The organism is Glycomyces sp. TRM65418 (assembly GCF_019710475.1).
Lineage (GTDB): Bacteria > Actinomycetota > Actinomycetes > Mycobacteriales > Micromonosporaceae > Glycomyces.
Genome location: NZ_JAJFAX010000003.1, coordinates 396195 through 451529 on the forward strand (window position 1 = coordinate 396195; position 55335 = coordinate 451529).

52 protein-coding genes and 1 pseudogene (2 of these 53 running past the window's edge) are annotated in these 55335 nt (G+C 72.2%); 19 read left to right on the forward strand and 34 right to left on the reverse strand.

The window, feature by feature from the left end; translation table 11 throughout:
- On the reverse strand, window positions 1-803 hold the 5' portion of the coding sequence (locus K3N28_RS09845) for a lyase family protein (protein WP_228092324.1). The gene continues 658 nt to the left of window position 1, outside the view; 803 of the gene's 1461 nt are visible here — the first part of the coding sequence; the start codon lies at window positions 801-803; the stop codon falls past the left edge of the window.
- A gap of 136 nt (window positions 804-939) precedes the next feature.
- Between K3N28_RS09845 and K3N28_RS09850 the strand changes: the two genes are divergently transcribed.
- Window positions 940-1242: a GNAT family N-acetyltransferase gene (locus tag K3N28_RS09850; protein ID WP_228092325.1), complete on the forward strand. Its 303-nt coding sequence runs from the start codon at window positions 940-942 to the stop codon at window positions 1240-1242.
- An 88-nt stretch (window positions 1243-1330) separates the two neighbouring features.
- On the opposite strand, the gene K3N28_RS09855 is transcribed toward K3N28_RS09850, so the two are convergent.
- On the reverse strand, window positions 1331-2302 hold the full coding sequence (locus K3N28_RS09855; RefSeq protein WP_228092326.1) for a pirin family protein: 972 nt from the start codon (window positions 2300-2302) through the stop codon (window positions 1331-1333).
- A 137-nt stretch (window positions 2303-2439) separates the two neighbouring features.
- Between K3N28_RS09855 and K3N28_RS09860 the strand changes: the two genes are divergently transcribed.
- The gene (locus tag K3N28_RS09860; protein ID WP_228092327.1) at window positions 2440-2928 is read left to right on the forward strand and encodes a MarR family winged helix-turn-helix transcriptional regulator; all 489 of its coding nucleotides are present in this window, start codon (window positions 2440-2442) and stop codon (window positions 2926-2928) included.
- Here K3N28_RS09860 and K3N28_RS09865 read toward each other — a convergent pair.
- On the reverse strand, window positions 2904-3836 hold the full coding sequence (locus tag K3N28_RS09865; RefSeq protein ID WP_228092328.1) for an oxidoreductase: 933 nt from the start codon (window positions 3834-3836) through the stop codon (window positions 2904-2906). The genes K3N28_RS09860 and K3N28_RS09865 overlap by 25 nt on opposite strands.
- 419 nt (window positions 3837-4255) lie before the next feature.
- Here K3N28_RS09865 and K3N28_RS09870 point away from each other — a divergent pair, with 419 nt between their 5' ends.
- Entirely contained in the window at window positions 4256-4657 is a 402-nt protein-coding gene (locus K3N28_RS09870; RefSeq protein ID WP_228092329.1) for a hypothetical protein, read from the forward strand.
- A 296-nt stretch (window positions 4658-4953) separates the two neighbouring features.
- On the opposite strand, the gene K3N28_RS09875 is transcribed toward K3N28_RS09870, so the two are convergent.
- On the reverse strand, window positions 4954-5901 hold the full coding sequence (locus K3N28_RS09875) for an NmrA/HSCARG family protein (protein WP_228092330.1): 948 nt from the start codon (window positions 5899-5901) through the stop codon (window positions 4954-4956).
- A gap of 184 nt (window positions 5902-6085) precedes the next feature.
- Here K3N28_RS09875 and K3N28_RS09880 point away from each other — a divergent pair, with 184 nt between their 5' ends.
- A complete protein-coding gene (locus tag K3N28_RS09880) occupies window positions 6086-6544 on the forward strand; it encodes a MarR family winged helix-turn-helix transcriptional regulator (protein ID WP_228092331.1) in 459 nt (152 codons plus the stop codon).
- A gap of 2 nt (window positions 6545-6546) precedes the next feature.
- Here the strand turns inward: K3N28_RS09880 and K3N28_RS09885 are convergent, their stop codons facing one another.
- The 5 genes from K3N28_RS09885 to K3N28_RS09905 form a co-directional block, all read right to left on the reverse strand.
- Window positions 6547-7161: a LysE/ArgO family amino acid transporter gene (locus K3N28_RS09885; RefSeq protein ID WP_228092332.1), complete on the reverse strand. Its 615-nt coding sequence runs from the start codon at window positions 7159-7161 to the stop codon at window positions 6547-6549.
- Window positions 7158-7892, reverse strand: coding sequence for a B3/4 domain-containing protein (locus tag K3N28_RS09890; protein WP_228092333.1), 735 nt, complete (start codon window positions 7890-7892; stop codon window positions 7158-7160). The genes K3N28_RS09885 and K3N28_RS09890 overlap by 4 nt, the downstream gene beginning before the upstream one ends.
- A 54-nt stretch (window positions 7893-7946) precedes the next feature.
- Complete coding sequence (locus tag K3N28_RS09895) at window positions 7947-8912, reverse strand: fatty acid desaturase family protein (RefSeq protein WP_228092334.1); 966 nt, start codon at window positions 8910-8912, stop codon at window positions 7947-7949.
- 269 nt (window positions 8913-9181) lie between these two features.
- Window positions 9182-9904: a cation transporter gene (locus K3N28_RS09900; RefSeq protein ID WP_228092335.1), complete on the reverse strand. Its 723-nt coding sequence runs from the start codon at window positions 9902-9904 to the stop codon at window positions 9182-9184.
- On the reverse strand, window positions 9904-10230 hold the full coding sequence (locus K3N28_RS09905; protein WP_304608705.1) for a helix-turn-helix transcriptional regulator: 327 nt from the start codon (window positions 10228-10230) through the stop codon (window positions 9904-9906). The genes K3N28_RS09900 and K3N28_RS09905 overlap by 1 nt, the downstream gene beginning before the upstream one ends.
- A 158-nt stretch (window positions 10231-10388) precedes the next feature.
- Here K3N28_RS09905 and K3N28_RS09910 point away from each other — a divergent pair, with 158 nt between their 5' ends.
- Entirely contained in the window at window positions 10389-10661 is a 273-nt protein-coding gene (locus K3N28_RS09910; RefSeq protein WP_228092336.1) for a DUF2277 domain-containing protein, read from the forward strand.
- A gap of 62 nt (window positions 10662-10723) precedes the next feature.
- Here K3N28_RS09910 and K3N28_RS09915 read toward each other — a convergent pair whose 3' ends face one another.
- On the reverse strand, window positions 10724-11194 hold the full coding sequence (locus K3N28_RS09915) for a DUF1801 domain-containing protein (protein WP_228092337.1): 471 nt from the start codon (window positions 11192-11194) through the stop codon (window positions 10724-10726).
- 246 nt (window positions 11195-11440) lie between these two features.
- On the opposite strand from K3N28_RS09915, the gene K3N28_RS09920 reads away from it, so the two are divergent.
- A complete protein-coding gene (locus K3N28_RS09920; protein ID WP_228092338.1) occupies window positions 11441-12328 on the forward strand; it encodes an alpha/beta fold hydrolase in 888 nt (295 codons plus the stop codon).
- 60 nt (window positions 12329-12388) lie between these two features.
- Here the strand turns inward: K3N28_RS09920 and K3N28_RS09925 are convergent, their stop codons facing one another.
- The 3 genes and pseudogenes from K3N28_RS09925 to K3N28_RS09935 all read right to left on the reverse strand — a co-directional run bounded on the left by K3N28_RS09925 (window position 12389) and on the right by K3N28_RS09935 (window position 15806).
- Window positions 12389-13399, reverse strand: a complete 1011-nt coding sequence (locus K3N28_RS09925; RefSeq protein ID WP_228092339.1) for a LacI family DNA-binding transcriptional regulator — start codon at window positions 13397-13399, stop codon at window positions 12389-12391.
- Window positions 13400-13413: 14 nt separating this feature from the next.
- Window positions 13414-13590, reverse strand: a pseudogene (locus K3N28_RS09930) (carbohydrate ABC transporter permease); the annotation flags it as partial.
- 128 nt (window positions 13591-13718) lie between these two features.
- A complete protein-coding gene (locus K3N28_RS09935; protein WP_228092341.1) occupies window positions 13719-15806 on the reverse strand; it encodes a glycoside hydrolase family 36 protein in 2088 nt (695 codons plus the stop codon).
- 205 nt (window positions 15807-16011) lie between these two features.
- Here K3N28_RS09935 and K3N28_RS09940 point away from each other — a divergent pair, with 205 nt between their 5' ends.
- A complete protein-coding gene (locus tag K3N28_RS09940) occupies window positions 16012-18687 on the forward strand; it encodes a hypothetical protein (protein WP_228092342.1) in 2676 nt (891 codons plus the stop codon).
- 48 nt (window positions 18688-18735) lie between these two features.
- Here the strand turns inward: K3N28_RS09940 and K3N28_RS09945 are convergent, their stop codons facing one another.
- From K3N28_RS09945 to K3N28_RS09990, 10 genes are all read right to left on the reverse strand, one after another.
- Window positions 18736-19515 carry a CoA ester lyase gene (locus K3N28_RS09945; protein ID WP_228092343.1) on the reverse strand — a complete coding sequence of 260 codons (780 nt, stop codon included), beginning with the start codon at window positions 19513-19515 and terminating at the stop codon, window positions 18736-18738.
- Window positions 19512-20714, reverse strand: coding sequence for a CaiB/BaiF CoA-transferase family protein (locus K3N28_RS09950; RefSeq protein ID WP_228092344.1), 1203 nt, complete (start codon window positions 20712-20714; stop codon window positions 19512-19514). The genes K3N28_RS09945 and K3N28_RS09950 overlap by 4 nt, the downstream gene beginning before the upstream one ends.
- Entirely contained in the window at window positions 20711-22687 is a 1977-nt protein-coding gene (locus tag K3N28_RS09955; protein ID WP_228092345.1) for an SUMF1/EgtB/PvdO family nonheme iron enzyme, read from the reverse strand. The genes K3N28_RS09950 and K3N28_RS09955 overlap by 4 nt, the downstream gene beginning before the upstream one ends.
- Window positions 22674-23576, reverse strand: a complete 903-nt coding sequence (locus K3N28_RS09960; protein WP_228092346.1) for a ribokinase — start codon at window positions 23574-23576, stop codon at window positions 22674-22676. Before K3N28_RS09960 ends, K3N28_RS09955 begins: the two co-directional genes overlap by 14 nt.
- Complete coding sequence (locus K3N28_RS09965) at window positions 23573-24922, reverse strand: ADP-ribosylglycohydrolase family protein (protein ID WP_228092347.1); 1350 nt, start codon at window positions 24920-24922, stop codon at window positions 23573-23575. Before K3N28_RS09965 ends, K3N28_RS09960 begins: the two co-directional genes overlap by 4 nt.
- Window positions 24919-26079, reverse strand: a complete 1161-nt coding sequence (locus K3N28_RS09970) for an ADP-ribosylglycohydrolase family protein (protein WP_228092348.1) — start codon at window positions 26077-26079, stop codon at window positions 24919-24921. Before K3N28_RS09970 ends, K3N28_RS09965 begins: the two co-directional genes overlap by 4 nt.
- A gap of 86 nt (window positions 26080-26165) precedes the next feature.
- Complete coding sequence (locus tag K3N28_RS09975; RefSeq protein ID WP_228092349.1) at window positions 26166-27446, reverse strand: ABC transporter substrate-binding protein; 1281 nt, start codon at window positions 27444-27446, stop codon at window positions 26166-26168.
- Between the two features lie 39 nt (window positions 27447-27485).
- The gene (locus K3N28_RS09980) at window positions 27486-28340 is read right to left on the reverse strand and encodes a carbohydrate ABC transporter permease (RefSeq protein ID WP_228092350.1); all 855 of its coding nucleotides are present in this window, start codon (window positions 28338-28340) and stop codon (window positions 27486-27488) included.
- Complete coding sequence (locus tag K3N28_RS09985; protein WP_228092351.1) at window positions 28337-29260, reverse strand: carbohydrate ABC transporter permease; 924 nt, start codon at window positions 29258-29260, stop codon at window positions 28337-28339. Before K3N28_RS09985 ends, K3N28_RS09980 begins: the two co-directional genes overlap by 4 nt.
- Complete coding sequence (locus K3N28_RS09990; RefSeq protein WP_228092352.1) at window positions 29257-30273, reverse strand: LacI family DNA-binding transcriptional regulator; 1017 nt, start codon at window positions 30271-30273, stop codon at window positions 29257-29259. Before K3N28_RS09990 ends, K3N28_RS09985 begins: the two co-directional genes overlap by 4 nt.
- Before the next feature lie 489 nt (window positions 30274-30762).
- Between K3N28_RS09990 and K3N28_RS09995 the strand changes: the two genes are divergently transcribed.
- The gene (locus K3N28_RS09995; protein WP_228092353.1) at window positions 30763-32760 is read left to right on the forward strand and encodes a glycosyl hydrolase; all 1998 of its coding nucleotides are present in this window, start codon (window positions 30763-30765) and stop codon (window positions 32758-32760) included.
- Window positions 32761-32877: 117 nt separating this feature from the next.
- On the opposite strand, the gene K3N28_RS10000 is transcribed toward K3N28_RS09995, so the two are convergent.
- The gene (locus K3N28_RS10000) at window positions 32878-34107 is read right to left on the reverse strand and encodes an ROK family protein (protein ID WP_228092354.1); all 1230 of its coding nucleotides are present in this window, start codon (window positions 34105-34107) and stop codon (window positions 32878-32880) included.
- Window positions 34108-34203: 96 nt separating this feature from the next.
- Here K3N28_RS10000 and K3N28_RS10005 point away from each other — a divergent pair, with 96 nt between their 5' ends.
- Window positions 34204-35865 (forward strand): glycoside hydrolase family 13 protein, encoded by a 1662-nt coding sequence (locus tag K3N28_RS10005; protein WP_228092355.1) that lies wholly within the window; start codon window positions 34204-34206, stop codon window positions 35863-35865.
- Window positions 35866-35979: 114 nt separating this feature from the next.
- On the opposite strand, the gene K3N28_RS10010 is transcribed toward K3N28_RS10005, so the two are convergent.
- Window positions 35980-36663 (reverse strand): hypothetical protein, encoded by a 684-nt coding sequence (locus tag K3N28_RS10010; RefSeq protein ID WP_228092356.1) that lies wholly within the window; start codon window positions 36661-36663, stop codon window positions 35980-35982.
- Between the two features lie 70 nt (window positions 36664-36733).
- Window positions 36734-37093: a DUF1622 domain-containing protein gene (locus K3N28_RS10015; protein WP_228092357.1), complete on the reverse strand. Its 360-nt coding sequence runs from the start codon at window positions 37091-37093 to the stop codon at window positions 36734-36736.
- Between the two features lie 309 nt (window positions 37094-37402).
- Here K3N28_RS10015 and K3N28_RS10020 point away from each other — a divergent pair, with 309 nt between their 5' ends.
- Genes K3N28_RS10020 through K3N28_RS10030 form a run of 3 tightly spaced genes read left to right on the forward strand, consistent with a single transcriptional unit; the run spans window position 37403 to window position 39056 of the window.
- Window positions 37403-38116, forward strand: a complete 714-nt coding sequence (locus K3N28_RS10020) for a hypothetical protein (protein WP_228092358.1) — start codon at window positions 37403-37405, stop codon at window positions 38114-38116.
- Window positions 38113-38559, forward strand: coding sequence for a phage holin family protein (locus K3N28_RS10025; RefSeq protein ID WP_228092359.1), 447 nt, complete (start codon window positions 38113-38115; stop codon window positions 38557-38559). Before K3N28_RS10020 ends, K3N28_RS10025 begins: the two co-directional genes overlap by 4 nt.
- Window positions 38535-39056 carry a DUF3618 domain-containing protein gene (locus K3N28_RS10030; protein ID WP_228092360.1) on the forward strand — a complete coding sequence of 174 codons (522 nt, stop codon included), beginning with the start codon at window positions 38535-38537 and terminating at the stop codon, window positions 39054-39056. The genes K3N28_RS10025 and K3N28_RS10030 overlap by 25 nt, the downstream gene beginning before the upstream one ends.
- Window positions 39057-39172: 116 nt before the next feature.
- Here K3N28_RS10030 and K3N28_RS10035 read toward each other — a convergent pair whose 3' ends face one another.
- The gene (locus tag K3N28_RS10035; RefSeq protein WP_228092361.1) at window positions 39173-39943 is read right to left on the reverse strand and encodes a sulfite exporter TauE/SafE family protein; all 771 of its coding nucleotides are present in this window, start codon (window positions 39941-39943) and stop codon (window positions 39173-39175) included.
- Window positions 39944-40084: 141 nt separating this feature from the next.
- On the opposite strand from K3N28_RS10035, the gene K3N28_RS10040 reads away from it, so the two are divergent.
- From K3N28_RS10040 to K3N28_RS10050, 3 genes are all read left to right on the forward strand, one after another.
- Window positions 40085-41317 (forward strand): alpha-hydroxy acid oxidase, encoded by a 1233-nt coding sequence (locus K3N28_RS10040; RefSeq protein WP_228092362.1) that lies wholly within the window; start codon window positions 40085-40087, stop codon window positions 41315-41317.
- Between the two features lie 163 nt (window positions 41318-41480).
- A complete protein-coding gene (locus tag K3N28_RS10045; RefSeq protein WP_228092363.1) occupies window positions 41481-42503 on the forward strand; it encodes a LacI family DNA-binding transcriptional regulator in 1023 nt (340 codons plus the stop codon).
- Between the two features lie 56 nt (window positions 42504-42559).
- Complete coding sequence (locus K3N28_RS10050; protein WP_228092364.1) at window positions 42560-43861, forward strand: MFS transporter; 1302 nt, start codon at window positions 42560-42562, stop codon at window positions 43859-43861.
- 25 nt (window positions 43862-43886) lie between these two features.
- Here the strand turns inward: K3N28_RS10050 and rhaS are convergent, their stop codons facing one another.
- Genes rhaS through K3N28_RS10070 form a run of 4 tightly spaced genes read right to left on the reverse strand, consistent with a single transcriptional unit; the run spans window position 43887 to window position 48513 of the window.
- A complete protein-coding gene (gene rhaS / locus K3N28_RS10055; protein ID WP_228092365.1) occupies window positions 43887-44960 on the reverse strand; it encodes a rhamnose ABC transporter substrate-binding protein in 1074 nt (357 codons plus the stop codon).
- Window positions 44961-44972: 12 nt separating this feature from the next.
- Window positions 44973-45995: an ABC transporter permease gene (locus K3N28_RS10060; protein ID WP_228092366.1), complete on the reverse strand. Its 1023-nt coding sequence runs from the start codon at window positions 45993-45995 to the stop codon at window positions 44973-44975.
- Entirely contained in the window at window positions 45985-47004 is a 1020-nt protein-coding gene (locus tag K3N28_RS10065; protein WP_228092367.1) for an ABC transporter permease, read from the reverse strand. Before K3N28_RS10065 ends, K3N28_RS10060 begins: the two co-directional genes overlap by 11 nt.
- Complete coding sequence (locus tag K3N28_RS10070) at window positions 47005-48513, reverse strand: sugar ABC transporter ATP-binding protein (RefSeq protein ID WP_228092368.1); 1509 nt, start codon at window positions 48511-48513, stop codon at window positions 47005-47007.
- Window positions 48514-48661: 148 nt separating this feature from the next.
- Here K3N28_RS10070 and K3N28_RS10075 point away from each other — a divergent pair, with 148 nt between their 5' ends.
- Window positions 48662-49642, forward strand: coding sequence for an aldo/keto reductase (locus K3N28_RS10075; RefSeq protein WP_228092369.1), 981 nt, complete (start codon window positions 48662-48664; stop codon window positions 49640-49642).
- 20 nt (window positions 49643-49662) lie between these two features.
- Here the strand turns inward: K3N28_RS10075 and K3N28_RS10080 are convergent, their stop codons facing one another.
- The 3 genes from K3N28_RS10080 to K3N28_RS10090 all read right to left on the reverse strand — a co-directional run bounded on the left by K3N28_RS10080 (window position 49663) and on the right by K3N28_RS10090 (window position 52843).
- Complete coding sequence (locus K3N28_RS10080; RefSeq protein WP_228092370.1) at window positions 49663-50709, reverse strand: type III polyketide synthase; 1047 nt, start codon at window positions 50707-50709, stop codon at window positions 49663-49665.
- Window positions 50703-51908, reverse strand: a complete 1206-nt coding sequence (locus K3N28_RS10085; RefSeq protein WP_228092371.1) for an acyl-CoA dehydrogenase family protein — start codon at window positions 51906-51908, stop codon at window positions 50703-50705. Before K3N28_RS10085 ends, K3N28_RS10080 begins: the two co-directional genes overlap by 7 nt.
- Window positions 51909-52009: 101 nt before the next feature.
- Complete coding sequence (locus K3N28_RS10090; RefSeq protein ID WP_228092372.1) at window positions 52010-52843, reverse strand: UbiA family prenyltransferase; 834 nt, start codon at window positions 52841-52843, stop codon at window positions 52010-52012.
- Window positions 52844-52905: 62 nt separating this feature from the next.
- Here K3N28_RS10090 and K3N28_RS10095 point away from each other — a divergent pair, with 62 nt between their 5' ends.
- The 3 genes from K3N28_RS10095 to K3N28_RS10105 form a co-directional block, all read left to right on the forward strand.
- Window positions 52906-53580 (forward strand): methyltransferase domain-containing protein, encoded by a 675-nt coding sequence (locus K3N28_RS10095; protein WP_228092373.1) that lies wholly within the window; start codon window positions 52906-52908, stop codon window positions 53578-53580.
- A gap of 42 nt (window positions 53581-53622) precedes the next feature.
- On the forward strand, window positions 53623-54462 hold the full coding sequence (locus K3N28_RS10100) for a maleylpyruvate isomerase family mycothiol-dependent enzyme (protein ID WP_228092374.1): 840 nt from the start codon (window positions 53623-53625) through the stop codon (window positions 54460-54462).
- Window positions 54463-54746: 284 nt separating this feature from the next.
- Window positions 54747-55335 carry the beginning of an extracellular solute-binding protein gene (locus K3N28_RS10105; protein WP_304608707.1) on the forward strand. Its footprint extends 1079 nt past the window's final position, so 589 of the gene's 1668 nt are visible here — the first part of the coding sequence; it begins with the start codon at window positions 54747-54749; its stop codon lies beyond the right edge, outside the window.

The following is a 55335-nucleotide window of genomic DNA, read 5'->3' on the forward strand; positions in this document are numbered from 1 at the left end:
TCGGCGAGCTTCGCGGCGATCGCCTCGCCGAAGCCCTCGGGGGCGTTGATGCCGGTGCCGACCGCGGTGCCGCCGGCGGCGAGGCCGCAGACGGCCTGGAGCGAGTCCTCGAGCCGCACCCGGGCGTCGCGCAGCTGCGCGGCCCAACCGGACCACTCCTGCCCCACCGTCAAGGGCGTGGCGTCCTGCAGGTGGGTGCGGCCGATCTTGACGACGTCGACCCACTGCTCGGCCTTGGACCGGATCGCCGCGGCCAACGCGTCCAGCTGCGGCAGCGTCCGATCGCGGAGCGCCAGCAGCGTCGCGACGTGCATCGCCGTCGGGAAGCTGTCGTTCGAGGACTGGCTCAGGTTCACGTGGTCGTTGGGGTGGACCGGGGTCTTCGTGCCGAGCTCGCCGCCCAGGAGCTGATTGGCGCGGTTGGCGATCACCTCGTTGACGTTCATGTTCGTCTGCGTGCCCGAACCGGTCTGCCACACCGACAGCGGGAACTCGTCGTCGAGGTCCCCGGCGACGACCTCGGCCGCCGCGGCCGTGATGGCCTCCGCCAGCAGCGGGTCGAGCAGCCCGGCCTCGGCGTTCACCCGCGCCGCGGCCTCTTTGACGTGGCCGAAGGCCCGATAGACCTCGATCGGCATGCGGTCCTCGCCGATGGCGAAGTGGTGCAGCGAACGCTGCGTCTGCGCGCCCCAGTAGTGCTCGGCGGGCACCTCGATCGGGCCCATCGAGTCGCGCTCGACCCGCGTCCCGGTCGCCCCGGTGCCCACGGGCAGCGGGCGCAGCCGGTAGTCCTCAGTCGCCATACGGTTCGTCTCTCCCGTGCTCGATGCCGTTTCGCCCCAGGATGGCACGGTTCCCGGGATTCCGCTAAGACTCGCGCTTCGGTGGACGCCGAGCGGTTCGCGGACCATGCTTGGCACCGGACCGAAAGGGGAGCGCATGAGCGTGGACGTGGCCGACGCGCCGGGACGGGCGCGCTACGAGGCGCGCCTCCGCGGCGAGCTGGTCGCCTACGCCGAATACGTGCGCCGCGAGGGCGTCGTCACCTTCACCCGCACCGCGGTCCTCCCCCCGGCCGAGGGCACCGGGGCCGCCGCGGCGCTGGCGCGGGCGTCCCTCGACGAGACCCGCCGGCGGGGCGAGCGGGTGCGTCCGCTCTGCCCGTACTACGCGAGTTGGATCGAGCAGCACCCCGAGTACCGGGACCTGGTCGTCGAGGGCCGCGCCACCAAGCACCCGTGAGTCCGCCGGGGCGGCACGCGTCGCGCCGACGTGATCGACGCGTCGGCCTCGGCCCGGCGATGTCGCCGGGCCGAGGCCTGAATGATCCTCAGCCGGTGTGCGGCAGCTGCTTCGCGGGGATCACGCCGAGGCGGCCGGCCTGGTAGTCCTCGAAGGCCTGCACCAGTTCCGCGCGGGTGTTCATGACGAACGGCCCGTAGTGCGCCACGGGTTCGCGGATCGGCCGTCCCCCCATGACGTACAGATCCAGCTTCGGCGTGCGCGAGTCCTGCACCGGTGCGGCGGTCAGGCGGAGCGCCTCGCCGGGGCCGAACACGGCCGCCTGGCCCATCTCGATCGGACGGTCGTCGGGGCCGACCGCGCCCGCGCCCGCCAGGGCGTAGACGATCGCGTTGTACTCCGGGTGCCACGGCAGGTCCACCTGCGCGCCGGGCTCGACGGTGAGGTGCGCCAAGGTGATCGGCGTGTAGGTGACGCCCGGCCCGGCGTGCCCGGCGATGTCGCCGGCGATGATGCGGATCAGGGCCCCGCCGTCCGCAGTGGTCACCAGCGCGGCCTGCCGGCCGCGGATGTCCTGGTAGCGCGGTTGGACGAGCTTCCGGGCGCGCGGCAGGTTGACCCACAGCTGGGTGGCGTGGACGACGCCGCCGCTCATGACGAAGCTCTCGGGCGGCATCTCGTTGTGGAGGATGCCTGCTCCGGCGGTCATCCACTGCGTGTCGCCGTCGGTGATGCGACCGCCGCCGCCGTTGGAGTCCTGGTGTTCGATGACGCCGTCCATGACGTAGCTGACGGTCTCGAAGCCGCGGTGCGGGTGCCAGGGCGCGCCGGTGGGCTCGCCCGGGGCGAGGTCGACCTCGCCGATGTGATCGAAGTGGACGAACGGGTCGATCTCGTTCATCGGGAGGCCCGCGAAGCCGCGGCGGACCTGGAAGCCCTCGCCTTCCAAGGCGAGCGGCGCCGTGATCAGCCGTCGGACCTCGCGGAAGCGGGTCATGGCCGGGTCGGGCAGCGGGAGTCGGGGCAGGACGAGGACGTCTTCGACGGTGACGGCCGGCATGGCGATGCCTCTCAGAAGAGCACTGCATGATGTGGCAACGTACCGCCGAACGGCAGTAGATGACGCATCATCTGTTTGTTCGTGAAGACTAGCGCGAAATAGATGACGCGTCAACCATCGGGTAGGATGGTGCCATCATGACCGACGACGCCCACTGGCTGAGCCCGCAGGAGCAGCGCTCCTGGCGGGCGTTCGTGCGCTTGAACCAGAAGCTCACCGCCCGCCTGGCCGGGGAGCTTCAGGCGCAGTCCAAACTCTCCGGCGCCGACTTCGCGATCCTCGTGGCCCTCACCGACGAATCCGACGGCCGCCTCCGGTTCCAGGAGCTGGCCAAGGCGATCGACTGGGAGCAGAGCCGCCTGTCGCACCAGATCTCGCGCATGACCAAGCGGGGCCTCGTGGCCCGCGAGGAATGCGCCGAGGACGGCCGCGGCGCGTTCGTCGCCATCACCGCCCAGGGCCGCGCGACCATCGAGGCCGCCGCCCCCAAGCACGTCGCCACCGTCCGCCGCCTCGTCGTCGACGCCCTCTCCCCCGAGGAGTTCCAGGCCCTCGGCGACCTCGCCGACCGCGTCCTCGCCCACATGGAGCAGGGCGGCGATCAGGCCTCGGCGCCCACCGGATAGCGCACGCCGGTCAGCTCCTCCGAGACCGACCACAGCCGCGCGGCCGTCTCGGGATCCCTCGCGGGCGCGATCACGTCGACGAGGACCGGACCGCCCCGGTACTCGCGCCTGCCGTGGGGGCCGTAGTACTGGCCGCCCTGCGCGTTCGGGTCGGTGGCGGCCCGCAGCTGCGGCAGCGCCCCCTGTTCCACCGGCTGCGTGGCGAACCGCATGATGACCGACCCGACGAGGCGCAGCGGCCCGGTGAAGCCGTTGGCGACGAGCCGCGTCCTGGTGAGCCCGGGATGGGCGATCAGGCTGCGCACCGGGCTCCCGGCCGCGCGCAGCCGCCGGTCGAGTTCGAGGCCGAACACGGCGTTGGCGAACTTCGACTGCGCGTAGAAGGCGTACGGGCGGTACCGCTCGGCCCCCGTGAGGTCGTCGAAGTGGATCCGTCCGCGACCGTGCGCCAGGGAGCTGACGGTCACCACGCGCGGGTTCCGGCCCGCTTCGAGCAGGTCCATGAGGCGTCCGGTGAGCGCGAAATGACCCAGGTGGTTGGTGGCGAACTGGCGTTCGTGGCCCTGCGGGCTCAGCGAGCGCGGCGGTGCCATGAGCCCGCCGTTGTTGACGAGCAGATCGAGGCGGTCGCGGTCGGCTCGCAGCCGCTCGGCGAACGCGGCCACCGAGTCCAGATCGGCCAGGTCGAGGAGGCGCACTTCCAGACTCGCGCGAGGGAACCGGCCGCGGATCGCCTCGGCGGCCCGGCGGCCCTTGTCCTCCGAGCGCGAGGTCATGATCACGTGCGCGCCGCGCTCGGCGAGCCTTCGCGCCGTCTCGAACCCGAGGCCGCTGTTCGCGCCGGTGACGACGACCGTGCGCCCGGCCTGGTCGGGGATGTCCGCTGCGGTCCAGTGCTTGCCGCCCATGGTGTGCCTCCTGCTCCGCACCGGGCGGCGAGCCCGCGCACGAAATGGGTTGATCGTAGCGGCCGGCGGCCGGCCGCGACGCAGTCACCGAAGCGGCGCCAGCGCGGAAGCCGTCCTCCAGGAGGTGTCCGCTCAGGAATAAAGCCGGAGCGGCGCGGGCCGGGCCGCTCGCTGGGGCCGGTCCGCCATCGGTCGTCGGTGACCGGTCTCAATTGGGACGAGGCAGTCAGACCGCTGTTGAGCTGCGGTTTCTCATTGTTCCTGGGGCAAGGTCCGGGTCGGTCTGTCTCGTTTTAGTTGGGGTAGATCGCTCTCCGTCGGCAATGTGGCGGAGGGCGTCTTCAGCGAATTCCGCCCCAGGAGTCATACGCCCGGCCTACCACCGACCTCTTCTGATACACACCGGCTAGGATCACCCGATGGTCATCGCCATGACGGTGCTGTGCCCGGTCTCGCTGCTCACCCTCGTGGCGTTGGCGGTCGCCGCCGTGACCGTCCCCATGAGGAAGCGCCGCCCCACGCGAAGCACGGTGTTCAGCGCCGCATCGCTTGCTTCCCTGTGTATCGCAATCCCGCTCTACCTGGCCACGCTCTTCATATCTTCACCGTGGGACACCAGATTGGAATGCGGTCGGCACGGCGCAGGCGAGTTCGTGAACCTCACAGAGTCGCTGTTTCCGCCCAGCTTCGTGCTCGAATGCACGGAGCGGACAGTACAGCTCGTTCCGGCTGGGGCCAATCCCGCACTACTACTGCTCATCGCCGCGACAGTCGGGTTCGCCGTCGCGGCGATCGTCGCCCACAAGAAGAGCACCAGATAGCGGAGGAGCCGGATGCCGCTTGCTGCGGTGGTCCGGCTCTCTCGTACCCCCTGGGGTGCTTTGGAACGCAGCAACACAAGACCGGCTCAGGATAAGTGCCTCAGCTCGACTGAGACAAACCCCGGATACCTTCGCTAAAACGAGACTGCCCCGGAACTAACGAGACCGGACATCGGGGACCGGTCGTCGCCGCGAGTGCTTCATCGAGGCGAATGCCTCGGTGTCGACATAACTCTCTACGTATCCGGGGCGGCGTCGGCGTGTGCCTGCGGCGCGCCCTCGGTCCGTGGCCCGGCTCAGGTGCCGACGAAGGCGTCCTCGTGCTCCGCGAGCCATTGCCTGAAGGTCTTGAGCTGCGGGTTGAGTTCGCGCACGGCGCCGAGGTCGCGGCGGCCGGTGAACTCGTCGTCGAACTCGGCGTAGTACTGGAACATGTTGCCCATCTCCTCGGCTCCGGGGAACCCGGCCGCGCGGAAGTCGTCGAAGGGCACCGGGTAGTAGTCCACCGGCTTGCCGAGCAGCTCGGCGAAGGCCGCGGCGTACTCCTCCCCGGTCAAGTGCTCGCCCGCGATGCTCACGGTCTCGCCGACGAGCGGCTCGCCCCGCTTGAAGATCCCGTACGCGGTGCGGCCGATGTCCTCGACGGCGATCCCGGCGAGCCTGCTGTCGGCCATGGGCAGCGCCAGCACCATGCTGCCGTCGTCCTGGTGCTTGGGCTGGAACGACTCGAGGAAGTTCTCCCAGTAGAAGGTGGTCTGGAGGTAGGTGGTGGGCACGCCGGCCTCGGCGAACAGGGCGTTCGCCGCGCCTTTGACGTCGAAGTGGGGGACGTTGTACCGGCCCATCAGCGTGGGCATCCGGTCGTCCTCGACGGGGATCGATTCCCGGGTGTCCTCCAAGGTGGACCAGACCACGTGCTTGATCCCGGCGGCCTTGGCGGCCTCGGCGAGGTGGCGGGCCTGGGCGTACTCGCGCTCGGGATCGCCGTGCTCCCAGAAGTCGGTCACGAGGAACGCGCCGTACGCGCCCTCGAAGGCCTTGACGAGGCTGGATTGGTCGTCCATGTCGGCCTCGGCGACCTCGGCGCCGAGCCGGGCGAGCTCCTGGGCCCGCTCGGAGTCCGGGTCGCGGGTGAGCGCGCGGACGCGGAACTCGGCGTCGGGGTCGCCGAGGATCGCGCGGGCGAGTCCGCCGCCCTGCGACCCGGTCGCCCCGACCACTGCGATGATCTTCTGCTCTGCCATGATCCTGCCTTTCGGACGTCGCCGTCGTGTTCGCTCGATTGCCTGCCTCCGCAAGCAGAGGGTAGGCGTTGCGAAGACTGGCACAGGGGCATTGCCGGAAAAACCGGGTCGAAACCCTCCGGGGCCGTCGCGATCCGAGCTTTCGGGCCCGCTCAACAGCGACGACGTCAGTAAGGTGGTCGACATGACGAAGCAGGAGACGCCGCTGACGCCGCAGGAGGAGGCGGTCTGGCGCGCCCTCGCCCCGCTGATCCTGAAGCTCCCGAAGGTGCTCGACAGCGACCTGCGCGCGGGCGCGAAGATGAGCGTGGCCGAATACGCGGTGCTGATGCACCTCTCCGAGGCCCCCGGCCGGCGGCTGCGGATGAACGAGCTCGCCGGGCGGGTCGCCATGTCGGCCAGCCGCATCAGCCGGATCGTCGACGCCTTCGCGGACGAGGGCCTGGTGACGAAGTCGCGGGTGGACGACGACGCCCGCGGCAACCTCGCGACCTTGACCGACAAGGGCTTCGAACGCCTGCGCGAGGCCTATCCGACCCACCTCGCGAGCGTCCGGCGGCGGGTCGTCGACCATTTCGCCGGACTCGACCTCAAGGCGCTCGCCGCCTGCTTCAGGGCGATCGCCGAGGAGATCAAGCGCTGAGGTCAGGCGAGGGTGTGCGTGAACTCGACCGCCAGCCACACGGCGAAGACCAGCAGGATGAGACCGGAGACCCGGTCGAACCAGACGCGGCGCTCCTTGGTGAGGAAGCGGCGCATGGCGTGCGCGGCCGTCGCGAGGACCAGGAACCACGTCCAGGAGGCGATCACCGCGCCGACCGCGAAGGGCACGCGCGTGGCGACCGCCTGGGCGGTGATGGCCGCGCCGAGCACCCCCACGGTGTCGAGAATGGCGTGCGGGTTGAGCAGTGAGACCGCCGCGGTCCGGCGCAGCACCTGGCCGCGCGACCACACACCGGACTGGTCGTCCAATTCGGCGGGCCGGGTGCGCAGGGACTTGACGCCGAGATAGGTGAGGAAGAGCGCGCCCGCGAGGAGCATCGCGGGACGCAGCCCCGGCACGGAGTTCAGCAGCGCCGAGGTCCCGGCCGCGCCGAGCACGATCAGGAGGGTGTCGCAGGCGGCCGCGCCGACCACCGCCCACAGTGCACGCGGCATGCCGAGCGTGACGGCCTGCCCGAACACGAACACGTTCTGCGCCCCGATGGGCACGATGAGCGCCAGGCCCAGGGCGAGCCCCGTGAAGAACGCGGCGGTCACCGCGCCCGGGGCCCTTCGGCGCCGACGCGCGCCGAACGCGTCGCCGCGTCGAGCACCCGGTGATCGGTGACCCGCGCGCCCTCGGACACGAGCTCGCCGAGCCGCTCGGCCGCCGCGTCCCCGGCCGCGTGCGCTGCCGCGCTCACGCAGTCGAGCACGAACACCGCACTGGCCGAGGCGGCGGTCACCTTGGTGGCGTCGGCGTCGCGGTGGTTCCAGTGCCGGGTCAGGACCTCGTGCCCCTGCGCGTAGACCACCTCGCCCGGCTTCGGCTCCTCGCGGACCTCGGGCTCCCCCAGCGGCGTGAAGGCGTCGCCTTCGACCGCATGCCGGATCATGACCGGCTCCTCCCCCAAGGCGGCGAGGTCGAACGCGCCCGCGGGCACGCCGAACCGCACCGACACCAGGTTGTAGGCGTCCACCGCCGGGGTGATGCGCGGCAGGCGGCCGCCCTTGGCGAGCCGCCGCTGCAGCGCCTCGACGCTCGGGCGCATCCGCTTGGGATTCGTGCCGAACGAGCGGTAGGCCGCGTGCCAGGTCGCGATCAAGGGGTCCTCGGCGTCGAGCGCGGTCCAGTTCCCTGCCGCGGCATCGGCTTCCAGCTCGTCCACGGCCGCGGCGGCCTTCGGCCAGTCCTCGCCGTTGCGCAGCCCGTCGACGGCGATCAGGTGGATGCGCACCTGCGGGAACGCCTCGACGATCGCCTGGTCGACGGTGAATTCGCGGCTCATTCGCTGGTCCTCTCGGTCTCGGTCAAAGGCACGGTGCTGCGGGGGCGTGCTCGCTCAGGCGCCGCGGACGGGCGTCGCGAGGACCCCTGAACGACGGCGCAGCCGCGAGGCGTACGCGGGGTCACCGGTCATGAGCCGCCGGTGGAGCCATGCGAGTCGGTGATGCGGTACGCCCGGCCACATGTGATGAACCGTATGGTAGCCGTCATTGTGCGGATGGATCAGCGCGCGTTGGAGGGTGCCGAGGTTGCTGACCGTGGCGTCGAAGACGGTGTCCGCGTCGCTGTAGACGTGCTCGCCGGCCTCGCCGATGAACCGCAGGATCGGCAGGGCGACGGCGAATCCGGCGAGCCAGACGGCCGCGGCCCCGATCGCGGCCGCGTCTCCGGCGAGGGCCCATGCCGGGGCGACCGCGAAGACGGCGCCCCACACGAGCGGCAGGAGCGCGACCGCCGGTGCGGCCTGGAGGCTGTCACGCCACCAGGTGCGCTGGTAGGCGGGCAGGCGCTTGAGGAGGCCGACGACGAAGGGCGCCAATCGGGTGCGGTCGATCGCTTCGAGGTCGAGTTCGCGGTACCGCTGGCGGTCGGGATCGTCCGCGGTGCCGAACGAGCCGTGGTGGCGCAGGTGGCTCTCGCGGTAGCCGGAGAGCTGCGCGCCGGTCGGGAACGCCGCGAGGGCGGTCGAGAGGACGTCGTTGAGCATGCGGCGCTTGCGGCTCCAGTTGAAATGGGAGCCTTCGTGGACGAGGCATTCGAGCGCGCGCAGCTGCCGTCCGACGAGGACGGTGGCGAGGAGCGCGACCGGGACGCCGGCGAGCGGCTGCGCGGCGAGGAGCCGGCCGGCGGCGACGCAGGCCGCGACGATGAGGGCCTGGTCGGCCAGTGCGGCGGCGGCGGTGCGCCAGGGATTCGTGCGGTGAGCGGCCTTGATGTCCTCGCGGAGATGGGCGGGGGTGGAATAGCCGCGTCGGAAACGGATTGCTTCTACTGTGGGGACAGGGGAATTCGCTTCTCGCATCGTGTGCTCCGAAGAATTGGGATTCACCGTGAGCAAGGAAAGCAGAAGCGCAAGATCAACTCCACTCCATGTGACCGACATAACTTGTCATTGCATGGCATCGCAAGATCATTCTCGATAAGGCGGGTTCGCAGAAGGGAAATTGATCTTGACTGGAGCGCTCAAGGCTTCATGCGCCATTCCATATCCGTTCATTGCCATGCCGGTACTGATTCCCGCGTGCTTTTCGCGCGCCGAGCGCGAAAGCGGGAGTCGGTACCGGGAGAGCGCTATTCGGCATGACCGCGGCAGTCGTCTTCGCAGTCGTCGGTCGCTGCGCCGCCGTTGGTGAGGACGGCCGCCGGAGCGCAGCAGTTGTCGCCCTTCCAGGCGTTGACGCCTTCCCTGACGGCGATGGCCGCGATGGCGAGGGCCGCGAGCGGGTCGGCCCAGGACCAGCCGAACAGGCTGTTGAGCGCGAGGCCGACCAGGAGCACCGCCGAGAGGTACGTGCACAGCAGGGTCTGCTTGGAGTCGGCGACGGCGCTCGCCGAGCCGAGTTCGCGGCCCGCCTTGCGTTGGGCGGCGGAGAGGATCGGCATGACCGCCACGGAGACCGCGGCCAGGACCAGGCCCACAGTGGAGTGCTCGGCGTCGGCGCCCCCGATGAGGCCGCGGACGGCCTCGAACGTGACGTAGGCGGCCAGCGTGAAGAACGAGACGGCGATGATGCGCAGGGCGAGGTGTTCGCGGGATTCGCGGACTTCGGGGTCGCGGGCGGCGAACTGCCAGGCGACGGCGGCGGCCGAGGCGACTTCGACGATCGAGTCGAGGCCGAAGCCGATCAGGGCGGTCGAGGAGGCGACGGTGCCGGCGCTGATCGCGACGACGGCTTCGATCACGTTGTAGGCGATGGTCGCCATGACGAGGAAGCGGATGGTGCGGGCGAGGCGGGCGCGGCGCTCGGGCGTGGGCCCGGCGGGCTTGCGCGTCATCGGGAGCGGGGTCGCCATCAGCAGCAGTTTTCGTCTTGGGCGTCGCAGGCCTTGGGGTCGACGGCCAGGACGACGCCGAGCAGGTCGCCCAGGGCGTGGGCGAGGCGGGCGTCGGCCAGTTCGTAGCGGGTCCGGCGTCCTTCGGGGACGGCGACGACCAGGCCGCAACCGCGAAGGCAGGCGAGGTGGTTGGACAGGGACTGGCGCGAGACGCCGAGGGTCGCGGCCAGGTCGGCCGGATAGCCCGGGGCCTCGCGCAGCGCCAGCAGCAGGCGCGAGCGGGTGGGGTCGGAGAGGGCGTGCCCGAAGCGGGCCAGCACTTGTCCGTAGGTCAGGGTCTCCACGACGCGAATAGTACACGCAATCGTGTATTCATCGAACCGTGTACCGTTCGGAGGCCGCTCACGGGACGCCGACCGGGTGGCCGGCCGTTCCTCCCCGTGGCCGGTGCCGAGCGCCGCCGCTCCTCGCCGGTGTCGGTCGGCCGTGCGACGCTAGAGGCATGTGTCGCAGTATTCGAACCCTGTTCAATTTCGAGCCGCCCGCCACCGTCGAGGAAGTCAACGCGGCCGCGCTCCAGTACGTCCGCAAGATCAGCGGCTCCGCCCGACCCTCGCAGGCCAACCAGGAGGCCTTCGATCAGGCGGTGGCCGCCGTCCACGCCGCCACGCAGGAGCTGCTGGACTCCCTGGTGACCACGGCGCCGCCCCGAAACCGGGAGGTCGAGGAGGCCAAGGCGAAGGCCCGCGCGGCCGAACGCTTCGCCAACGGATGACCCCGGCGCGGACAGGGGCCGAGCGCTGCGGTCGGCCCCTGTCCGCCTGCCGCCGCGGGCGCTCAGCTCACGGCCTTCTTGACGAGCTTCCTCAGGGCCGCTTCGCCGGCGTCGGTCAGGTCGGTCAGCGCGTAGGACGTCGGCCAGATGCCGCTGTCGTCGTCGAGGTTCGCCTCGGCGGTGAACCCGAACGAGGAGTACCGCTCCTTGTCGCCCTTCCCGCTGCGGAAGAAGCAGACGACCTTCCCGCCCCGCTCGTAGGCGGGCTGGCCGTACCAGAGCTTCGGGGCCAGCTCCGGAGCCGCGGCGCCGACGATCTCATGCACACGCTCGGCCAGCGCGCGGTCGGGCTCGGCCATCTTGGCGATGGTCGACCGCACCGCCTCCTCGTTGGCGGCGGCCTTCTCGCCGCCGCGCGAGGTGTTCTTCAGTTCCTTCGCGCGCGCTTTCATGGAGGCGCGTTCTTCGGCGGAGAATCCCTCCCCCGAGGTATCGCCTCGCTGCTGCTCCCCCGCCTTCGAAGTGCTGCTCATGGTGCGGAGCCCTTTCTGTTCGCTGAGGTTCGGTGCTTTTCACGGTATTCGCCGGCGCCTGTTCGGACTTCTCGATTCCTGATCGCTTCGGCGGGTTCGATCGCCCGTGCGACCGCCGCTGCGGGGTTTAGCCGCCGCCTCGCACGGAAAGGCACCAGGGAACCGGATGCACCCCTGCGATATTCGAAGGAGACCGACATCGACACAGGACGCTCGCCGCGGCCCACGCCCGATCCGGACCGGACCGTGCGCCATCACGTGCTCGAACTGGACGGCACGGAGATCTTCTATCGGGAGTCCGGACCTCCGGAGGCGCCGGTGCTCCTGCTGCCGCACGGCTATCCGTGCTCGTCGTACCAGTTCCGGAATCTGATGCCGGATCTGGCGGACCACTGGCGCACGGTCGCCCCGGACTTCCCGGGATTCGGGTACAGCGGCACGCCCGATCCCGAGCGGTTCGCCTACACCTTCGACGGCTATGCGGCGTTCCTGCGCCGCTTCGCCGAGCGGCTCGGGCTCGAACGGTACGCGCTCTACCTCCACGACTACGGGTCGCAGATCGGACTGCGGCTGGCCATCGCCGAGCCGCGGCGGGTGGCCGCGCTGATCATTCAGAACGGGGACGTCTACGAGGAGGAGCTCGGCCCGAAGTACCAAGGGCTGCGCGACTACTGGGAGCGTCCGACGCCCGAGGGCCGCGCCGAGCTGGAGCGGGCGGTGAGCGAGGCGGGCTTCCGGGAGGAGTTCCTGGGCGAGGTGCGGGAGGACTTGGCGGCGTTGATCCCGCCGGACCTGTGGACGCTGGCGTGGGCGCAGCTGGGCACTCCTGAACGGCGGGCGATCATGGTCGGCCTGATGGAGGGGCTGCGCGAGAACCTGGAGTGGTTCCCGCGGTACCAGGCCTATCTGCGGGAGCACCGGCCGCCGACGCTCATCGTGTGGGGCCCGCAGGACGGGTACATGCCCGAGGGCGCCGCCCGGGCGTACCTCAAGGACCTGCCGGACGCGGAGCTGCATCTCCTCGACGGCGGGCACTGGGCGCTGGAGACCAATCGCCGCGAGATCGCGGCCCTGATCCGGGACTTCCTCGCCCGGGTCCACCGCAGCGGGCCGGTGCTCGAGCGGCGGTCGTGACCGAGCGGGCCCTTGGGGCGACGCCCCTCTACGCGGACGGGCTCAGCGCGCCTTGCGGTCTCAGCGGCGCTTCGGGGCCGCGGTGCTCTCGCGGAAGACGAGCTTCGGGCGCTCCGAGGAGTACCGGCGGTCGCTCGTCCCGTCGATGGCCTGGAGCAGCAGCCCGAAGCCCCGGCCGCCGAGTCCGGCGAAGTCCTGCTGGGCCGTGGTCAGCGGCGGGGACCAGAGTTCGGCCAGCGGATGGTCGTCGAAGCCCGCCACCGAGAGGTCCTCGGGGACGCGCTTCCCCGCCTCGGCGACGCCGCGCATGACGCCCATCGCGATCTCGTCGTTGCCGCAGAACACGGCCGTGACGTCCGGGTCGGCGGCGAGCGCGCGGCCGATCGCGACGCCGCTCCTGGGGTCCCAGGTCGCGTCGAACACCGGCGGCACCGGCGCGTGGGCCTTGCGGAGCGCGCGCTTCCAACCGGTCGTGCGCCCGTCCACCCGGCGCGAGGGCGGCACCCGCACGTGGTGCACCGTGGCGTGGCCGAGCCCCAGGAGGTGGTCCGTGAGTTCCTCGGCCGCGGCGGCCTCGTCGAGGACCGCTTGCGGCACACCGGCCTCGCGGGTCCCGGACAGGGCCACGACCGGCAGCTCGTCCCCGAGCCGCTGCAGCGCCGCCACCCCCGGCGGGTCGAACTTGAGGACCACCACGCCCGCCAGGGCGTGCGTCAGCGTTGCCGAGACCGCCCGGTCCACTTCGTCCTCGTCCGGGCTCTCCACGACGGTGATCATCACCGTGTAGCCCTCGGCCCGGGCGGCGATCTCGATGCCGCGGATCGTCTCGGCGTAGCCGTACCGGGAGGTGTTGCCCGTGATGACCCCGATGGTCCGGGACTTGCGCGAGACGAGGACGCGGGCGGCCGCGCTGGGCCGGAAGCGCAGCTCCGCGATGGCCGCCTCGACCTGTTCGCGCTTGGCCGGACTCACCCGGGCGGCCCCGGTGAGCACGCGGGAGACCGTGGGGACCGAGACGCCGGCCCGTTCGGCCACGTCCGAGATCGTCGGGTGCTTGCCCGCTCTGCCCACGGTCCTCCTGTCGGTCACTTGACGGCACCGCTGGTGATGCCCGAGACGACCCTGCGCTGCGCGACCACGAACGTGATCAGGAGCGGCAGGCTCATGAGGATGATATCGGCGAAGATCAGGTGCCGATGCTGGAGATACAGCCCCGCGCAGGCGACCTGGTAAAGGTTCAGCGGGAGCGTGTCGAGCCGGCCGGTCCGCTCAAGTCGGTGCCGGCGCCGGGGTCGGAGCACCCGGTGAGTGCGATCGCGCCGATGGCGGCGACCGCCGGCGCGTTGCGGAACCTGTTCGTCATTGAATCGCTCCTTGTCGGTCGAGGGGTTCAGGCATCGGCGGTGAGGCGCAGCGTGCGGGCCGCGAGTGCGGCGTCGGCCGCCACGGTGAGGACGCCGGCGGCGGCGTCCCAAGTGGTCTTCCATTCCGGGAGGTCGGCGGGGAAGACGGTGGACACGGTGACCTCGCGTCCGGCGAGGTGCGGGAAGCGCAGTTCGGTGGCGTCGGGGCCGCCGCGGCGCCAGACGGAGACGAGGTCGCCGTCGGGTGCTTTGAGCCCCAGGGAGATCCACGGGTCGGTCCAGCCGGGCAGGCCGGTGGGCCAGTGCGGGTGGCCGTTCGCGATCGGGCCGCGGAGGGTCTTGGCGACGGCGATGGCCTCGGCGACCGTGCGGCGCTGGGCTCCGGTCATCGCGTTGAGGTGGCCGGAGACGTAGAAGCGGCCGAGGAGCCCGGTGACGAGGCAGAACGCGGCCTCTTCCTCGTTCATGCCGGGCTGGGGGTAGGCCCAGTTCGCGGCCTGCTCGGGCAGGAGCGAGATCGGGGCGGCGGCGGCGATCGGCGGGTATTTCGTGAACTCCTGCTGGTCTGATGTGGACTGCATGGCGAGGCGGGAGAGGACCGCGAAGTCCATGCGCATCGCGCCGGAGGAGCAGTTCTCGACCACGAGGCCGGGGTGGCGGTCGAGCACGCCGTCGAGCCAGGCGAGGTGGGCGCGATTGTGCTCGAGGAGCCCGTCGCCGATGCTGTCGGCGTCGAGATCGGTGCCGGGGCCGGGGTCGATGTTGTAGTCGAATTTGAAGAAGCCCACGCCGAAGTCGTGCACGAGCCGGTCCACGACGGCGTCCAGATGCGCGACGGCGGCGGGGTGGCGCAGGTCGAGGTGGTAGCGGTGATGCTCGACGAGGCGCTGGCCGTGGCGCTGCAGGAAGGCCTCGTGCGGCAGCGTGTCGGCCATGGGACTGCGGACGCCGATGACCTCGGGTTCGAGCCACAGGCCGGGGACCATGCCGGCGTCGCGGATGGCGTCGACGACCTCGCCGAGGCCGCCGGGGAAGCGGGTGGTGGAGGGCTGCCACTCCCCCACCGTGGGCCACCAGTCGCCGCTGTCGTCGTACCAGCCGGCGTCGATGCAGAAGATCTCGGCGCCGACTTCGGCGGCGGCCCCGATGAGCGGGAGGAGCTTCTCGGTGGTCGGGTCGCCGAGGAGGGTGTTCATGTAGTCGTTGAAGACCACGGGCATGGCGGCGTTGTCGACGTGCGGGCGGCGGGCGGCGCGGCGGAAGTCGGTCAGTGACGCGACGGCGTCGGTGAAGTCGGCTCCGGCGGTGACCGTGACAGGGACGGTGGTGAAGGATTCGCCGGGGCGCAGGATCTTGGTCCAGGCCGCGTCCGCGTCGGTGGGGCCCGAGAGGCTGAAGTACGCGCCGCCGAGGTCGTCGCCCAGTTCCCAGCGCCAGGCGCCGTTGTGCTCGATCTGCCATGCGAAGGCCAAGCCCGCGGACTCGAGACCGGCGACCGGGAGGTGGCGGCCGGTGGACCACGTGCCGTCGGAGGTGATCGACCAGTGGCCGCGGGGGTCGTGGTCCTTGCCGGCGAGTTCGGTGGAGAGTCGCGGGAAGTCGTCGCCGCGCAGCGGGCTGCGGGTCCAGCGGCCTTCGCCGAACCAGTCGCTCACGCCGTGGACCCGTTCCCAGCCTGCGAGGTGGTCGCCCGGGCCGGGCTGGGTGAAGCCCATCGACCAGGAGGCGACCGAGCGGAGGACGACGGCCCGGTCGCCGGTGGCGCGGACTTCGACGCGGGAGCGGACGGCCGCTTCGGCGTCGTCGAGGAGTTCGAGCACGACGGTGGCCTCGACGCCGTCGGCGGCCTGGCGGAGGGTCAGCACCCGGCCGCGTTCGGTGCGGGACTCGGCGTGGGAGACGTGGCGCAGCAGCGTTCCCAGTTCGGTGTGGACGAGACGGTCCGCGGCCGGCCGGCTGCCGTGGTCGGCGGTGGTGATCTCGACCAGCGGCAGCGGGTGAACCGGGAAGCCCTCCGCGCCGCGCCTGACCCGGACGATCCGCACCGGCGAGCCGGCGTCCCATTCGAACCGGAACCCGATCCGGTCACTGCCCCAAGAGAACTGCTCGTTCACGGTGCCCCTTGCCTCGTCGTGCGCCCGCGGCCGGGAAGCGGACGCCTGGCGGTGGTTGCAGGTGGAACCCTAGCCTAAATATGAAATCGATTTCAAGTCACGTCTTGAAATCGTTATCAAACATCGGTACGGTCAAGCTGCGATCCCCAGGGTCCCCGTCCCCCGTCTCGACGAAGAGAGGACCGACCAGATCATGAGGAGACTGATGAGCACAGCCGCTGCGGCGGCGGTCGCCGCGACCGCCGTCACCGGCCTGGCCTCCCCCGCCACGGCCGCCGAGCCCGACGTGCTCGCCGTGGACTTCGCCGAGCGCACCGGCGGCTTCCGCGGCGGCGCCACGGGCACTCTCTACGGCTTCGGCGACGAAGGCGCCCCCACGCAGTCGCTGATCAACGGCGCCCGCATCACCAACACCTCGCAGAAGGCCCCCTACGGCACCCAGCACCCCTCCGGGGACGCCCTCAAGATCGAGGACGGCTTCTTCGCCAAGAACGGCGAGGACATGTACGTCTACATGCAGGACTACTACCCCGACTGGCCCTACCACGGCAGCACGCGCCCCGCCGACACCCGCGCCTACGACCTGGAGGACGGCTCCTTCACCGAAGGCGGCAACGGCGTCTGGGACTACCTCGAGGTCGTCGAGTTCGTCGCCGAGGCCGTCGCCACCGACTCCGACCGCCCCCAGGACTACATCCTCATCCCCTTCAACGAACCGGACGGCAACTGGTACCGCGACTGGCCGAACCAGAAGGAGCGGTTCCTCGCCGACTGGCAGGCCGCCTACGAGAAGATCCAGGAGGTCTGGGAGCGCCACGGCCTCGGCCGCGCCCGCGTCGGCAGCGCCGCCGACACCCGCTGGCAGCCCGAGCGCAGCGCCGACATCCTCGCGTTCGCGAAGGCCAACGGCTCGCTGCCGGACGTCACGATCTGGCACGAGCTGGGCATCGAGAACCTCGGCACCTACCGGAGCCACTTCGCGGAGTACCGCGCGCTCGAAGCCTCCCTCGGCATCGACCCGAGACCGGTGAACATCAACGAGTACGGGATGCTGCGCGACATGGGCGTCCCCGGGCAGCTGATCCAGTGGTTCAGCATGTTCGAGGACACCAAGGTCGACGCGCAGACCGCGTACTGGAACTACGCCGGGAACTTCTCCGACAACAGCGCCCGCCCGAACGGCGCGAACGCCGGCTGGTGGATGTTCAAGTGGTACGGCGACCTCCACGGCGGCGAGACGGTGCGGGTCACGCCGCCGACGCCGAACGGCGTCGACACCCTCCAGGCCATCGGCGCGATCGACGAGGCGAACCGCCGCGCCACGGTCCTCTGGGGAGGCGCCGACCGCGATGTCGCCCTCGACTTGAGCGGGCTCGACGCGTCGGTCTTCGGAGACAAGGTCGACGTGGAGATCCGCGAGAACGCCCTCACCGGCGCCGAGGGCCTCGCGGACACGCCGCGCGTGATCGCCGCCTACGACGGCCTGAAGGTCGACGACGGCTCCCTGCGGCTGGACGTGCCGACGTACGACCGGTACGCGGGCTACCAGCTCCTCGTCACGCCGAGCCAGTCGCGCGACGTCCAGGCCGAGGCCGCCGCGCAGCCGTGGCGGGACGCGATCGAGGCCGAGGACATGGCGCTCACCGCCGCCACGGTCTACACGCAGGATCCGAAGGCGAACGGCGGTTGGCAGTTCCTGGCCTCCGGCGGCCGGGACGTGGGGTCCTTCAACCGGGTCGGATCGCGCGCCGAATGGACGGTGGAGGCGCCGCACGAGGGGACCTACCGCCTCCAGGTGATCGGCGGCGCGCCGGGCGTGCCGGGCAGGCACGCCCTGTTCGTGGACGGCGAGTCGGCGGGCACGATCCAGTACGCGGCCGACCTGGCGCTCAACGACACCAGCAGGTGGAAGTACCGCGGCAGCGCCGAGCTGCTCGTGGACCTGACCGCCGGCCGCCACACGCTGTCGATCCGCTCCAGCGCCGACGGGGTCCACCGGCTGCCGAACTCGGACATCACCCTCGACAAGGTGTCGCTGACCTCGGTCGCGGAAGGCGAGCCGACTCGGTACCCGGCCTCGGGCTTCCGCCTGGAGGACGGCGCTTCGCTGACGTGGAGCGGCAACACCAAGGGCGGCGCGGCCCTCCGCGGGGACGCGCGCGCGGACCTGTACGCGACGGCGATGGAGACCGGCTACTACGACGTGCGAGTGGACTGGGCGTCCACCGGCGCGTCATCGGTCGAAGTGACGGTGAACGGCACGGCCGTGGCCACGATGGACGCCGACGCGGCCGGGAGGTGGCGCTCCAGCGCCACGGTCAACCTGCACGAGGGCATCAACGAGATCGAGCTCCGCTCCCCCGACGGGGCCGTGGTCCAGTCGCTCACCACCGTGCGGCACCGCGCGGCGGACGAAGCGGCCGTCGCGATCGAGGCCGAGGACGCCGTGCTGCACGGTCGGGCCTCGGTCACCACGCTCGACGAGGGCACCGGCACCAACGCCTCCGGCGGCGCCTTCGTGGGCTGGATCGGCGGCGGGGAGGCGAACGCGATCGAGCTGCCGCGCGACGGCTTCGACGCGGCCGGGGACTACGACGTCACGGTGTTCTACGCGAACGCCGAGACCTCGGGCGAGCACGACTACAACCCGCAGGTGGTCGACCGCCGGCTGGAGGTGCGGGAGGGCGCCGAGCCGGTGGGCCACGCGTACTTCCGCTACACCTACTCGTGGGACAGCTTCTCGCAGCGGACCGTCCCGGTCACCCTGTCCACCGCGGATGAGCCGCTGCGGCTGGGGAACGCGAGCGCGTGGGCGCCGAACATCGACCGGGTCGTCATCGCCCCGCACCTGGTCGGCGAACCGACGACGACCGCCCGCTAGGGGTTCGACCGGTGAAGGCCCTGAGCGCGGTCGCGCTCGGGGCCTTCGTCAGTCGTCGAGGAGGCGCCGGGCGCGGCCGAGCATGGCCGGGTCGACCATCTGGCCGTCCGGAAGGGTCGCGACGCCGCCGTCATCGAGGGCGTCGAGGACGGCGCGGGCCCAGGCCCGTTCCTCCTCGGAGGGGGCGAAGACCTGCTTGATGATCGGGATCTGCTTGGGGTGCACGGCGACGCGGCCGTGCAGGCCGAGGTCGCGGCCGCGTTGGGTGTCGGCGCGAAGGCCTTCGAGGTCCTGGATGGCCGGGTAGGCCGAGAGCATCGGCGCGTCCAGGCCTGCGGCGCGGGCCGCGAGGAGCAGGCTGATGCGGAGGTGGTCGCGCACGAGCGGGTCGGCGCTGCCGAGGTCGCTGGCGAGGTCGGCCTCCCCCAGGGCGATCTCGTGGACCGCGGGGTGGGCGGCGATCTCGGCGGCGGCCTCGAGGCCGCGGGCGGACTCGATGAGGGCGGTCAGCGGGAGCGGCCCGGCGAGGTAGGCCACGGCGTCGAGCATGCGCGGGCCGTCCACTTTGGGTATGCGCAGGCCCACGTCCGCGCCGGTGGACCGGATCGCGCGGATCTCGTGGGCGGCGCCGGGGTTCACGCGGATCTGGACCGCGGTCTCCGGGGGCGTGTCGATCCATTCGAGCACGTTCGCGAGCGCCTGGGCCTTCGCGCGGTCGGGCACGGCGTCCTCGAGGTCGAGGATCACGATGTCGGCCCCGGAGGCGGCGGCCTTGTCGAACCGGTCGGGCCGGTCGCCGGGCACGTACAGGGCGCTGAGGGGTCTCATATGACGCCTTTCGCTCGCAGCAGGTCCAGCTGTTCGCGGGTGACGCCGGCCTCGGCGAGGACGGCGTCGGTGTCCTGGCCGTGGCGGCGGCCGGTCCAGCGCACCGCGCCCGGGGTCGCGGAGAGGCGGAAGAGCACGTTCTGCATCTTCATCGGGCCGAGTTCCTCGTCGTCGACCTGGAGGACGGTGCCGATGGCCCGGTACTGGGGGTCGCCGAGGACGCCGCGGACGTCGTAGACGGGGGCGATCGCGGCCTGGGCCTCCTCGAAGGCCGCGAGGACCTCGCCGGTGGGGCGGGCCGCGATCCAGGCGGACACGGCCGCGTCGAGTTCGTCGGCGTGCTCGGCGCGGGTGTGCCCGGAGGCGAACCAGGGTTCGTCGACGAGGTCGGCGCGGCCGACGAGGCGCATCACGCGTTCGGCGATCGACTGGGAGCTGGTGGAGACGGCCACCCAGTCGCCGTCGCCGGTGCGGTAGACGTTGCGCGGGGCGTTGTTGACCGAGCGGTTGCCGCTGCGGGGCTGGAGGACGCCGAGCTGGTCGTAGGCGGTGATCTGGCCGCCGAGGAGCATGAGGATCGGCTCGATGATCGCGAGGTCGATGACCTGGCCGCGTTCGTCGCGGTCGACGCCGCGGAGGGCGACGAGCACGGCGTAGGCGGTCGCGAGGGCCGCGATGCCGTCGGCGAGGCCGAACGGCGGCAGCGTCGGTGGGCCGTCGGGTTGGCCGGTGAGGGCCGCGAAGCCGCTCATGGCCTCGGCGAGGCTGCCGAAGCCGGGCCGGGAGGCGTACGGCCCGGTCTGGCCGAACGCGGTCACGCGGGCGACGACGAGGCGCGGGTTGGCGGCGTGGAGGGCGTCGGGGCCGAGGCCCCAGCGTTCGAGGGTGCCGGGGCGGAAGTTCTCGATGAGCACGTCCGCGTCGGCCGCGAGCCGCAGGAGCAGGTCGGCGCCTTCGGCGGTGCCGAGGTCGATGGTGACGGTGCGCTTGTTGCGGCCCAGGGTCTTCCACCACAGGTTGACGCCGTCCTTGGCGGGGCCGTGGCCGCGCGCGGCGTCCGGGCGGGAGGGGTGCTCCACTTTGATCACGTCCGCGCCGAAGTCGCCGAGGAAGGTGGCGGCGATGGGGCCCGCGAAGAGCGTGGAGACGTCGAGGACGCGGAGGCCGTCCAGGGGCGGGGTGCGGTGCGGCGCGGTCATGCGTTGCCCTCCAGGTCCCAGGCGAGGCGGAAGCCGATGGCGCTCGACCGCTCGACGCCGAGTCCGGCGAGCAGGAGCTTCAGGCTGAACGACGGCTCGCGCCGGCCGCCGTCGGCGTACCAGTCGGAGCCTTCGGCGCGGTAGTCGCCGCCGCCCTTGAGCATCGCGAAGCGGGTGATGCCGTCGCTGTGCTCGCTCTCGGTCCAGTTCCACACGGCCGGGGTGCGGCGCTGGAAGCCCGGCTGCTCGGCGGCGAGCTGCCATTCGAACTCGTCGGGCAGGCGCGCTCCGGCCCAGGCGGCGTAGGCGCGGGCGTCGGCGAGGGACACGCCCGTGACGGGGGCGGTGGCGTCGCCCGTCCCGCAGAGGAACCGGTTGTCCACGCGGGGCCGGTACCCCGTCTCGGCGAGGAACCGGCCGTACTCCCCGACCGAGACCTCCAGGGGCGCGACGGCCACGGGCCGGGGGATCGCGATGTCGAGGAGCGCCTCGCGGTCGTCGTGCAGGCGCGGCGGCAGCGGCTTCCACTCCTCCACATAGGGCGCCCCTTGGTAGAGGCCGGTCTCGCGGCGGCGGTAGGTGACCGCGAGGCGGTACGCGCCGGGTTCGACCCGGATCCCTCGACCTGGGAGGAGCGAAGGCCCGGGGACCACGCGGAACGCGGAGCGGACCGGGAAGCGGGCGTCGTCGGAGCCCGGATCGTCGGCGGCGGCGAGCAGCACCTGGTCGAGCCAGGCGGGAGCCTCGGCGCCCGGGGCGAGTTCGAGGACGCCGGTGACGCCGCGGCCGGGGACCGTGACCTCGGTGGGGTCCGCGACACCGGCGGTCACGTCGTAGCGCCTGCCGCCGGGCGGGAGCGGTGCGGCGAGCGGGTCGCCGGTCCAGTCGGCGTCGGCGCGGTTCACCAGTGTCCACAGGGTCACGCCGTCCTTGGTCCAGCGCGAGGCGTAGACCCCGGCGGTGATCGCCGCCGGGGCCGCGCCCTCGAGCGGGGACCACTCCCCCTCGGTGAGCACGTCGTGGGCGGCGCGCTGCACGCGGAGCATCCGCCGCAGCGTGGCCTCGTCGCGGCGGTTCCAGCCGACCCAGACGCCGAACACGGCGTCCCACACCAGCATCCCGGTGCCGTTCATCCACGCGGACTGGAGTTCGCCGCTGTGGTCGCGGTTCCAGCGGCGGGTCGAGTGCGTCATGTGGCGGCGCTCGAACCAGTGGGCCCGCTGCACGCCGGGCGCCTCCGAGTCGGCGAACCACTGCGCCCAGCTGAGGAGGTGGTCCTCGATCCGCTGGTTGGGGACGCGCGACTCGCCTTCGAGGACCTGCGGCGGGTCGGTCGCGGCGAGCGCGCGCGTGAGCCTCGCGTCGCCTTCCTTGAGGGTGTCCAGGAAGACGCCGTCCACGCCGAGGTCGGTGACGAGCGCGGCGAGTTCCTCCGCATCATCGCGGCCCGTGCGCCGCGTACCGGTGTCCCAGGGGTTGTAGTCGACGAAGACGCGGATGCCGAGCGAGTGGAACTCCTCGACCAGGGCGGCGAGGCCGGGCACGTCGCGGTAGTAGTCGAACTGGTTGCGGTCGTCGACGCCGATGATCGGGTAGGCGTGCCAGAGCACGACGCCGTCGAGGCCGCCCTGGTCGGCGGTCGCGTCGAGGAACGCGTCCACGGTGAAGCGCTGGCGGGCGTGGTCGAACAGGCGCTCGTCCCACAGCCACACCTGGGCGACGGCGTAGGCGCGGCTCGCCCAGCGGGTGTCGAGGACGTCGTAGGCGCTGCCGTCGTAGTCGAGCCGCCGCCGGGCCTCCTCCCGCCAGGCGGCGAGGTCGGCTCGCCAGCACGGCCAGTCGGCGGGGTCGTCGGGGGCGGCGAAGATCTTGGCGACGTCGCCCAGCTCGGGGTCGATCGCGCCGCCGGGTGGGAGGACCGTCGGTCGGTCGACGGGTCGGGGCACGAGCGGGTCGAACTCATCGGGTTGCACGGAAGTCGCGCACCTCCTCGAATGCGGGCATGGACGGGACGGCGCCGCGGCGCTGGACCGAGAGCGCTGCGGCGGCGGTCGCGAACTCGGTCGCCTCCACGAGCGATCGCTGGTCGGCGGTGCGGTCGAGCGAGGCGGCGAAGGCGCCGACGAACGCGTCCCCCGCACCGGTGGTGTCGACGGCCTCCACAGTGAAGGCCGGCACGAGGACGGGGGTCGTGCCGGGGCTGCCGACGAGGGCGCCTTCGGGGCCGAGGGTGACGATCGCGGCGCAGCCGTGGGCGGTGAGGGCCGTCAGGAGCGTCGCGCCGTCGGCGGGTCCGCCCGCGAGCTCGGCGGCCTCGTGCTCGTTGACCACGAGGATGTCGACCTCGGCGAGCATCGCGTCCGGGACTGCGGCGCTCGGCGCGGCGTTGAGGACCACGGTGGTCGCGGCCTCGCGGGCGGCGCGCACGGCGGCCGCGACGGTGTCGAGCGGCGTCTCCAGTTGCAGCACCAGGACGTCGGCGGCGCGGATGGCGGCGAGTTCGGTGTCGGTGAGGTCGAGGAGCGCGGCGTTCGCGCCCGAGTCCACGACGATCGCGTTCTCGCCGCGCGGGTCGACGGTGATGACGGCGGTGCCCGTGGGGGCGTCGACGCGGCGGTCGAGGAGGGTGATCCCGGCGCGCCGGGCCTCCTCGGCGAGGCGGTCGCCCGCGTCGTCGCGGCCGAGGGCGACGATGAAGCGCGTGTCGGCCCCGGCGCGGGCGGTCGCGATCGCCTGGTTGTTGCCCTTGCCGCCGGGGAAGGACGCGAAGCCGCGCGAGAGCACCGTCTCGCCGGGGGCGGGTATGCGGTCGACCTCGTAGACGAGGTCGAGGTTGGCGCTGCCGAGGACGACGACGCTCATGGGGACACCTCCACGGTTCGGATGGCGAGTGCGGTGAATCGGGCCCCGGCGAAGCCGGGCACGGAGGTCGCGAGCCGGTCGTCGAGCGGGCCGATCCACTCGTGCGGGAGGGCCTCCGCGCCGGTGAGGGCGCCGGTGACCGCTCCGGCGGTCGCGCCGACCGAGTCGGTGTCCCAGCCGCCGGAGACGGCGAGGGTGATCGTGCGGTGGAAGTCGCCCGCGCCTCGGGTGAGCGCGAACGCGAGGAGGGCGGCGTTGGGCAGGACGTGGACCCAGTGGAGGTGGCCGTATTCGGCGTGGAGGGCGTCGACCGCGGCGTCGTCGTGGAGGTCGCCGCGGCCGAGTTCGATCCCGCGTCGGACGGCCGCGGCGTAGCGGCTGCGGGGCGGGACCACGGCGAGGCCCGTGGCCAGGACCGTGTCGATCGGGGCGCCGGTCACGGCGGCGGCGCTGGCGGCGGCGACGAACATCGCGCCGTAGATCCCGTTGCGGCCGTGGCTGAGTCGGGCGTCGATCCAGGCGAGGCGGGCGGCGGCCAGGGGGTCGCCGGGGGCGGTCCAGCCGTAGAGGTCGGCGCGGATCTGCGCGCCGATCCAGTCGCGGAAGGGGTTGCGGACCCGGCCCGCCCGATCGGGCTCGTGACCGTCGAGGAGGTTGCGGTAGGCGATGCGCTCGGCGGTGAAGACGCGGCCGCCGGGGAGGAGGTCGAGCCAGGCCTGGGCGACGTCGGCGGTGGTGCAGGCCCGGCCGTGGCGCTCCATGAGGGCGAGGGCGATGAGCGGGAAGTTGAGGTCGTCGTCCTCGGGCATGCCGTCGATGTTCTCGAGCAGGCTGGTCGGACGGCTGCGGCGGTTCCAGGGGTGCTTCGCGGCGAGCGCGGGGTCGAGCCCGGTTTCGGTGAAGTAGGTGCGCAGGGGCCAGTTGCCGGTGTCGCGGGCGATGGCGCGGATGCCTTCGAGCGGGAGCTTCTCGACGGGTTTGCCGAGGAGGCATCCCGCGGCGCGGCCGAGCCAGGCGCCGTGGACGCGGTCGCCGAAGTCGTCGGGGGCGGCGGGCAGGTCGGGCGGTGCCGCCTCCGCGAGGATCGCGTCGAGGTCCTCGGGCTCGTCCGCGAGCAGGGGCGGCGGGTCGGGGACGCGGTCGAGTTCGGCGAGCAGTTCCCGGGCGAGCGCGCGGAGGGGGTCGGGTGCGGGCTCGGGTGAGGCCCCGCCGGGCGCCGGTTCGGGCGGGCCTCCGGCGGCGAGCCAGCGCGCGCGGAGGCCGGCGGTGTCGCGGCCGTCGAGGTCGGCCGCGACCAGGGCGTGCGGCAGAAGATCTTCGGGCTGGGTCCAGCTGAGGCGCATCATGCCGTCCCCTCGTGGAAGTGCTTGCGGGCGTCGGCGACGCGGGCGGCGCGTTCGGCGTCGGCGGCCCACACGTCGCGGGCGACGGCGGCGATGACCGGGCCGGTGGCGGTGATGTCCATGCGGCTGCCTTCGCTGACGTCGGCGACCCATGCGGCGGGCACGGCGTCGAGCCCGCCGAGCGCGCCGGTGATCGACCCGGCCATGACGGCGATCGAGTCGGAGTCGCGGCCGTAGTTGACCGCGCCGAGGACCGCTTCGCGGTAGTCGCCGCGGGCGGCGATGACCATGCCGAGGGCGATCGGGAGTTCCTCGATCGATTTGGTGCGGCTGGGGATCCGGGCGTCCATGGCGGGCGCGCGGTAGTCGGGTCCGACGGTGTCGAAGGGTTCGACGGCACGTCGGAGCGCGGCGAGGCCGCTGCGCCAGTCGGTGACGCGGGCGGCGGCTTCGGCGACGGCTTCGATCGCGTGCGCGGTGCCGTCCTTGGCGAGGCGCAGCGCGGTGGCGACGATCGAGTCGACGTCGGCGCCGGGCCGCATGGCCTCGGCGACGGCGGCGGCGAAGACCCCGGCCGCCTCGCGGCCGTAGCTGGACTGGTGGGCCCCGGCGACATCGATGGCCTCAGCATAGGCGGCTTCGGGGTTCGCGGTGTTGACGATGCCGATGGGCGCGGCGTACATGGTCGCGCCGCAGTTCACGATGTTGCCGACGCCGGCGCTGCGCGGGTCGACGTGCCCGTAGTGCAATCGCGCTACCAACCACTTCTCGGCGAGGAACACTCGGTGCAGGAGGAGCGCCTCGGACTCCAGTTCCGGGACCCAGCGCTTGTCGCCGATGAGGAGGGGCACGAGGTGCTGGGCGACGGCGTGCGCGTCGAGGTGGTCGCGGACGGTGTCGTAGACGTCGACGAGGGCCGTGGTCATCAGCGTGTCGTCGGTGATGTGGCCGTCGCCTTTGTGGTAGGGGGCGATCGGGCGGGCGTTGCGCCAGTCGTCGAGGAACGGCGGCACGATGCCTTCGATGAATCCGCCGTAGCGCCGCTGGATCGCCTCGGGGCTGTTGCCTTCGGCGGCGCCGCCGAGGGCGTCGCCGACCGCCGCTCCGGCGAGCGCTCCGGTCGACTTCGTCACCAGCATGTCTTGCAGCGGCAGGGCCATCGTGTCTCCTTGCTGTCGGTGGATGCGTCCGCCGGGGGCGGGTCCTGGAGGCGGCGCCTCCGGCGGACGCGGGGCGGTGCGGCGGGTCAGCCCAGTTCGTTCCAGCCGTCGGTGAGCCGCTGCCGCAGCTCGTCGACGGTGATCTCGTCCGCCAGGTACTGCTGGAGGGCGGGCGTCGCGTACTGGTCCTTCCACTGGGGGTAGTCGACGGCGGCCTGGAACGGCGCGGCCGTGAGCCCGTCGCCGGAGGCGAGGATGGCCTCCCAGCCGTGCTCGCCGGCGGTGTTCTCGGCGACGAGCGCGCGGGCCTCGGTGGAGGACGGGATCAGCCAGTCGCCCTGGGCGAGCGCGGCCTGATGCTCGGGCCGCATGAAGAAGTCGACGAACGCGGCGGCGGCTTCGACGTGCTCGCTCTCGGCGGCGACGGACATGGTCTGCGGGTTGGCGGCCTGGACCGCGCCGGCGGTGCCGGCCAGGGGCGGCAGGACCGCCCATTCGAAGCCCTCGGGGGCGGACTCGGTGATCTGCTGGGCGACGTAGTTGCCGGCGACGTACATCGCGTACTTGCCGTCGAAGAAGCCGGGGAGGACGTCGGAGCCGCTCTGGGTGAGCGAGACCGGGTCGAGGGACCGGTCCTCGTAGGCCATGGCGTGGAGGCGTTCGGGGACGGCGAGTTCGTTCGCGCCGACCTCGATCGCGACGTCGTCGCCCGTACCGGAGAAGAAGGTCCCGTCGAAGCCGAGGGCGAGGTTCATGACGGCGGCGGTGGGCTGCTGCATGCCCCAGCCGACGCCGTACGTCTCGGCGGTGGTGAGCTGCGCGGCGAGCGCCTGGAAGTCGTCCCAGGCCAGGGTCTCCCCAGCCGGGATCGCCACGCCCGCGTCGGCGAAGGCGTCGGTGTTGACGAACACGACGTAGGACTGGAGGAGCGTCGGCGCGGCGACGACCGCGCCGTCGGGGGCGGTCACGGACTTCCAGATGTCGTCGGAGACCGCGCCCTTCACGTCGTCGCTCAGGTACGGGGACAGGTCGGCGAGGTAGCCCTGGTTGGCGAAGCCCATGATGTCGGCGGACTCGTCGTGGATGACGTCGGGCGCGGTGCCGCCCTGGAACTGGGTCACCAGCTGGTCGTGCACGTTGTCCCAACTGCCTTGGACGAGCTCGACCTGCGTGTCGGGGTTCGCCTCGTTCCAGGCGGCGACGATCGCCTCGGTGGCCTCGATCGTCGTGTCCTGGAAGGCCAGGGACTGGAAGGTGAGCGTGGTCGCGCCTTCGGCGTCGTCGTCGCCGACGCCGAAGGCCGAGCACGCGGTGAGCGCGAGGGGGAGTGCCAGGACGCCCGCGACGGCGCTGTTGCGAGTGCGCATTGGTTTCTCTCTTTCGGTAGGGAACGGCGGGATCGGGGTTCAGCCCTTGACCGCGCCGCTGAGGAGTCCGGCGGTGAGCCGTTTCTGTATGAGCAGGAAGAACACGAGGCTCGGGAGGCAGGCCAGGAGGGCGGCCGCGGCGAGCTGGCCGAGCTGCACCTGCCCCTCGGCGCCGACGAAGCGGGCCAGCGCGAGCGGCAGGGTCTGCATCTCGGGGTCCTGGATGAGCACGAGCGCGAAGAAGAACTCGTTCCAGGAGTTGATGAACGTGAACAGGCTGGTGGCGACCAGGCCGGGGGCGAGGAGCGGCAGGACGATCTTCACGAGGGTCTTCAGCCGCCCGGCCCCGTCGACGGCGCCGGCCTCCTCGAGTTCGACGGGGATGGCGGCCACATAGCCCTGGAGCATCCACAGCGAGAAGGGCAGGGCCCACACGGCGTAGACGAGGACCAGCCCGAGGAGGGTGTTGACCAGGCCGATGTCCTTGAGCAGCAGGAACAGCGGGATGATGATGAGGATGAACGGGAAGACCTGGCTGACGAGGATCCAGCCGGTCGCGAACGCCCTGAGCCTGGTGCGGAAGCGGACGAGCGCGTAGGCGGCGGGCAGGGACACGGCGGTGACGACGGCGGTGGTCGTGACCGCGACCAGGAGGCTGTTGCCCGCGGCGGTGTAGAGGTCCGCCTTGTCGATCGCGGAGGTGAAGTTGTCCAGGTTCAGCTGCTGCGGCAGGAGCCCGGCGTCGGGCGAGCGCAGTTCCCGCGGCGTCTTGAACGCCGTCGTCAGCAGGAAGACCAGCGGGAACGCGAGGAAGCACATGTAGGCGGCGAGCGCGAGGTACTGGAGGGGGCGCGCGATGGGGCGGCGTCCCGCGGTTCGGGTGCGTGTGGTCATTGGAGCCGCCTCCGCATCTGGCCGCGCAGGTAGAAGAACAGGAACGCGCCGATCAGGACCACCATGACGTTGCCCATGGCCGCGGCGTAGCCGAAGTTGCCGTACCGGAAGGCCTCGTTGTAGGCGAACAGGCTCGGGAGCATCGTGGTGCCGCCGGGGCCGCCGGCGGTGAGGACGAAGACGAGCGCGAAGGAGTTGAAGTTCCAGATCAGGTCGAGCGTGGTGATGGCGATGAGGATGGGCCGCAGCGCCGGGAGCGTGACGTGCCAGAAGCGGCGCCAGGTGCTCGCGCCGTCGATGGCGGCGGCCTCGCCCAGTTCGGCCGGGACGGCCTGGAGACCGGCGAGGAGGGTCACGGTGGTCTGGGGCATCCCGGCCCAGACGCCGACGACGATGACCACCGGGAGCGCGATCGAGGCCTCGCCCAGCCAGTTGATCCCGCCGGGGAGCCCGAGGGCGTCCATGGTGCGGTTGACGGGCCCGTAGTTCGGGTTGAGCATGAGCTGCCACATGATGGCGATGATCACCGGCGGCATCGCCCACGGGATGAGCGCGAGGGTGCGGGCGAGCCAGCGCAGCCGCAGGTCGAGGTTGAGCAGGAGGGCCAGGCCGAGGGAGGCGAGGAACTGCAGGACGGTCACGCTGCAGGCCCAGACCAGGCCGATCTTGAAGGAGTTCCAGAACAGGCCGTTCCCGGCGAGTTCGACGTAGTTCTCGAGGCCGTTGAAGCGGGTCTCGACGCCCAGGCCGGCCTCGGCGTCGGTGAAGCCGAGGAGGACGCCGTAGACGAGGGGGTAGACGCTGAAGAGCATGACCGGCAGCAGCGCGGGCAGGACGAGCGGCCAGGCGTCGCGTCCTCCGCGAGAGCGCCTGCGGCGCTGGGGTTTCGGGGTTTCGAGGGGCGGCGCGAGGGCGGTCATGGCCCCTCCACGACGGTGGATTCGCGCACGGACAGGCTCGGGGGGATGACGAGGGTGCGGATCGGCGCGTCGGGGTCGGCGATCCGGCGGACGAGGAGTTTCGCGGCGGCCGCGGCGCGTTTGGCGGAGCCGAGGTCGACGCTGGTGAGCGAGGGGGTGGCGAGTTCGGCGGCGTCGGTGTCGTCCATGCCGACGACCGCCACGTCGCCCGGGACGCGGGCCCCGGCGGCGGCGAGTTCCTTGAGCGCCGCGACGGCGAGGAGGTCGTTGGCGCAGACGATCGCGTCGGGACTCGCTTGGGCGAGCAGGCTCGCGACCGCTTTGCGCCCGGGGCGGTAGGTGAATCCCGCTGCGGTGACCTGCAGTTCGGGGTTGCGGGGGAGGTCGAAACGTTCGACGGCGGCGAGGTAGCCGGCGAGGCGCGCGGAGCCGGGCACGGTGTCGACCGGGCCGTTGACGAGCGCGATGCGCCTGCGGCCCTGCGCGACGAGGTGCTCGACGGCGAGGCCGATGCCGGTGGCGGAGTCGGCGCGCACGTTGTCGAGCGCGACGTCGGGCGGCGGCGACCCGATGACGGCGATCGGCAGGCGGCTCGAGCGCATCGCGTCGACGAGGTCGGGGGTGATCCGCAGCGGGCTCAGGAGGAGGCCGTCGGCGTAACCGCGGTTGAGGCTGCTGAGCAGGTCGATCTGGTCCTGCGGGTCGCTGCCGGTGGAGGAGACCACGAGCCGGTAGCCGGCCTTGGCGACGACCCCGGTGACCGCGCGCATCATCTGCACGTAGACGGGGTTGCCGACGTCGGCCACGGCGAGCGCGATCTGGTCGGTGCGGCCGGTGCGGAGGGTGCGGGCGCTGGCGTCGGGCACGTAGCCGAGTTCGTCGGCGGCCCGGCGGACCTTCTCGGTCAACTCCGGGGAGGCGGAGCCGCCGTTGAGGACCCGGGACACGGACGCGACGGACACCCCGGCGCGCGCGGCCACGAGCGCGAGGCTCGATCGTTTCGTCTCGGCCACTGGCGGCCTCCGTCTTCGTCGTTGAAAACGTTCTTAAGAACGATTACAAGAACGATACCAAAGCCCGCCGCACCCGTTGCCGGGGCCACATGCGAGAGGTAAAACAGCAGGCAGGATGCCGTTTGTCCAGAAGAACGGGCTTCGCGGTCGACGCTCCACTCGGCGGGCTCCGAGGCGTCGTCGATCCGTCGGCGGCGGCGTGCCGGCTCCGGCGATGGCGGTCCCTCAGGGCCCCGAGGTCGCCTTCGACGCGCTCCGCCGGGTCGCCCGCCTTCGGCGAGATCGAGCGGTGCGACCCTGGCCGCGGCCCGAACCGCTTCAGGCCTGGCGCGGTCGACGGGCCGAGGAGTTCACGGCGGGCGTTGACATCGATGAACAGCTATGGATATTCTGAGATCGGCTTAACCGATTCAGCTTATGCATCCCCAGGTCAGAGCCGAATGTCGTCAACCCCTCGCACGGGGTCCCCTCGTTTCAAAGGAGACGCAAGTGCCTTTCTCCTCCTTCCGCGCGCCCCGGCGTGCGGTCATCACCATGGGCGCCGCCGCCGTCGCGGCCGCCGGCGTGCCGCTTTCCGCCGCCGCCGACGAGCGCCGGGCCGCGCGGGTCCGGCTCGTCGACGACTGCGCGACCCGCGAGACCCGCGCGCTCTTCCAGTACATGCTCGACCTGCAGGGCCGCGGCGTCATGTTCGGCCACGAGCACACCCTCACCGACGGCTTCACCTTCGACACGTTCACCGAGGAGACCTCCGACGTGGAGGCCACGGTGGGCGATTACCCGGCCGTGTTCGGCTGGGACACCCTCATCCTCAACGGCTTCCAGAAGCCGGGCGTGTACGGCGGGACGGTCGAGGAGAACATCGAGGCCCTGACCTGGGCGTTGGAGAAGTCGGACGCGCGCGGCGGGATCAACGTCCTGAGCGCGCACATGTACAACTTCGTGACCGGCGGCGACTTCTGGGACACCACGGGCCGCGTGGTCGGCCAGATCCTCCCCGGCGGCGCGAAGCACGCGGACTTCAACGAGTTCCTCGACCGCATCGCCGCGGCCGTCAAGGCCGCCAAGCGGAGCGACGGCGCCCTCGTCCCGGTCGTCTTCCGGCCCTTCCACGAGAACACCGGCGGCTGGTTCTGGTGGGGCGCCGGGCACTGCACGTCGGCCGAGTTCATCGAGATCTTCCGCTACACCGTCGAATACCTGCGCGACACCAGGAAGGTCCGCAACCTGCTCTACTCGTACTCGCCGAACTCCGGCTTCGGCGGCGACCCCGCCAACTACATGAAGACCTACCCGGGCGACGAGTTCGTCGACGTCCTCGGCTACGACGCCTATGACAACTCCGCCGGGTCGGCCGAATGGCTCGCGTCCACGATGAAGGACCTCGCGATGGTCGTCGACCTCGCCGAGGAGCGCGGCAAGGTCCCGGCCTTCACCGAGTTCGGCGAGTCCGGCGAGGAGGGGCGCAACCTCACCTGGTTCACCGACCTCTTGGCCGCCGTCAAGGAGGACCCGAAGGCCCGCAAGGTGACCCATATGCTCACCTGGGCGAACTTCGGCGGGGACAACCGCGCGTACGTTCCGTTCCCCGGGCACGCCATGGAGCCCGACTTCGTCGACTTCCACGCGGATCCCTACTCGCTCTTCGCCTCCGACTTGGAAGGCGTGTTCGACGCCCGCACGTACGCGCTCCCGAGCGCGCCGTTCATGCACCTGGTGACCCCCACCGACCGCCAGCGCGTGACGACGGCTCAGACGAGAATCCGGATGCGGCTGACCTCGGCGACCACCCGGCGGGCCACGTACTCGATCGACGGCGGCGCGCCCGTGCCGCTGAAGAAGGACGCGGACGGCTTCTACTCGGCCGACTGGTCGATCGATCCGTCCTGGTTGGACAACCGCTCGGTCACGGTGACCGTGAACGCGAAGGTGCGCGGGAAGGACTACACCGATTCGGCGCTGGTGCTCCTGGGCGAGGTGGAGCCGCTGCCGGCCGGCTGGATCGACGACTTCGAGGGCTACGCGGGCGACGACGTGACGCTGAGCGAGGCGTACAGCCACGTCAACGCCAACACGACGGTCCTGTCGACCGAGCACAAGGCTTCGGGCGATTACGGTCTCGCCTACTCCTACGACTTCGCGAACGCCGGGTACACCGGGATCGGCAAGTCGGTGGGCGAGGACTGGACCGCCTTCGGCGCCTTGAAGCTGTGGCTCCGGGGCGACGGCTCCACGAACGGGGCGACGCTGCAGGTGGTGGCCAAGGGAGCGTACTTCGAGTACAACGTGGGCCTGTCGGACACGAGCGGCCGGGACGTCGTCGCGCCGTTCTCCGAGTTCCGGCCCGCGCCGTGGGACACCGGCCACGCGGACGAGCTACTGGACGCCGAGCACCTCGCGGAGGTGTCGGCGTTCAACCTGTACCTCGGGTACGGCGGGTCCACCGCGACGGGCACCGTCTACGTGGACGACATCCGGGCCGAATAGGCGACGCGCCCCGGTCCGGTGACGCGGACCGGGGCGCTCGTTCGTCAGATCAGGCCGGGCGCGTCCATGACCTGGGTCTGCTCGCTTTCCTTCGGTGGGCGGTACTCGGCCATCATATCAGAACGGAATAGTTTGTTCCCGTATCGGGGCGGCGGGCTCGAGTCCGATCGCATGGGCCCGCACGATCTCCAGAGCGCGTGCCAGCGCCCCGAGGCTCACCACGCCGCCGCCGAGGGGCGAGGCGACGAGCCGCGGGGCGGGCGGGTGGGTGAGCTCGTCCAGGCGCGCGGCGGTACGCGGCAGGAGCAGGCCGAGGGATTCGGCCACCGCGCCGGAGAAGACGATGCGCTCCACGTCGAGCAGGCCGCCGAGGACCGCGCAGATCCGGGCGAGCCGCTCGGCCATCCGGTCGACGAGCCGGAGCGCGTCCGGGTCGCCGGACTCGGCCGCGCGGAGGACGACCTCGGCGCCGAGGCGGGCCCGCGGCGTCGTCGCGAGCGGACTGGATTCGTCCACCGCGCCCGAACGGCGCAGATCGACCGCCCACTCGCGCAACAGGGCCCCGATGCCCTCGGTCGAGCCCACGCCTTCGACCAGTGCGAGGGCCCGCAGTTCGCCCGCGCCGCCGCGCCGGCCGCGCACGAGATGGCCGTCGACCACGTAACCCGCGCCGAACCGCTCCCCCGACATCAGCGCGATGTACGAGGAGGCGCCGACGCCCGCCCCGAGCGCGCCTTCGGCGATCGCGGCGAGGTTGGCGTCGTTCTCGACCTCGGTGAGCCAGCCCCGCTCGCGGAAGTGCGCCGCGAAGCCCGGGTTCATGCGCGACCAGAACTCGTGCTCGCCGTCGGGCGAGCCGCCGTCGGCGTCGGTCGGCGCGGGCACGCCCACGGCGATGCTCATGACCGCCGACGGCGGCACGCCGGCCGATGCGAGCGCCCGGTCGATCGTCGCGTCCGTGACCGCCGCGCGCCGCACGGCGCCGTCGGGATCGATCTCGGTGGCGGCGCGCGCGAGCTCGCGGCCGCGCAGGTCGGCGACCGCGGCGGTGACGCAGTGCTGGCCCGCGTCCACGCCGAGGACGGCCCCGGCGTCCGCGCGCAGCTCGTAGCGGCGGGCCGGGCGGCCCTTGCGGTACTCCCCCGCCGCGCGCGCGTTCGGCAGCTCGGCGAGCCAGCCGCGCTCCACCAGCTCGTCGCACAGGGTGATCACGGTGGAGCGGGCCAGGCGGGTCGCGGCGATGGCGTCCGAGGCGGTGTACGCCTCCGTGCGCCACGCGAAGTCCAGCAGCGCGGCGGCGTTCACTCGCTTGAGCGAGAACGCGGCCCGATCGGCGGATTCGGTCACACCTCTTGACACCTCGGCTCTCCGTGTTTCAGGATGGAATTGATTCGAAGCTTAGATTTAATCAGGATAGCAACCACCACCGAAAGGCTCTCGTCCATGACCGAGCAGCGCTCCGACACCCACGACCCGCTGTGGTGGCACCAGGCCGCCGTCTACCAGATCTACCCTCGCAGCTTCGCCGACGCCAACGGCGACGGCATCGGCGACCTCCCCGGCATCACCTCGCGCGTGGACTACCTCGCGCGGCTCGGCGTCGACGCCGTGTGGCTGAGCCCCTTCTACCCCTCCGCGCTCGCCGACGGCGGCTACGACGTCGACGACTACCGGGACGTCGACCCGCGCCTGGGCACCCTCGGCGACTTCGACGCCATGGTCGCGGCGCTGCACGGCGCGGGCATCAAGCTCATCGTCGACATCGTCCCGAACCACTCCTCCGATCGGCACGAGTGGTTCCGGGAGGCGCTCGCCGCGCCGAAGGGCTCCCCCGAGCGCGACCGGTACGTCTTCCGCGACGGCCTCGGGCCGCACGGCGAGCAGCCGCCCGCGGACTGGACGTCGATGTTCGGCGGCCCCGCGTGGACGCCGGTCGGCGACGGCCAGTGGTACCTGCACCTGTTCGCCCCCGAGCAGCCGGACTTCAACTGGCGCAACGAGGAGGTGCGCGCCGACTTCCTGAAGACGCTGCGGTTCTGGTCCGACCGGGGAGTGGACGGCTTCCGCGTCGACGTCGCGCACGCCCTCGCCAAGGACCTGCCGCCGGACCTGCCCTCGCAGGCCGAGCTGGAGGCGATGGACCGCGCCACCGGGACGCACCTGCTGTGGGACCGCGACGAGGTGCACGAGATCTACGCCGAGTGGCGCCGCGTCTTCGACGAGTACGACCCGCCGCGCATCGCCGTCGCCGAGGCGTGGGTCGACCCGCCCGCGCGCCGGGCCCGCTACGCCAGCGCCGAGGGCCTGGGCCAGGCGTTCAACTTCGACCTGCTCGAAGCCGACTTCGACGCCGCCGGGTTCCGCCGCGTCATCGACGACAACCTCGCGCAGGCCGTCGAGACGGGCTCCTCGACGACCTGGGTGTTCTCCAACCACGACGTGGTGCGCCACGCGACGCGCTACGGGCTGCCGCCCAACGGCGACACGCCCCGCAAGAGCCAGCGCGAATGGCTGCTGTCGGGCGGGACCGAGCCCGAGCTCGACGCCGTCCGGGGCCTGCGCCGCGCCCGCGCCGCGACGCTGCTCATGCTGGCCCTGCCCGGCAGCGCGTACCTGTACCAGGGCGAGGAGCTGGGCTTGGGCGAGGTCGCCGACATCCCCGACGAGGCGAGGCAGGACCCGACGTTCTTCCGCAGCCCGGGCGTCGACGTCGGCCGCGACGGCTGCCGCGTGCCGATCCCGTGGACGGTGGAGGGCCCGTCGTTCGGGTTCGGCAGCGGGTCCGCGCACCTGCCGCAGCCGCCGTGGTTCGGGAAGCTCTCGGTGGAGGCGCAGGCGCAGGACCCGGCCTCGACGCTGGCGCTGTACCGCGAGGCCCTCGCGCTGCGCCGCCGACTCCAGACCGCGGAGACGCTCACGTGGGCGCCGGCCGCCTCGGACGAGGTGCTGCACCTGCGCCGCCCCGGCGGATGGGAGGCGGTGGCGAACTTCGGCGCGACCGCGGTGCCCATGCCCGCGGGGGACGTGCTGCTCGCGAGCGGCCCGATCGACGGGTCGGAGCTGCCGCCCGAGACCACGGTCTGGCTGCGGGTCGCCTCGCAGTGACGCCTTCGCCGCGTGGAGCGGCGGGGACCGAGGCCGTCCGATCCCGAGCGGCGGCGAGGTCGTCGAACGAAGCCGGCCCCGGCGCTGATGCGCCGGGGCCGGCTTCGCGAGTGCTCAGGGTTCGGGCGTCGCCGTAGTGCCGTCGCCCCCTCGGGCCCGTTCCTCGCTGTTGAGGAAGTAGGCCCCCAGCGAGGCCGCCAGCGCGGCGAACACGACCACGGAATAGGCGGCGAGCAGGACTTCCAGGAGCCGCGCGAAATCGCCGTCGGCGCTCAGCGGCTCGCCGGTCATCGTGCCCATCGCCGCGTCGTGCAGGGCGTCCCCGTACCGCGTGTATCCCGAGAACGCGTGGAGCAGTTGGCTGGAGCCGAGGATCACGATGAGGCTGACCGAGCTCAGCCAGCCGATCCGGCTCGACAGCAGCTGCCCGGTGGACCTGCTCCCCCGCACCGCGGAGCTCACCACGCGCCCGGCGCGGGCCGCCCGGGCCAGCTGGGCCACCCGCAGGATCCGCAGGAACGGCACGGCGAGGAACACCAGTTGCCACCAGGTGCGGCGCAGGAACGTCACCCGCCGCGGCGCGACGTAGAGCCGCAGCGCGTACTCGCCCGCGAAGACCAGCCACAGCAGCCATCCCGCGATCGACAGCGCCGCCGTCAGCGTTTCGCCGCTCGCCATGGACTGGCCGAGGACGACCAGGACGAAGACGACGCCGAGCACGCTCATCGGGCGGTCCAGGCGCCCCGACAGCTCCTCGGCCCAGTCTTGACGCTCCGCCGCCCGATTCGGGATCCCCATGCCGTGCGGGATACCCGCGCCCCCTGGGGCGACACCGCCGCGGGATTCGGTGCTCCGACGCGCCCGGATCTCAGCCTCCCGACCGCTCCGGCGACGACGCGGCCGCGCGGCCGTGCTCGAGCTCCTTCTCCAGCGAGAAGCTCAGGAAGGTCCGCACCAGGACGATCGCCGCCAGCACTCCCACGCTCTCGAAGGTCGGCGAGATCGCCACGGTCCGGATGATGTCGCCGGCCACCAGGAACTCCAGTCCCAGGAGGATCGAGCGTCCGAGCCCCTGCCGGTACTCGCGGTAGACCGCCGTGAAGTCCTGCGTCCGTGTCGCGCGCACGCCGAAGCGGACGGTCGTCGCCAACGCCCCGAGGATGATCACGCCCACCCCGGCCAGGTCCACGGCGGTCCCGACCGCGTGCACCGTCGTCTCGAAGTCCATCTGCGCCGCTCCTCCCGATGCCGCCCGCCGTGTCCGGAGAGGCGGGCCGTCCCCTCCGCGGACGTCCTCGCCCCCGTGCGGCGAGCACCGCGTGCCCGTTCCCTCGCTGCGTGCCCCCGAACACGTGCCGCGAATCCAACCGCAGCGTGCGAGGCGATACGGCGGTGCCTCGGCGCCCGTTCGCACCGGCTCGACGGCCCCCGCCGCGAAGGACCGTGCATGGGTCGGCCGAGGTGCGGGTACTCCGGCCGGGCGAACGAACACCACTCATCGAGGACTCGTCCTGAGAGGACGGGGGAGAAGGCGAGTATGGAACACGAACGCGGCAACATGAGAACCGCCGATCCGGGAGAGGACGGCCTGCGGCAGCAGAGCGCCGCAGTCGCCCAGGAGGGCCGAGCCGAGGCCCGGGAAGTCGCCGACACGGCGCGAGAACAGGGTCGGCAACTGGCCGATGAAGCCAAGACGCAGGTCAGAAACGTCGCCGAGGACGCCAAGGAGCAGCTCCGCGAGCAGATCGCGTCGCAGACGACCAAGGCCACCGAGTCCTTGCGGAGCCTCGGCGAGCAGGTGAGCGCCCTCGCGCAGGGCCGCCCCGAGGAGGCCGGGCCGCTGACCGACTACACGCAGGCGGCCGCCGAGCGCCTCCGCAGCACCGCCGACCGGGTGCAGGACCAGGGCATCGACGGTCTCCTCGAGGACACGAAGCAGTTCGCCCGCAGGCGGCCCGCCGCCTTCCTCTTCGGCGCCGCCCTCGCCGGCTTCGCCGTCGGCAGGCTGCTCCGCGGCGGCGGCGACGCGCACAAGCAGCACAGCGAGTCCGAGCAGCACCGCGACACGGGCGGCACGCCCGAGCCGCAGGGGGACGCTCGGCCGACCGGGACCGCCGCCGTGAGCGGCACCGACCCGCGCGGGGACTCCTGGCCGACCGGGCCGGCCGCCGCGGGCGGCACGCCCGACCCGCGCGTTGAATCCTGGCCGACCGGGACCGTCACGGACGGCGGAGAAGGGACCAGGCGATGAGAGACGACGGAGACGAGCGCTCGCGAACCGGCTCGACCACGACCGCCGGAACGCGTTCCGAGCAGGAGCACCAGTCGCTCGGGCAGTTGATCAACGAGGCCATGGGCGACGTCAGCGAGCTCATGCGCAAGGAAGTGGAGCTCGCCAAGCTGGAACTGCGCGAGGAGGCTTCGAAGGCCTCCAAGGCCGGAGCCAAGCTCGGTGCCGCCGCGGCGGCCGGTTACCTCGCGCTCCTCCTCGCGTCGTTCGCCCTCGCCTGGGGCCTGGCCGAGCTGATCGGCCCCGGCTGGGGGTTCCTGATCGTGGCGGTGCTGTACGCGGTCGTCGCGGTCGTGCTTTTCGTGAACGGACGCAAGCAGTTCCGGAAGATTTCCCCGATGCCTCGACAGACCGTCGAGACCTTGAAGGAGGATGCGGCATGGGCACGCGAACAGACCAAGTGAGACGCGAGATCGAAGACACGAGGGAGGACCTCGGCGACACGATCGACGAGATCGGCGACCGGGTCGACCCCCGCCAGGCCGTGAAACGCGGCAAGGACCGAGTGCGGCGGCGCGTCGACGACGTCAAGGAGAAGGTGATGGGGAGCGCGGATCCGCACCGGGTCGAGGACCAGGTGAAGGGGAATCCGCTCGCCGCCGGACTGATCGCCTTCGGCGCCGGCGCGCTCATGGCGTCGCTGCTTCCCGCGGACCGGACCTCCCGCGAGGCCGCGCAGAAGCTGGCCGAAGGGGGCAAGCCCATGGCCGAGCGCGCCAAGGACGAGCTCAAGGAGGCCGGCCGGGAGGTCGGCGAGCACGTCTCGGAGAGCGCCAAGGCGTCGGCCCAGCACCTCCAGGAGGAGGCGAAGCAATCGGCCGACCAGGTCAAGCACGAGGCCAAGGCCTCGGGTGAGCACCTCAAGGACGAGTCGCAGCGCCGCGCGAGCGGGCAGGCATAGCGGTCGGACGCCACGAGCGCCAGCGCTCGGAGCGGCGACCGACCGGCCGCAGGCCGCATCGACGACACGCCCCCGGGCCGATCAGAGGATCGGCCCGGGGGCGTCGCTCGTCCCGTTCAGACGATCAGCAGCGCCGCGCCGGCCCCGGAGAGGACGAGGGTGGCGATCTCGAACTGCCGCTGGTCGACGCGGTGCACCACGGCCCGTCCGGCGAGCGCCCCGACGGCAACGGCCGGGACCAGTAGGAGCGCCATGAGCAGCGTGTGCCAGGTGATGAGGCCGAGGCCGACGCTGATCGGGACCTTGAACAGGTTCACCGCGAAGAAGAACCAGGCCATGGTGCCGAGGAACCGCAGTTTCGGGAATCCCGAGAGCATCAGGTAGAGGACCATCACCGGGCCGGCCGCGTTGGCCGTCATCGTGGCCGCGCCGGCGGCGATCCCGGCCCCCGCGGCGGCGCTCTTGCGGGCCAGACCGGTCGGCGGCTTCGGCTCGGCCGGGCCTTTGCCGAACTTCGGCCGGAGCCGGGACCAGACCTGCAGCGCGAGCATCGCCAGCAGGATCGATCCGATGAGCACCCGCATGGTCGCGTCGTCAGCGAACCACAGGGCCGCCGCGCCGCCGGCGACGCCGACCACGACCCACGGGGCCAGGCGGCCGAGGATCCGCCACTCCACGTGGCGCGAGTAGAAGCGGATCGCGAACAGGTCCCCCAGGATCAGGACCGGCAGCAGCGCCCCGGTCGACTCCTTGGCCGGAAGCATCGTCGCGAACAGCAGGATCGACAGGGACGCGGTGCCGTTGATGCCGGTCTTGGAGAAGCCGACCAGCGCCGCCGCGAGCGCGAGCGCCGCCCAGGAGATCGGATCCGAGGGAAGTTCGGTCATGAGACCGCATCCTTCACTCCGCTCCCGCCGCGGCGGAAGGCGGCCGGTGGCGATGTGCCCGGGAACGGGTCTGGCGCTGGAGGGCGGGGTGCGGTAGGCTCCGGCTTGACCCGATTCTGAAACGATTCAATAGGCCCGCACATGACCAAGCGACAACTCCCCCGCCCCAAGGACCTCCTCCCCTTGGTCCGCTTCAAGAAGCCCGACTTCAACGGCAAGCGCCGCCGCCTGCGCGCCGCCTTGACGATCGAGGACCTGCGGCTGATCGCCCAGCGGCGCACGCCGCGGGCGGCGTTCGACTACACCGAGGGCGCGGCCGAGGCCGAGCTGTCGCTGGCGCGGGCCCGGCAGGCGTTCCAGGACATCGAGTTCCACCCCGCGATCCTCCGCGACGTCGCCAAGGTGGACACCGGCTGGGAGGTCCTCGGGCGGCGCAGCGAGCTGCCGTTCGGGATCGCGCCCACCGGGTTCACCCGGATGATGCACACCGAGGGCGAGCGGGCCGGGGCCGGGGCCGCCGCGGCGGCGGGCATCCCGTTCGCCCTGTCCACGATGGGCACCACGCCGATCGAGGACGTGGCCGAGGTCGGCGGCCCCGAGGGGCGCCACTGGTTCCAGCTGTACATGTGGAAGGACCGCGACCGCTCGATGGCCCTGGTCGAGCGGGCCGCCGCGGCCGGGTTCGACACGCTCCTGGTCACCGTCGACGTGCCGGTGGCCGGGGCGCGCCTGCGCGACAAGCGCAACGGCTTCGCGATCCCGCCCGAGCTCACCGTCCGCACGGTGCTCGACATGGCACGGCACCCGAACTGGTGGTTCGACATGCTCACCACCGAGCCGCTCGCGTTCGCGTCGCTGAGCCGCTGGTCGGGGACCGTGGCCGAACTCCTCGACACCATGTTCGATCCCACCGTGGACTACGAGGACCTGGCCTGGATCAAGGAGCAGTGGCCCGGGAAGCTCGTCGTCAAGGGCGTCCAGACCGTCGCCGACGCCAAGCGCCTCGCGGACCTGGGCGTGGACGGCATCACCCTGTCGAACCACGGCGGCCGCCAGCTCGACCGCGCCCCCGTCCCGTTCCACCTGCTGCCCGAGGTGGTCCGCGAGGTCGGCAAGGACACCGAGGTGCACCTGGACACCGGGATCATGTCCGGCGCGGACGTCGTCGCGGCCGTCGCCCTGGGCGCGCGCTTCACGATGATCGGCCGGGCCTACCTGTACGGGCTCATGGCGGGCGGACGCGCCGGCGTGGACCGCGCGATCGCGATCCTGCGCGAGGAGGTCGTGCGGACGATGAAGCTGCTCGGCGTGGCCTCGCTCGAGGAACTCGAACCCGGGCACGTCACCCAGCTCCAGCGCCTGACCCCGCGCTGACCGGTCCGGCCCGGGACGGCTCCTCGACCGCCCTCGCTCATCCGCAAGCGTCCTTCGCCTTCCTGAACCCGGCGCTCCTCCGGTATGCTCAGCTGGCCCCGGCGTCGCGCGGCCCGCCCGCGTGCCGGAAGGCGACTCCGGCAACCGCTGCGAAGGGAGAGGTGTGAGCCAGACTGACGCAGCCGCGCGCCGCCGCAAGCCGCCGGCGACGATCTACGACATCGCGCGCATGACCGGGGTGAGCCCCTCGACCGTGTCGCGGGCGCTGAACAAGCCCGGCCGGCTGAGCGAGAAGACCGAACAGCGCATCCGCAAGGCCGCCGAAGAGCTCGGCTACCGGATCAACCCGATGGCGCGGGCCCTGCCGACCGGCAAGACCGGCACCCTGGCCCTCCTGGTCTCCGACATCACCAACCCGGTGTACTTCGACCTCGTGCGCGGCGCGGAACGCGTGGCCTCCGAGACCGGGTCCACCTTGGTCTTCGCCGATTCGCAGGAATCGCCCGAGCTCGAACGCGCCACCGCCGAACGGCTCCAGACCTCGGTGGACGGCCTGCTCCTGGTCGGGTCGCGGCTGGAGGACGGCGCCATCGAGGAACTGTCCTTCATGAAGCCGCTCGTCATCGTGAACCGCCTGGTGACGGGCATCCCGGCCGTGATCCCCGACGTGCTGCCCGGCATGACGGCCGCGCTCGAGCGGTTGCGCGACGCCGGCCACCGGCGGGTCGCCTATCTCGCCGGACCCGAGGCCTCGTGGATGAACCGCCTGCGACGGCAGACGCTGTTCGACCTCGCCGAGGCGTGGGGCCTGTCCGCGGTCGAGCTCAAGACGGCCGCCCCGACCCGCGAAGGCGGCGCCGCGGCATACCGGCACGTCATGGACGCCGACGTCACCGCCGTCATGGCCTACAACGACCTTGTCGCCCTCGGGCTGCTGCGCGAATGCCGCGACCACGGGGTCGACGTGCCCGGCCGGCTCAGCATCGTCGGCTTCGACGACATCTTCGGCGCGGACCTCCCCACGCCGGCCCTGAGCACCATCAGGAGCCCGTTCGCGACCATCGGCGAGATGGCGATCCGGCGGCTCCTCGTCGAGATCGACGGCGGCCCCGCGCAAGAGGAGCCGGTCCTGCCGACCGAGTTCGTCAGCCGCGAATCGGTGGCCCCTCCGGCCGAAGTCGATTGACATCGCCGCGCGGTTAGACCAGCGTTGTCGGGCATCACCCCCCTTTGGAGGAGCCGATGCCCCCGCTCGACCGCGCCCGCACCGACCCGTACCGGCTCTACCTCGCCATGCGGGTCGGCCTGTCGTTCATGGTCGGCATGGCGTTCACGACCTCGGTGGTCTACCGGATCGAGGAGGGAGGCCTGGACCCGTTCCAGCTGCTGATGATCGGCACCGTCCTCGAGGCGACCTACCTCCTGTTCCAGCTCCCCACCGGCTTCCTGGCCGACCTGGTGAGCCGGCGCGCCTGCGTGGTGGCCGGCTTCGGGGTGTACGCGGGCGGCCTCCTCTGGCAGGGCCTCACCTCCGAGTTCTGGGTCCACCTGGCGGCGCAGGTGCTGCTCGCGCTCGGCGCGGCGCTGTGGAGCGGGGCGCTGGAGTCGTGGGTCGCCGACGAGACCCGCAGGGCCGAGATGACCCCGGTGTACCTGCGGGCCACGCAGCTCGGTTTCATCGGCGGCATCACCGGCAGCCTGCTGAGCGGCGTGCTCGCGAGCGTCGCGCTCAATCTGCCGATGCTCGTCGGCGGGGCCCTGATGGCGCTCGGCACGGTCGCGCTCGCGCTCATGATGCCCGAGCGGCACTTCCAGCGTCCTGCCAAGGACGGCCGCGTCACGACCGTCCTCCGGCAGGCCCGCACCGAGGCCGGTGTGCAGGTGCGCGCCTCGCGCCGCGCCGCGCGCGTCGTCCCCGGGCTCGTGCTGCTGCTGGGGATGACCTTCGCGTTCGGGCTGTGGAGCGAGAGCTACGACCGGCTCTCGGGGGCGTTCCTGCTGGAGGAGATCGGCTTCCCCGAGACGTTCGGGCTCGAACCGGCCATGTGGTTCGCGCTGATCTCCTGCGTGGTGGCGCTGGCCGGGATCGGGCTCACCGAATGGGCCGGCCGGCGCACCGCCAGGCTCGGGTCGGGCGGCATCATCGGCATGCTGGCGGGATTCACCGTGGTGTCCCTGGTCGGCGTGATCGGCTACAGCCTCTCCGGCGCGTTCTGGGTCGCGATCGGGTTCCTGCTGCTGCTCTCGGCCGCGCGGCCGCTGTACGAGCCGCTGGTCAACGGCTGGCTGGTGGTCCGGGTCGAGCCGAAGGTGCGGGCGACCGCGCTCTCGGCCCGGGACATGTTCGACAGCGGAGGCCAGATCGTCGGCGGCCCGGTCATCGGCGCGGTCGGCAGCGCCTTCTCCCTCCGGGCGGCGCTGCTGACCGGCGCGGCCGTGCTCGTGCCCGCGATCCTGTTCCTGTTCGGCATGGAGCGCAAGGCGAAGACCGCCGACCGAGACGAGCCGAGGAACGAACCGATCACGGCCGGCGACCGCGGCTAGTGCCGCGGTCGCCGGCCGCGGGCGGTCAGAAGTCGAAGTCGTCGATGTTCTCGGCGTTGAAGCGGGTCGGCGGGCCGAGGGTGACCACGCCGTCGGCGCCCACGGTGTACTCGCCGAGGTCGCCCGCGGTGAAGACCTCGCCTTCGGCGCCGGTGATGATGCCCGACGCGGCGGCGGCCCCGGTGTAGGCGGCGAGCTCGCCGAGGGCGGTGGGGTCCCAGAGCGCGAACTCGGTGACGGTGCCGTCCTTCACGAACTCCCGCATCTGGTTCGGCGTGCCCAGGCCCGTGAGCGCCACCTGGCCCTGGTACTCGGAGCCCGAGAGGTACCGCGCGGCGGCGGCGATGCCCACGGTGGTGGGCGAGACGATGGCGCGCAGGTCCGGGTGGGCCTGCAGGAGGCCCTGCGTCTCGGAGAAGGACTTCTCGTCCTCGTCGTCGCCGTAGACCACCTCGACCAGCTCCATGTCCGCATAGGACGGGTTGGACTCCAGTTCGGCCCGCATCACGTCGATCCAGGCGTTCTGGTTGGTGGCGTTGGCCGTCGCCGAGAGCACCGCGATCTCGCCGGTGCCGTCGATCTGCTCGGCGGTCATCTCCAGCAGCGCCAGGCCGACCTCGGCGCTGTCGACCTGGCTGACGAACAGGTCCCGGCAGGCCGGGTCCACGTCCGAGTCGAAGGTGACGACGACGGACCCGCCGCTGCGGGCCTGGTCGAGCGAGGAGCACAGGGCGTTGGGGTCGTTGGCGGACAGGAGGATCACGTCCGTGGCCTGCTGGCTCAGCGTGTCGATGTAGCTGACCTGGGAGGAGGCCGAGGCGTCGGAGGGGCCGGTGAACTCGTACTCCCCTCCGAGCTCGGCGGCCACCGTTTCGGCCCCGGTGCTGGAGGCCTCGAAGTAGGGGTTGTTCACCTGCTTCGGGAGCATCGCGAACGACAGGCCGGTCCGGTACTCGGCGTCGGGGTTCGCGGTGCCGCCGGTGCCGGTGGGCCCGTCGCCTTCGTCGTCGCCTCGGGTGGTGCCGCCGCAGGCGCTCGCGGCGATGAGGACACCGGCGAGGAGCGAGGCGGTGATGGAGAGCAGTCGCTTGCGGGACATCGGGTTTCCTTCCTAGAGGGATGCGGCGGCACGGCGCCGTCGGGACCGCAGGGCGTCGCCCGCGGCGGTGAGGAGGTTCGGGGCCAGGACCGCGGCGATGAGGAGCGCGCCGGTGACGACGGTGAGCGTCTCGGTCGAGACGTGCGCGAGGCGCAGCGCGTTCTGGAGCGCGGTCAGCAGGACCACGGCGGCGAGGACGCCCGGCAGGCGGCCTTTGCCGCCGAAGATCGAGACGCCGCCGAGCAGGACCACCGCCACGACGGTGAGTTCGAGGCCGTACGCGTTGTCGGCGCGGGCCGAGGAGTAGCGCAGGGTCCAGAAGACGCCGACGAGTCCGGCCATCGCCCCGGAGGCGACGTACAGCCAGCACTTCAAGCGCCCCACCGCGATCCCCGAGTAGGCGGCGGCCACCGGGTTGGCCCCGGCCGCGTAGACGGCGCGGCCGATCGGAGTGCAGTGCAGGACGAGCCCGACGACCAGCGCCAGCGCGATCAGCGGGACGACGATGTTGGGGACGCCCGTGTCGCCGATCGTGCCGAGGGTCCAGCCGGTGAAGTCGCGCGGCCAGTCGGCGACGGCCGTGTCGCCGAGGACGACGTACGCGAGCCCTCGGTAGAGGGCGAGGGTGCCGATGGTGACGGCGAGGGACGGGAGGCCGAAGCCGGTGATGAAGAGGCCGTTGACCGCGCCGAGGAGGGCCCCGAGGAGCACGGTGAGCGGCATGATCGTCTCCAGGGCGATGCCGTGGTTCCACATCCAGCCCATGGCGGCCCCGGTGAGTCCGACGGTGCTGGCGACGGAGAGGTCGATCTCGCCGGTGGCGACGATGAGGGTCATGACGAGGGCGAGCAGGAGGACGGGGGCGAGGTCGACGATGATGTGCCCGGCGTTGCGGGCGGTTCCGAAGTGCTCGACGGTCGACGCGGCGACGACGAGGAAGAGCGCGGTGGCGGCGATGATCACCGCGTCCCAGGAGGCGAAGCGCCGCAGGGCGCTCCACAATGGCGCTGCATCGGCCGGTGCTCTATCCGACATGGGAGCCCTTCTTTCGCAGGGCGCGCGCGGCGCGCAGGGCGACGAGGCGGTCGAGGGCGATCGCGGCGAGGATGAGCGCGCCGACGATGGCCTGCTGCCAGAACGGCGGGATGCTGAGCACCGGCAGCGCGTTGTCGATGACGGTGAGCAGGAGGGCGCCGAGCGCGGCGCCGAGGACGGTGCCGGAGCCGCCGAAGATGGCGACGCCGCCGACGACGACGGCCGCGACGATGTCGAGTTCCATGCCGTACCCGGCTGAGGCGTCGACGGTGCCGAAGCGGGCCGCGTAGAGGACGCCGCCGAGCCCGGCGAGCGTGCCGCTGAGGGCGTAGGCGGTCATGAGGCGCCTGCCGGCGGGGATCCCGGCGAGCGCGGCGGCCTCCGGGTTGGAGCCGAGGGCGTACAGGTCGCGGCCGGACCGGTAGTCGCGCAGGAAGAGCGCGACGACCGCCAGGACGGCGGCGGCGATGAGGAAGAGGTAGGGGACGCCGAGGAGGGTCCCGTTGCCGAAGTCGAGGAAGCCGCCGGGCAGGTCGGAGGCGTTGACGCGGGAGCCTCCGGCGGTGAAGTAGACGATCCCCCGGAAGACGTAGAGCGTGCCGAGGGTGGCGACGAGCGGGGGGACCTTGCCGAAGTGGACGATCGCGCCGTTCGCCGCGCCGCAGGCGAGGCCGACGAGGAGTCCGATGAGGACGGCGAGGGGGACGGGGACGCCGCCGCTCATGGCGTCGGCGGTCAGGTAGGCCGCGAGGCCGAGCGTGGAGCCGACCGAGAGGTCGATGCCGCGGGTGAGGACCACGGTGGTCATGCCGCAGGCGAGGAGCACGGTCACCGCCGCGGCGAACAGCAGGTCGCGGACCGACTGGCCGGACAGGAACCGGGCGTTCACGGACGCGGTCGCGCCGACGAGGACCGCGAGCGCGAGCAGCAGTCCGAGGGCGCGGAATCGCAGGACCAGGTCGAGGACGGTGGACCCGGTCGGGGTGCGGGTCGGGGCGGGGATGGTCATTTACCGGGCCTCCGCGGTCTGTCCGGTGGCGAGGCGCATGACGGCCTCCTCGGTGGCGTCGGCGCGCGGGAGTTCGCCGGCGAGGCGGCCCTCGCGCATGACGAGGGTCCGGTCGGCCATGCCGAGCACTTCGAGGAGCTCGGAGGAGACCATGAGGACGGCGACGCCGTCGGCGGCGAGGTCGGACAGGAGCCGGTGGACTTCGGCCTTGGTGGCGACGTCGATGCCGCGGGTGGGCTCGTCGACGATGAGCAGCCGCGGGCCGGTGGCGAGCCACTTGGCGAGGACGATCTTCTGCTGGTTGCCGCCCGAGAGGGTGGCGACGGGGTCGGTGAGGCGCCCGTACTTGGCCTGGAGCCTCCCGGTCCATTCGGCGGCCTCGCGCTGCTCGGCCGCGCCGGTGAGGAAGCCGAAGCGCGCCAGGCGGCCCCGCCGGACGAGGGTGGCGTTGCGCATGACCGAGAGGTCGAGGAGGAGCCCTTGCTGGCGGCGGTCTTCGGGGACGAGGGCGACCCCGGCGCGCATGGCGGCCCGGGGGTTGCCCGAGGGCAGGTCGCGGCCGAGGACGCGGACGCGTCCGGCCTCGCGCGGGGCGACGCCGAAGACGGCCTGGACGACCTCGCTGCGGCCGGCGCCGACGAGTCCGGCGAGGGCGACGATCTCCCCGGCGCGGACCTGGAAGGACACGTCGCGGCAGCGTTCGGCGCTGGCGAGGCCTTCGACGTCGAGGACGACCTCGCCCGGGGCGGCCTCGCCCCGGGGGAACATCGCCGCGAGTTCGCGGCCGACCATGCGGCGGATCAGCTCGTCCACGGTCACCTCCCCCATGGGGTCGGTGGAGACGTGCGCGCCGTCGCGCATGACGGTGACGCGCTGACACAGGGCCTCGACCTCGTCGAAGCGGTGGGAGATGAACAGGATCGCGGTGCCCTTGGCGCGCAGGGCGCGCACGACGTCGAAGAGGCGTTCGACCTCGCGGGAGGTGAGGGCGGCGGTGGGCTCGTCCATGACGAGGACGCGGGCGTCGAGCGAGATGGCCTTGGCGATCTCGACGAGCTGCTGGTCGGCGATCGAGAGGCCCTTGGCGGGCCGGTCGGGTTCGAGGAGGACGCCGAGGCGCTCGAACAGCGCCGTCGCGTCGCGGTCCATGGCGGCCCGGTCGATCCGGCCGAGTCGGCCGCGCGGCTGGCGGCCGATGAAGAGGTTCTCGGCGACGGTGAGGTCGCCGAAGAGCGCGGGCTCCTGGTAGATGACGGCGATCCCGGCGGCGATGGCCGCCGAGGGGTCGTGGAGGTCGACGGGCTCGCCGTCGATCTCGATCGCTCCGGCGTCGGGCCGGTAGAGCCCGGCGAGGATCTTGATCAGGGTGGACTTGCCGGCCCCGTTCTCCCCCACGAGCGCGTGGGCCTCGCCGGCGTGGAGTTCCAGCCCGGCGCCGCGCAGGGCGCGCACCGCCCCGAAGGACTTCTCGACGTCCCGCAGCGCGACGACGGGGACCGCTTCGCTCATGACCACCCCCGCCTAATGAATCGTTTCAATGTATCGATGCAATAGAACCATACAAACCGATGCCCTTCGCGGTCAAGCCCTCCCGCGCCGCGCGTTCCGGTGGCAAGATCGTGGTGCACCCGATCGGCTCCCACGAAAGGCCATGTCGATGGAATACACCAAGCTCGGCTCATCGGGACTGAAGGTCAGCCGCATCGCGTTGGGCTGCATGAGCTTCGCGACGCCGAGCGAGCGCTCGCCGTGGACCCTCGGGGACGAGGACGCCGAGCCGCTCTTCCGGCAGGCGCTCGACGCGGGCATCACGTTCTGGGACACCGCCAACGTCTACGGCCGCGGTTCATCGGAGGAGATCACCGGCCGCGCGCTCAAGAAGCTCGCCCGGCGCGACGACGTCGTCCTGGCGACGAAGGTCTTCTCCCCCATGCACGAGGGTCCGGGCGGGTCCGGTCTCTCGCGCAAGGCGATCATGGAGCAGATCGACGCCTCGCTGAAGCGACTCGGCACCGACTATGTGGACCTGTACCAGATCCACCGGTTCGACCCCGAGACGCCCGTGGAGGAGACGATGGAGGCCCTCCACGACGTCGTGAAGGCCGGCAAGGCCCGCTACATCGGCGCCTCGTCCATGTGGGCGTGGCGGTTCGCCTCCATGCAGCACGCCGCCGAACTCGGCGGCTGGACCCGGTTCATCTCCATGCAGGACCAGTACAGCCTCATCCAGCGCGAAGAGGAGCGCGAGATGTTCGGGCTCCTGGCCGACCAGGGCGTCGGTTCGATCCCGTGGAGCCCGCTCGGCGGGGGCGTCCTCGCCCGGCCCTGGGGCGACCGGAGCACCGTCCGCTCGAAGAACGGGCCGGCCGTGGACCGTCAAGGCCGCCCGGTGGTCCAGAACAGCGACAAGGCCACCGTGGACTCGGTCGCGCGGATCGCCGCCGAGCGCGGCGTCGCCATGGCGACGATCGCGATGGCCTGGGTGCTGCGGAACCCGGTCGTGGACGCCCCGATCGTCGGCGCCACCAAGCCGCACCACCTCACCGACGCGGTCGCCGCCCTGGACGTCGAGCTCACCGACGAGGAGGTCACCTCCTTGGAGCAGTCGTACACGCCGCGGGAGCCGACCTTCTTCTGAGGCCGGGCGCGTTGCCTCCGCTAGGGGGCGGGTTCGAGGAGGGCGGCGTAGAGGGTCAGGCCGGGACCGAACGCCAGGGCCACGATCGGTCCGGTCGGCGGGCCGGCGTCCAGCAGCTCGCGGAGCACGAGCAGCACCGTCGCCGACGAGCAGTTGCCGTGCTCGGCGAGGACCTGCCGCGAGGCCGCCAGCGCGGTCGGTCCGAGGCCCAGGCTCTCCTCGACGGCTTCGAGGATGCGCGGGCCGCCGGGGTGGACGGCCCAGCCGTGGACGTCGGTCAGGTCGTGGCCGTGCCGCCCCAGCAGGTCCTTGACCACGGGCCCGACCTGCGCGGCGAGCGCGTCGGGCACTTCCGGGGAGAGCCCCATGCGGAAGCCGAGATCGGTGATGTCCCAGGTCATGTCGCCGCTGCGGCCGGTGTCGGTCCGGGAGGCGACGTCGACCACGCGCATCCGCGGCGCGCGGTCGTCGGGGCGCAGGACGAGCGCGGCGGCCGCATCGCCGAACAGGGCGTGGGTGACCATCTGCTCGGGGTCGATCGAGGCCGGCTGGAGGTGCAGCGAGGTGAGTTCGAGGCACAGCAGCACGGCCGGCCGGTTGCGGGCGACGACGTAGTCGGCGAGCGAGGCGAGGGTCGGCAGGGCCGCGTGGCAGCCGGTGTGGCCGACGAAGAGCCGCCGGGCGTCCGGGCGCAGCGGCAGGGACTTCGCGAGCGCGATGTCCAGTCCGGGTGTGCCGTAACCGGTGCAGGAGGCGACGGCGAGCAGGCCGATGTCCTCGGCGTCGGTGTCGGCGGCGGCCAGGGCGTCCCGGACCGCCGCGAGGGCCAGCGGCGGGGCGTGGACGCCGTACCGCCGCATGCGCTCCCCTGTGGACCATTCGGCGACCGTTCTGAGGTCGTCGAGGCCGAGGGCCGAGTGGCGGGCGCGCACGTTCGTCGTCGTGAAGATCCGCTGGGCGACCCTGCTGCGGGAGAAGTGCCACCGGAAGACCTCGTCCCAGAGTTCGTCCTGGGTGTAGGCGGGCGGCATGGCCGAGCCGATCCCGGCGATCGCGGCGTTCACCATCGGGGGACCTCGGCGTCGTGGTCGGGGTCCTCGCCGAGGGCGGCGACGCCGAGCCAGTCGGCGCACACGTCGGAGGTGGCCGGTTGCAGTGCGCCGCAGCGCGCGTCGCGGTAGAGGCGTTCGAGTGGGTGTCCGCGGCGGGAGGCGGAGGCCCCGGCGGCCTCCAGGAGCGAGGAGGCGACCTGGAGGGCCGTGTCGCCGGCGATGAGCTTGGCGCGCCAGACCCAGCGGTTCGTCTCCGGTTCACCGGGCGCGCGGTCGATGCGGGCGGCGGTCTCGGCGACGGCGAGTTCGGCGGCGGCCGCGGCGGCGTCGGCGCGGCCGAGGCGGGCGCGGGCGGACGGGAGGCCGGTGAGCTGGCGCGCGTTCAGATGTTCGGCGGCGGCGTCCACGGCGGCGCGGGCGACGCCCGCGTAGACGGCGGAGTAGGAGGCGACGAGCCATTGGGGCATGGCCTCGGCGATCATGAGGGTCAGTCCCTCGACGCCGCCGAGGAGGGCGTCGGCGTCCACTTCGACGTCGAAGTGGACGTCGTGGCTGCCGGTGGCCCGCATGCCGAGCGAGTCCCAGGTCTCCTCGACGCGGATGCCGTCTCCGGTGGGGACGAGGAAGTAGGAGACCTGCGGGTCCTCGGCTTCGGCGTCGCGTGCGGTCACGAGGTAGGCGTCGACGTGGCCCGAGCCGGAGACGAAGGCCTTGCTGCCGGTGATCCGGTAGCCGCCCTCGGTGCGGCGGTAGGCCGTGGAGGTCTGCGAGAGCCGGGAGCCGCTGCCGCGCTCGCTCATGGCGACGCCGTAGAGCGCGCCCGCGGCGGCCGCGGCCAGCGCCTTGTCGCGCGCCTCGAAGGAGCTCGCGGGGGCGCCCAGGAGCTTGACGAGGTCGTCGGGGGTCTGCGCGAGCGCGCCGGTGACCGAGGCGTGCATGTTGAAGATCAAGGCCGTGGAGCCCGCGCCGCGGGCCAGTGCGGTGGCGACCCTGGCGTATTCGGCGAACGAGGCGCCGAAGCCGCCCAGGCGCCGGGGCACCATCAGTCCGAAGAGGCCCGAGGCTCGCAGGTCTGCGAAGTCCGCTTCCGGGAACCGTCCCCGTTCGTCGTGCGCCGCGGCGCGTTCGGCGAATCTCGGGGCGAGTTCGCGGGCCAGGGCGAGGGCGCGCGCGCCGTCGCTCGGGCCGTCCGCCGGGGGCTCACTGGTCGTCACAGGCGCACGCTCCTCCGATGCCGGGCCGGTCCGGCGTCGCGCCGGGCGGGTCTGCTCACCAGTGTCCACGGAACCGGGGTCGCGGACAACCCCCGCGCGCCTCACCCGAGCGCGAGGCCACTGTGGAGCAACAGGGCCACGTCGATGAGCGCCACCAGCATCACCGCGCGGAACGCCACCCGGGAGCGGGGACGGCGGTCGAGGACGAGCCCGGCGACCAGGATCACTGCCGAGAGTGGCACGGCCGCGAGGGCGAGCGCCGCGGGCGCGCCGCTCGGACCGAACACCACCAGGGCCGAGGCGGCCAGGACCAGCGTGGCGGCGATGAACCGGCTCGGCCACGGCCCCAGGCGGTGCGGCAGGCCGCGGACGCCGGTGGCGTCGTCGTCGTCGAGGTCGGGCAGGACGTTGACGAAGTGCGCCGCGCTGCCGAGGGCCGCGGCGGCCGCCAGGAGCCACAGCGGCGGGAACGGCGATGCGGGCGTGCCGAGGAAGAGGAACGCGGGCAGCAGCCCGAACGACACCGCGAACGGCGCCACGGAGTACGCGGTGGCCTTGACGCCGAGGTCGTAGGCCCAGGCCGAGGCGAGCGCGGCGAGGTGCGCGGCCGCACCGAGCGGGGCGGACCACAGCGAGAGGACCACCGCGGCGACGGCGGCGGCGACGAAGGCCCGCCGGACGGCCCTGGGGGTGACCTCGCCGGTCGCGAGGGGCTTGGTGCGGCGGCCCACTTGGGCGTCCCGTGGCGCGTCGACGAGATCGTTGAGCCATCCGACGGACAGCTGGCCGGCGAACACCGCCGCGACCGCGACGAGGCCCGACCCGAACGACCGGTCCGCGCCGATCGCCAGCCCGGCGGCGAGGGCCGTGACGGCAAGGGCGGGAAGCGGATGCGAGGCCCGCACCATGGCCCAACCCGCCGACAAGAGACTCACGGCCGCCAGTGTGCCATCCTGGCGGGGTGAGCGGAAGCCCCTTGAGGCCCAACGATCCGGCCATGTACGACCGGCTCGCCGGGGAATGGTGGCGTCCGCGCGGGGTGTTCGCGATGCTGCACTGGCTCGCCGCGGCCCGCGCCCGGCTCGTGCCGGCGGCGACGCGCGAGGGCGCGGTGCTGGTCGACCTCGGCTGCGGGGCGGGGCTCCTGGCGCCGCACCTGGCGGGCAAGGGCTACCGGCATGTCGGCGTGGACCTCTCGGCCGAGGCGCTGCGGCAGGCCGCCGGTCACGGGGTCCTCGGCGTCCGAGCGGACGTGGCGGCCGTGCCGCTGGCGGACGGCTGCGCGGACGTGGTCGTGGCGGGTGAGATCCTCGAACACGTCCCGGATCTCCCCCGCGCGGTCGCCGAGGCCTGCCGCCTGCTGCGGCCCGGGGGCCTGCTCGTGATCGACACGCTGGCGGCGACGGCGCTGTGCCGGCGGCTCGCCATCGACGTGGCCGAACGGATCCCGCGGATCGCCCACAGGGGTGTGCACGACCCCGCGCTCCTCGTGGACCGGGCGGTGCTCGTCGAGGAATGCGCGCGCCACGGCGTGCCGCTGACGCTCAGGGGCATCCGGCCCTCGTTGACGGACTTCGCGTCCTGGCTCTTGCGGCGCCGCGGCGACGTTCGGATGCTTCCGGTCCGGACGACGGCGGTCCTTTTCCAGGCTTGGGGCCGCAGGGAATCCTGAAATTCCGTTGCCGCGGTCGTCTTCGATCGGCAGGCTTCGGGGATGGACTCGCACACCTTCGCCTGGCTCGGCGCGCCGATCGACGCCCGCCCGCTCTTCGCGCCCGAGCACGCCGCGCTCATGGGCACGCTGCGCGCCCTGACGCCCGCCGACTGGGAGCGGGAGGCGGTGCCCGGCTGGACGGTGCGCGACGTCGCCGCGCACGTCCTGGGCGACTGCTACGGGCGGCTCGGCAGCCGGGACGCGCACCGTGCGGGGCCCGCCTTCGCGCCGGGCGAGACCCTGGAGGCGTTCGTCCACCGGATCAACCGCGCGTGGGTGGACGCGTTCGCGCGGGTGAGCCCGCCCGCGCTCACCGACACCCTCGACCTGATCGGCGGTCAGACCGCCCGGTTCCTCGCCTCCGTCGATCCCCGCGCCACGGCCGTGGGCGTGTCCTGGGCCGGGGTCGACCCGGCGCCGATGTGGCTGGACGCCGCGCGCGAGCTCACCGAGTACTGGACGCACCGGCAGCAGATCCGCCACGCCGTCGGCCAGGGCACCGACACCGATCCGCGGTGCCTCGCCGTCGTCCTGGACACGTTCATGCGGGCCCTGCCGCACACGTTGCGCGAGGTCGCCGCGCCGGCCGGGACGCAGGTGCGGATGCGGATCGACGGTCCGGCCGGCGGCGTCTGGACCGCCACGGCCACCGGGGAGCGCTGGTCCCTCGCCGAACCGGACGGCGGGACACCGGAAGCCGGCGTGGACCTGGACGTCGAAACCGCGTGGCGCCTGTGCACGCGCGCCGTCCAGCCGGAGGCCGCCCTGGTCCGGGCCCGCGTCGACGGCGACCGGGCCTTGGCCGAGGCCGCCTGCCGCATCGTGTCGATCGTCTACTGACCGGGCGGGAGACCTTCGCGGCCCCAACGGTGAAATCGGCCGAGGAAGCGCTCCCAGCCGCGGTGCGCCAAAGATAGACCACTATGGACAATTACCGACGGGTACGAGCTGGGCTTCGATCGCGGTGTGGGATGGGTGTTGCGTCGGTCTCATCGAAGTGATTATATTTGTTCGGACGTACCCACAAATCAACTCGCGGCCTCCGCCCTTCGCACACCGGCCTCGGCGAAGTCAGCGCGCCGCGAGTGAACCGAGCACCGCAACCCTCCAAGAAAGGCATCGCCATGGGCGACACCTCAAGCGGACCCTCGTTCCGTCTCCAGCGCCGGACCCTCTTCCAGGTCGGTGCGGCCTCCACGGTCGCGGCCTCCCTCGCCGGCTGCGCCGCGCTCGAGGAAGGACCCGAAGGCACCGCCGCCGGCTCCGACGAGCTCGCCGACCTGCTCCCCACGTACACGCCCTACGAGGGCGGCGTCGAGCCCGACCTCCCCGGCCAGCCCGACGGCACCGTCTCCCCCGGCTACCTCTCGCGTCCGGCCGAGCCGGTCCAGGCCGTCACCGAGCCGCCCATGACCACCGGCGAGGAGATCACCGCGATCACTCCCCTGTGGAACCCCGCCCCGCCCGGCCTGCCCGACAACTCGTACTTCACGGCGGTGAACGAGGCCCTCGGCGGCACCGTCAGGTTCAACATCGCCGACGGCAACAACTACCTCGACAAGATCACCACCACGCTCGCCAGCGGCGACGTCCCGGACATGTTCCAGATCCCGGGCTGGGAGATCATCAAGCTCTCCGACTTCAGCGAGGCCGCCAACGAGCTGTTCGCCGACCTCTCGCCGTACCTCGCAGGCGACAAGGCCGCCGAGTACC

Bases quoted from the DNA above. Each gene is read 5' to 3' on its own strand.
- K3N28_RS09850 (WP_228092325.1), top strand. From the start codon at position 940: ATGAGCGTGGACGTGGCCGACGCGCCGGGACGGGCGCGCTACGAGGCG.
- K3N28_RS09855 (WP_228092326.1), bottom strand. From the start codon at position 2,302: ATGCCGGCCGTCACCGTCGAAGACGTCCTCGTCCTGCCCCGACTCCCG.
- K3N28_RS09860 (WP_228092327.1), top strand. From the start codon at position 2,440: ATGACCGACGACGCCCACTGGCTGAGCCCGCAGGAGCAGCGCTCCTGG.
- K3N28_RS09865 (WP_228092328.1), bottom strand. From the start codon at position 3,836: ATGGGCGGCAAGCACTGGACCGCAGCGGACATCCCCGACCAGGCCGGG.
- K3N28_RS09870 (WP_228092329.1), top strand. From the start codon at position 4,256: ATGGTCATCGCCATGACGGTGCTGTGCCCGGTCTCGCTGCTCACCCTC.
- K3N28_RS09875 (WP_228092330.1), bottom strand. From the start codon at position 5,901: ATGGCAGAGCAGAAGATCATCGCAGTGGTCGGGGCGACCGGGTCGCAG.
- K3N28_RS09880 (WP_228092331.1), top strand. From the start codon at position 6,086: ATGACGAAGCAGGAGACGCCGCTGACGCCGCAGGAGGAGGCGGTCTGG.
- K3N28_RS09890 (WP_228092333.1), bottom strand. From the start codon at position 7,892: ATGAGCCGCGAATTCACCGTCGACCAGGCGATCGTCGAGGCGTTCCCG.
- K3N28_RS09895 (WP_228092334.1), bottom strand. From the start codon at position 8,912: ATGCGAGAAGCGAATTCCCCTGTCCCCACAGTAGAAGCAATCCGTTTC.
- K3N28_RS09900 (WP_228092335.1), bottom strand. From the start codon at position 9,904: ATGGCGACCCCGCTCCCGATGACGCGCAAGCCCGCCGGGCCCACGCCC.
- K3N28_RS09910 (WP_228092336.1), top strand. From the start codon at position 10,389: ATGTGTCGCAGTATTCGAACCCTGTTCAATTTCGAGCCGCCCGCCACC.
- K3N28_RS09915 (WP_228092337.1), bottom strand. From the start codon at position 11,194: ATGAGCAGCACTTCGAAGGCGGGGGAGCAGCAGCGAGGCGATACCTCG.
- K3N28_RS09940 (WP_228092342.1), top strand. From the start codon at position 16,012: ATGAGCACAGCCGCTGCGGCGGCGGTCGCCGCGACCGCCGTCACCGGC.
- K3N28_RS09945 (WP_228092343.1), bottom strand. From the start codon at position 19,515: ATGAGACCCCTCAGCGCCCTGTACGTGCCCGGCGACCGGCCCGACCGG.
- K3N28_RS09950 (WP_228092344.1), bottom strand. From the start codon at position 20,714: ATGACCGCGCCGCACCGCACCCCGCCCCTGGACGGCCTCCGCGTCCTC.
- K3N28_RS09960 (WP_228092346.1), bottom strand. From the start codon at position 23,576: ATGAGCGTCGTCGTCCTCGGCAGCGCCAACCTCGACCTCGTCTACGAG.
- K3N28_RS09965 (WP_228092347.1), bottom strand. From the start codon at position 24,922: ATGATGCGCCTCAGCTGGACCCAGCCCGAAGATCTTCTGCCGCACGCC.
- K3N28_RS09970 (WP_228092348.1), bottom strand. From the start codon at position 26,079: ATGGCCCTGCCGCTGCAAGACATGCTGGTGACGAAGTCGACCGGAGCG.
- K3N28_RS09975 (WP_228092349.1), bottom strand. From the start codon at position 27,446: ATGCGCACTCGCAACAGCGCCGTCGCGGGCGTCCTGGCACTCCCCCTC.
- K3N28_RS09980 (WP_228092350.1), bottom strand. From the start codon at position 28,340: ATGACCACACGCACCCGAACCGCGGGACGCCGCCCCATCGCGCGCCCC.
- K3N28_RS09985 (WP_228092351.1), bottom strand. From the start codon at position 29,260: ATGACCGCCCTCGCGCCGCCCCTCGAAACCCCGAAACCCCAGCGCCGC.
- K3N28_RS10005 (WP_228092355.1), top strand. From the start codon at position 34,204: ATGACCGAGCAGCGCTCCGACACCCACGACCCGCTGTGGTGGCACCAG.
- K3N28_RS10010 (WP_228092356.1), bottom strand. From the start codon at position 36,663: ATGGGGATCCCGAATCGGGCGGCGGAGCGTCAAGACTGGGCCGAGGAG.
- K3N28_RS10015 (WP_228092357.1), bottom strand. From the start codon at position 37,093: ATGGACTTCGAGACGACGGTGCACGCGGTCGGGACCGCCGTGGACCTG.
- K3N28_RS10020 (WP_228092358.1), top strand. From the start codon at position 37,403: ATGGAACACGAACGCGGCAACATGAGAACCGCCGATCCGGGAGAGGAC.
- K3N28_RS10025 (WP_228092359.1), top strand. From the start codon at position 38,113: ATGAGAGACGACGGAGACGAGCGCTCGCGAACCGGCTCGACCACGACC.
- K3N28_RS10030 (WP_228092360.1), top strand. From the start codon at position 38,535: ATGGGCACGCGAACAGACCAAGTGAGACGCGAGATCGAAGACACGAGG.
- K3N28_RS10035 (WP_228092361.1), bottom strand. From the start codon at position 39,943: ATGACCGAACTTCCCTCGGATCCGATCTCCTGGGCGGCGCTCGCGCTC.
- K3N28_RS10040 (WP_228092362.1), top strand. From the start codon at position 40,085: ATGACCAAGCGACAACTCCCCCGCCCCAAGGACCTCCTCCCCTTGGTC.
- K3N28_RS10050 (WP_228092364.1), top strand. From the start codon at position 42,560: ATGCCCCCGCTCGACCGCGCCCGCACCGACCCGTACCGGCTCTACCTC.
- rhaS (WP_228092365.1), bottom strand. From the start codon at position 44,960: ATGTCCCGCAAGCGACTGCTCTCCATCACCGCCTCGCTCCTCGCCGGT.
- K3N28_RS10060 (WP_228092366.1), bottom strand. From the start codon at position 45,995: ATGTCGGATAGAGCACCGGCCGATGCAGCGCCATTGTGGAGCGCCCTG.
- K3N28_RS10065 (WP_228092367.1), bottom strand. From the start codon at position 47,004: ATGACCATCCCCGCCCCGACCCGCACCCCGACCGGGTCCACCGTCCTC.
- K3N28_RS10070 (WP_228092368.1), bottom strand. From the start codon at position 48,513: ATGAGCGAAGCGGTCCCCGTCGTCGCGCTGCGGGACGTCGAGAAGTCC.
- K3N28_RS10075 (WP_228092369.1), top strand. From the start codon at position 48,662: ATGGAATACACCAAGCTCGGCTCATCGGGACTGAAGGTCAGCCGCATC.
- K3N28_RS10080 (WP_228092370.1), bottom strand. From the start codon at position 50,709: ATGGTGAACGCCGCGATCGCCGGGATCGGCTCGGCCATGCCGCCCGCC.
- K3N28_RS10095 (WP_228092373.1), top strand. From the start codon at position 52,906: ATGTACGACCGGCTCGCCGGGGAATGGTGGCGTCCGCGCGGGGTGTTC.
- K3N28_RS10100 (WP_228092374.1), top strand. From the start codon at position 53,623: ATGGACTCGCACACCTTCGCCTGGCTCGGCGCGCCGATCGACGCCCGC.